Consider the following 43,249-nt stretch of genomic DNA (forward strand, 5'->3'; position numbering starts at 1 on the left):
TAAAATACAAAACGCCCGATGAAGTTCATCGAGCGTTTTAAACTGAAAAAGTGTCAACCTATTTCAGGACTAGTCACTTCTGCAAATTTTCTTCTACTTTTAGCTTATTTATTGCGCGTATTGTGAACTTTTGGGTAATTGCTGGTTGGTTTTTTTCGATGTTAGCTTTACTAGGTCTTATTGAGACTAAATGTAATGAAATAGAAGGAATATAATAATGACAATCGGTAATATGTTTAAGGTCGCGCTCATAGGTCTAGGGTTAGGGGCTGCTGTATCAGCTTATGCATTTAATCCATCATGTTCTCAGTGCAACCGTGCATGGGATACTTGTTTAAGCTCTGGCGAGAAAACACCAATGCAGTGTAGTTATGAATTTCAATCTTGTGCACAGCGCGTTCCAGGTGGCTGTAACTTCTACTAAGTTAGCTGTTATTTGATTGAGTGTTAGGGTGCCAAAATTTGATACAATAGGCACCTTATATCTGGCTCGTTTTTATCTTTTTTTATTTTGTTTTGTTCAATAACCTTATATTTTATTTATTGGTAGCTAGTATTTTCGATAATTTTATTGTTTGTTAACTTTAACTTGATTAAGGTTTAATTTACGAAAATCTAAGGTAAACTTGGCGCTATATAAACTAATGAGAAGCCATCGTGAATAAAGCTATTCCAACACAGATAACCTTTTTTGAGTTTTTAACGCCGTTAGTGGCATCAGGTAAGAAAACCATCACCATTCGCGATGAAGCGGAAAGCCACTATGTACCGGGAACTCAAGTAGAAGTTTTCACATTAGAAACCCAAGTTAAAGTCTGCGACATTGAAATTGTTAGTGTAGAGCCTATCTTATTTAGCGAGTTAAATGATTACCATGCTGAGCAAGAGTATCTTCCCCTTGAGAAACTAAAACAAATTATCCGCGAGGTCTATCCTGATACCGAGCAGCTTTATGTCATTAGTTATAAATTGGTTGATTAATGACATTTCGTTTTACTTATTACCAACCCCTATGTGGGTTCTGATGCTGGCGATGGAGGATAACGCAGCACTGATCCCCCCTAAAAGCACGAAGATTGATTGACCAGAAGTTAAGGCTAAGCCAATCACCGCCATGATGATAAGTAGTGTAAATGGTACTTTAAAATTACTCCAAGTACCGGCTGTTCCGCGGCGTTTAAGTTGATCAAATACTTTCTGAGACTCAGCATATTTGACATATATTTTAAATGTCTCATTAATAATTTTAAGATCAATGCCATTGGGTTTGAGCTCTATTAAACCTTTTTGCGCTAAGATACTAATAAGGTTTTTATTTTGAGGATTGATTTGCTCATCTCTTGCTAAGTAAAACAGAGCGAGTTTTTCATTGTCATTACAGCTTTCCCACTTGTAGCGATAGGTTGCACTGTATAGATGAAGTAAGTAGCTATAGGTATGAGCTTTTGAGTGACAATTTGACTGTGTGAAACTACCTTTAACAAAAGCATTTTGATTGGCCAATTGATCTAAATACAGTGGTATAGAGGCTAATTCGGGTAACGAAATTTGCTCTGCCTCTGCAATGCGCTTATCTAAGCCTAGATAATAGCGTTGGATCTCTTCAGAGACCATGACATTAAAATCCATTAAACATTCAGACCAAGCGAGCATGTCGCGGTGACCTAATGTTTCAAAGTTTTTGAGTTGTAATTCATCTAACCAATTTAACTTATCTAATGTGGCACTGGAGCAATGTAGAGTAACCGCAAGATTTTGTTCTTCATTGAGCTCTTTAAGTCCCTCTATGAGTTTGAGAAGCTGCGTGCGTGTGTAATCTGTTTCAAGGCAAATCTCTAGATCCCAAAGTGCCAAACAGTGTTTGGATTCGTTGTAGTGATACTTGATGCTAGGTAGCATCTCTTTATAACTGGCTTCAGAGCGATGGGAACTACTATCTTGGCTCGATACTTCTGTGTTTTCAGGCGTATGCTGATTTTTAGGCATAATATTGATTAGAGTTTTCATTATCGTTGAAGTTGGCTTTTCTAGACCAAAGCCTAAATTTCGTCCATGGCGCTTGGTCATACCTATACAGATGGTAAGTGCGGCTTGCGTTGGTGTAGTTTGCGTGCTTTGCGCTTCATTTAAGGCGAGGTCGTGGTTTACCATGCGCATCAAGGTTAAGTGTTTTCTGGTACCTGTCGAGAGCAACAATCTAGGTTTAGCCCAGCTGGTATAAATCAGCAACCATATACTGGCAAACATGATGGCGAAGCCAAGCCAAGCCAATGACGGAGCATTTACCGATGATGTGAGAGCTTTTCCCTTTCGATCTTTGATGACACTAAGTTGTTCACCAATAAATAGTTTGAAAAGTCTTAATTTTATGTAGGTGGCAAAATCTACTGTTTTTAAGTGTTCAGGATCGGACAGGTCAAACCAAGGACAAATGGTTTTTTTGTTATCCGGTATACCAGTGACGCACTTTGCTAATACTTTGGGGAAGTATTCTCGATAAAATCCTGCAATTTCATTGTGATTTTGTTGTTTGTTAGCTTGAAAGACTTTGATTTGATAGTCATTAAAAATGGACATACTACTGTTGTAGCTAGAGTAAACTAACAGTCCGCAAACGAGCAGTGTAATTAATGTTGATTGGGCGGCTTTATGATTGATAACACTCTCGATGGTAAATTCTGTGAAATGGGTTTGGCTCTTTATAAACTCTTTTCGACTATATAGTCCGATTAATAGACATAGCAATGCTGCAGTTGCCAACGTAGTCAAAGCTGATATCCAATACGCTTCTGTCATGATGAGAACGATGACTAGGATAATTGTTGGCAAATGCAAACGGTAGAAGAAAGGGTGTTTAATCCCGTTGATTATGTAGCGGTTGGCTTTTTGATTTTGTGAGCGGTTTGAAATCAAGGCGCTTAATGAGGTCAGAGAAATCACTGTTAACATTACAAGCGAAATACAAGTCAGTAGGTAAGTGAATTGATTGACCGCTAGTGATTTTAAACTACTATCAGGTAAAAATGCTGTCACTACATAAGGGCCAAACAACGCAGTGCTTTTTAAGTACTTACCAGACTCGCCATGGTAATAACCATTAAAGTTAGCTTGTTTATTATCTTTGGTTGGAATTGAGCTTGCTAACCAAGCTGCGAACTCTTTGGCTTTGTTACTGTTTAATGTAATGAGGTTTTCTTTTAAGCTACGCTGATTATCACTATGAAAGATAACCTCACCAGATTGCCTGTTAGTGACCATCAGTTTCAGCTCCGATATCCATGCGTTGGCTGTGTCGGTTTGTTTGCTATAGTCAGTAGAACCCATGGTAAATATGCTAGGTAAATAGAAATCACCTGCAACCACCTGATTGGCATATTTTGAAGGGATACTGATGGTGGTGCCTAGAGAACCATTGGCGATGTTGTAAAGCCGTTGAAGGTAAATTGGCGGCAAGGAAGCTGATTCATTAGGTATTTTCCAGCCATTGCCTCGTTGTATTTCCTTGATATAGCTTCGATGTGCAACACTTGTGCCGCTGGTTAGATTAGTCTCGTGATGATGTATACTGATGGTGGATCTTCCTTCGTCATTAGTCATAAATACGCCAACAGGAAATACCTTATTTTTGTGCGGTGCATTGCTACCATCATTCACTTTTAGATTTGCTAAATACTGCGGACTTTTAAGTGTTGAACCACTGTCGGAAGACCGATGATAACTCAGCTCACTTCCAATAAACCGCATGCTGATAGCAGAGTCCTTTTCTGTACCTTTGATATCAGCTATTACATCTTTATTCATTGCAAACGGGCACAATTGCTTCTTTTTCGGTAATTCCTTGTTAGCGCGGTCATTTTTGTCTTTGGTTGATTCTTTGTAAATTATGAAGCAATCTATCGCGCCAGAGACGGCATCATCGTATGTGTATAAATATTCTTTAGTATTGTCTTCAATTTTTAGTTGTGAAAATTGTGGATTGAGGATGTTAGAGTTTTGGAAATAATTTACGAATGATGATAAAGGGTTTGGTATTTCCCATAATTCTTCAAGAACACCTTTATGTTGTTGTAGTTTATTTTGAGCTTGTTTAATTTCATTGAGTAGTTGCTTGTTTAAGCTTGCAACTCTTTGTGATGCTAACTCAACTTGATGGGCTTTGACTCGATTTTTAAAACTCATCGATAGCGCTAATGCTAAAGTGGTAAATAACAGCCCATATAACGTGATAATAGAAAGATTTCTAGTGAATTTCGTTAAGCTTGCATGGGGCGGGTAAAACCATAATAAAGTAATCACCCAAGTACTTAAAAGAAAAAGCACACCAAAAATAAGAAAAGGCAGATTGTGGGATAAGGGGTCACGACTGGTTAATTTTTGGTGAGACAGAATTGCAACGATAAAGAAGCTGTGTTCATTTTGTAGGTTTTGCTGCTCAATGGGGTGAAAGAAAATCCGACTTTTTTGTCCTCCTAGTAAGGTGTCTGTGTAGCTAGTTTTGCTTATCTTTTTGTCACCCTCTGAGCTCGTTTTGGTATTTTTTGATAGTAGGTTGGTTATAAAAGAGCTACTTGATTGGCTAAATGATTCATTAATTAACTGTTTGAGATTATTAATGTTATGAATACTGTACTTGTTTGAGTGACCGATAATGATGCTATCTTCATTTGCCAGCAATATTTCGTCAAATCTGTTAGATAGCTTTGCTAACATTTCATTTAGGTCGATTGAAATTGTATTTGATTGACTAATAAAGCACATGTTGTTGAGCGTGCCGATTTTTATTGATATATCATCAATATTTGTTTGTAGACCACTCTGAAATTTGCAGTGTGGGTTTGATGATGACGTATTGTTATATGAGTTGTACAGTCTAGATAATGTATCGAACTCTTTAAATTTTATTAATGCCTTAATCCTTAATACTTGATGGGTCAGTGAGTCTTCTGCTTCTGATAGTTGGCGAAAATAGTCAATATTTACTTGCCTATCAATATTTTCTTTATAGTTTAGGTATATAGCGATAGATATAAAAGCTGCAAATATTAAGATTAAGTATGCAGTGAAGTTGCTTTTAGGTTTATTAGGTTTTGTCGCATCCATGGGACTATAATATGTGCTATTTTTAACCAATAAATCAGCCTAGTTATTGGGTTAAAAATAGTCAATTTATTCAGCGTAATGCAGTCTTAAGTATTAAATTTGGCCGTTGTATACCTATTATGGTTCAATTTAAAAACTCCCTCCCAGAAAGCCTAATTATGCAAATGTCGTTAGTGTCATAGCTTCGGTTTTACTACACTGAAATGTTATTTTTTATCTCTGAAATTAGTATTGCCTTTTTCATCGAGTGTGTTAACGTTGCCGGCTTTTTTGTTGTCTTTGGAGTGGGTCATGTTTGTAGGCTTTGACTATGGCAGCGCAAACTGCGCAGTTGGTACTATGGTGGATGGACAGGTTAAGCTTGCTCAGCTAACACAGACTAGCCAATATATTAGTTCCACTTTATATGCGATGGACCGAGAATTAATCTCTGAAGCAGTGTTGCATATTTTACCTAAATCCCAGCAGTCTCAATATGCCCAAATGCGTTCATCGCAGCTAGCTAGAGCACGCACTGCGAGGCGAGAATTAGATCTAGATGCTGATGAACAAGCGGTATTTGTCGGTCAGGCGGCGATTGATGCTTATATGGAGATGCCAGAAGAAGGTTTTTACGTACGATCACCTAAATCATTTTTAGGCGCTAAAGGATTAAGAGCTGAACAAGTCGCCTTATTTGAAGATATTGTCACCTTGATGATGTCGCATGTGAAGCGCACCGCCGAGGCTAATATAAACCACGCGATTACCCATGCCGTTATTGGTCGTCCAGTCAATTTTCAGGGTATTGGCGGAGAGGAGAGTAATCAGCAAGCAGAAGCCATTTTGCGTTTGGCTGCACAACGTGCCGGTTTTGCTGATGTTGCATTTCTTTATGAGCCAATTGCTGCAGGAATGGATTACGAGGCCAGTTTAAACGAAGACCGATGCGTTTTGGTGGTTGATGTGGGCGGCGGTACTACAGACTGTTCTATGGTTAACATGGGACCAAGCCATAGCCAAGCGATTGATCGCAGTGCTGATTTTCTCGCTCACACCGGTCAGCGGATTGGCGGAAACGATCTTGATATTGCGCTAGCCATGGGGGCTTTTATGCCTCATTTAGGATTACATACCCTCATGAACAATGGTTTGCCAGTGCCGAGTAAACCTTTTTGGAATGCCGTAGCTGTCAATGATATTAGTGCACAGCGAGAGTTCGCCTCATTAAGCACTAAGACCATGATCACCGACTTGATTAAAGATGCCCGGGAACCTTCGCTATTATCAAGGTTACTTAAAGTTCAGCAGGACCAATTAGGTTATCGCATTGTCCGCAGCGCTGAATCGGTCAAAATTGCACTAACCGATAATGATGCGGTCACAGTGCAACTAGATTATCTGTGCGACAATATCAAAGCGAGTGTAGATGAAGCGACGTTTATTGAAGCCATTGGCGCGCCCAGTGGTAAAATTGTTGAGTTGATGAGTCAGGCTGTTGAACAAGCTGGCCGAGCACCTGAAGTCATCTATGTGACCGGAGGTACAGCTCGCAGCCCTGCAATATATCAGGTGATTTCTGGGCTTTATCCTCAGGTACCTGTGGTCGTTGGCGATCACTTTGGTAGCGTGACAGCTGGATTAACGCGCTGGGCACAAAAGATGTTTAAATAGTTACCAAGTCACATTGAATGACTTGAATGAATTTAAGGAATTAAACATGAAATTTAAGACATTGCTTGCCCTGGTGGGAGTGGTTTTACTGGCTGGCTGTGGTGATGATGTTGGTAAAGTTAGCTTAGGCTTATTCACGACCAAAGATGTGGTGATTGACGCAAGAGACGATCCTAAAATTGCGGGTGTAACCTGTCACATCAGCCGGGTTGAGGCCAATTTAGATTTTGCTGATCCATCAGATATGAGCATATCTTGTCGGCAAACAGGGCCAATTAGTGCTGCTGATATCGCGGCCATAGACCGCAGTAAAAATGGCGAAATTGTTTTTAAAGAGTCTTTGAGTATTCTGTTTAAGTCGTTAAAAGTACGCCGCATCTATGACGCTGAAAATCAGACACTATTGTATCTTTCGTACTCCACCAAAGAAACCAATGGTAGCCATAAGCATGCCTTGTCTACTGTACCTTTGTATGGCACTCAAGCATGGGTTCAGCCAAATAAAATGACTGCAAATCCATAACAAGGATGGCCTAGGCTGTCTGTTGGATTATTTATGCTATGTTTTAAAGGTAACTTAAATAGTTACCTTTTTTATTGCCGATATAAAGGGAACGCATATGGGCATTGCAAAGTATTTAAAATTGATGGTGATTAAAGAGGCCTCTGATCTTTTTTTTAGTCCCGACTCTCCCGTGTTGATCAAAATAGAAGGTCAGTGTAGTCCGATAGAGCCAGAGTTGCTTTTGAATGCAGAGGCGGTTAAGACGCTTGCCTACTCGCTGATGAAAGATCGTCATCTAGCTCTATTTGAATCGCAGTGGGATGTTTCTATCGGGGTGACCTTAGCCGGTGTCGGTCGGTTTAGAGTGAGTATCTTTAGGCAAATGGCCGATATGGCGATGGTGATTAGGCACATAAAAAGTAGTGTACCGGCGCTTTCTTCTCTGCATTTACCCGATTGTCTTGCCGATTTAGTGATGTTGCCTCGAGGCTTGATATTAGTGGCCGGTGCTACTGGCTCTGGTAAATCGACGACCTTAGCGGCGATGATTGACCATCGAAATGCTAAACAAGCGGGCCACATTTTGACCATTGAAGATCCGATTGAATTTGTTCATAGCTATAAGCAGTCTATTGTTAATCAGCGCGAAGTTGGCGAAGATACCAAAAGCTATGCCCACGGGCTTCGAAGCGCGATGCGAGAAGCACCCGATGTGATTCTTATTGGTGAAATTCGCGATCAAGAAACCATGAAAAATGCCATCACTTACGCCGAGACCGGTCATTTGTGTTTAGCGACGATACATGCCAGCAATAGTATTGAAACCTTAGACAGAGTGATTAATTTTTTTCCTGAAACAGCCCATAAACAGTTATTAGTGGATTTATCCCATAATCTTAAAGCTGTGATATGCCAGCGTTTAATTCCAGGTGTCGATGGCAAACGTTGGCCAGCGATTGAAATACTGCGTGACACGCCTTTTATTCGTGAACTGATCCGCAGAGCAAAAATAGACGAGATCCGCGATGCACTAGAACGTAATCTCGAAAAAGAGGTTGTTACCTTTGATGAGGCGATTATGCGTTTGTATAAACAAGGCCGCATTGACAAGCATGCTGCGCTAAACTTTGGTGATTCGCGGCATAATCTAGAAGTGAAAATTCGCTTACTTGAAGGTAAAGGTATTAGTGATGATTATCAAAATATTGAGGTAGATTGATCAGGGTGGCTAATGCCACCCTGAATATAGCAGGCTATAGTACTTGGTTGAACCGCTCAAACGCCGCGTCTAGATCAGCGATAAGATCATCTGGATTTTCCAGTCCCACATGCAAACGAATCAACGGCTTACTGCTATCCCAAGTTGTCGCTGTGCGCAATTTGTCGATACCAAACACCCCTAAAATCAAGCTTTCATAGCCGCCCCATGAAAAGCCCATTTTAAAGTGCGCCATGTTCTCAACAAAAGCCGTCACCGATTTAATGTTGCCTTGCTTCAATACAAATGAGAATAAGCCGTTGGCGCCATCGAAATCACGCTTGAAAAACTCATGACCCGGGCAAGATTCAAATGCTGGGTGGCGAATATGATCCACTTCCGGCCTAGTTGCCAGCCAGTTAGCGACTTTGAGGGCATTTTGCTCATGTTGAGCCATACGAACGCCCAGCGTACGTAATCCTCGGCTAGCTAAATATACATCATCAGGCGACGTACACTGTCCCATGAGGTAACTGTTTTCTCTGAGTTGATCCCAATGTTTTTCATTGGCCGTAGCCGTGCCCATCATCACATCGCTATGACCGACGATATACTTAGTTGCGGCTTGGATGGAGATATCAACGCCCATTTCAAATGGACGACTGTTTATCGGAGATGCCCACGTATTGTCTAACATCACCGTGAGTCCGTGTTGGTGGGCCACTTCACACAGGGTAGGGACATCTTGTACTTCCATGGTGATAGAGCCGGGTGATTCCAAAAACAATACTTTAGTGTTGGGTTTTATCAAGCTACTGATGTCAGCACCAATCATAGGATCGTAATAAGTGGTTTCAATACCGAACCCAGCCAAAAGCTTATTACATAAGTCGCGAGTTGGCTCATATACACTGTCGACCATCAGCAAATGGTCGCCAGCTTTTAAAAATGATAACAGTGCTGCACTTATCGCGGCACTGCCAGACGGATAAAGGGCGGTACCAACACCTCCCTCAAGTTCAGCAATGGCTGCCTGAAATGCAAAATGCGTTGGCCCACCACGGCGGCCATAGAACATCTCGCCATTAGCGCGATTCTTGGTGGCAAAGCGCATCTCTTCAATGGTATCAAATACCATGGTTGATGCTCGAAAGACTGGAGGGTTGATGACGCCTTTGGTCCACTTTTTATCTCGGCCAACACTGACGATTGCTGTCTCTTTTTTCATGCCTGTTCCATTATTTTGCCATTCACTTCTATTTAGCCATCTTAACATCTATATGGCTAAATAGAAGTGGTGATTGTCATTAGTTGAACATTTTCGAATCAGCACAATGGATAATTAACCTGAAAACAGGGGCAATTTGATGGTCATTTGCACACCGATCACCTCGTGTTGTTTATCCAATAGGTTTTTAGCGCTAATACTGCCTTGATGAAAATCACAAATAAGCCGTGCAATGTATAACCCTAAACCTAAATGGGGTTTTTCTTGTGCTTTTTGGCTACGTACTGACACCATAGATTCAAATATCTGCTCACCCATATCGCTAGGCAGTCCGGGACCGTGATTTGATACGGTTATCTGGGCGTGTTTACCGTTACTGGTTAACTCAACAGCAATGGCATCATGCTGGGGACTAAATTCAATTGCATTGGCGATCAGTTTGTCCATTAATTGGGCGATATATTCAGGGACACCCAGCATGGGCAAATTGTTATCGGAAATGTTGAGCTCAAATTTCTGCTTAGGGTAAGTAAATTGATAACCCTGCATTACCCCGGCAATCACTTTATTTAATGCAAACTGGTCACGATCTGCATGTGTCAGGCTTTGTTCAAGCCGAGTTGCTTCGCTCATATTATTTAAAATCATATTAAGCCGACTTACTCCTTCTTGAGCTCGGTCGACATATTTTTGGCTGGTATCATCAAGTGATTGATTATTCAGGTGCTCAAGTGAGCTGCGCACCACTGCAACCGGGGTTCTGAGCTCATGGGATAACCGTGATGACATATTTTCCAAGTAGTGGGTATATTGGCCGAGCCGACTGACAATATTAGAAAAGCTTCGGGAAAGATCACCGATTTCATCGCGTACTTTTGAGGGCTCAATGGCTTTTTGAATTCGGCCTTGGCTGTCGATGGCTTGCTCTGCATCATCACGTAAGCGTCGAATACGGCTGGAGATGCTCGATGCGAAAAAGAACAGGGCCAATGTGCCCATGCTCATCACAGTGAGAATGACATTAAATAGCTTTTCCAGTGCGCGATTTCGCAGGGTTCGAATACCGTGCGTGGTTTCTTCTGCAATCACAACACCCATCACTTTATCATCAATCCAAATTGGACTGGCCGCGGCTAAAACAACCGCTTTATTGTCGGGGGTTAATCGCCATGTGGAGCCTTGTTTGCCCTGTAATGCCAGTTCGATGTGGCTGCCATTAAGCACGGTAGAGTCTTGTAAAGAATCAACAAAATCTTTAGGTGGTGTGGTAAGGATTTTGTAATAAAGTGGATGTAAGTACTGCTGTTTGAATTGATCCCACGCATTGTCTGCAGGTTGTTGCTCTGCTGCAGTTTTGGTCCAAACACTTTGGCTGGCGCGAATATCACCAGATTTGGCTAGCACGCGACCATGTTTGTCGACAACCCAGATACGCGAGCTGTTGTGGCTCATACCTTTAATGATGCTTTCAATTTCAGGTGAGGGGACAAGTACCGTGCCTAATTTATCCACATCATCGATACCGGATGTGCCGATAATCGCTTCAATGTTACGGCTGTATTTTGAATTGACATCGGCGATGGCAAAACCCAATTTGCTGCCAACCATATGTAGCGGCATTCTCAGTTCGACGTTGTAGCCTTTGTCAGTCTTTAGCCATTTACCTTGAATACGCACCTCTGGGGTAACCGGCGTGCGTTTATTGGGGTCGAGCGGTAACTCGTAAGCGCTGACCCAACCATCACTGACGGTGGAGACAATATAGCGCCGAAATTCACCATCTGGGGCCAAAGTGGCAATACTTAGGTGGTCGTTATTATCAATTTGTAAGCTGTTGCTGCCACGGTAAATGACACTGGGATCGGTGACCTCAAAAAAGGCATATAGATAACCAGAGTATTTGCCCACCATATGCTCAAAACTTAAGGTTAAGGGCTTGGCTGGATCGGCACGGTAAATCTGGTACTGCTCGCCATAATTAATGGAACGGTGCCGATAAGCATCCCAATCAGCAAGTTTTCCATCAAGTTGGATCGGACGAGCTAGCGGATAGGCATATAGATCTCGCCCAAGTTGAACTTGATTGAGAAAACTTGCTTGCTTGTCAAAGAGTTTAGGCCTTTCATGTAGCGCCGTTGCTAGTGCCTGAGTCGTGCCTTCTAAGGTTTTTTCTTGGCCATGTCTTAGGTACTTTTCCATTTCCCATACATATTGATAGCCGAGCCAGGGCAGGCACAACAAAAATAGCGATAAAATGGTGACTTTAGTGCGTAAACCTATGGGTGGATGGTACATATTAGCCTTGTGGATCCCAGCGGTATCCCATGCCATAAACCGTGTCTATACAGTCAAATTGTGGATCTTGTTGTAAAAACTTCTTGCGGATCCGTTTAACGTGCGACGTGATAGTACTATCGTCAACATAGATTTTAGCATCTTGCATCAAGGCTTGACGGCTACGCACATGACCTGGGTGCTTGGCTAAAGCATGTACCATCCAAAATTCGGTGACAGTTAACTCAATAGCTTGCTGTTTCCAATACACTTGAATGCGGTTGGCATCGATAGTTAGGTCACCGCGCTCAATTAAATTATCCTGAGAGCTGGTTTGCGCAATTAATTCACTGCGGCGAAATAATGCAGCTAAACGGGCGATAAGGTGGGGGAAACTGACATCTTTCGTCAAATAGTCATCAGCGCCTAAACGTAAACCGCAAACAGTATCAAAATCACTATCTCGAGCCGTTAAGAAAATGATAGGCAAAGTACTTGAGAGTCCTCTTAGGGCCTGACACAGTGTGAAGCCACCATCGATTTCATCTTCAAGACCAATATCTATGATCGCCAAATCCGGTAAACGAGTCGAAAATGCTTCCATAGCAGAAGGGCGGTTTGCATAGGCTTGTACTTGGTAGCCCTGTTGCTGCAACACCTCTTTATAGTTTTCACGTATAGCGGCTTCATCTTCGACGATGGCAATGCGTTTCATAAGTTGGATATCTCTATTACTGCGTTGATTGTTCGAACTATACAGTAATTTTGTGCTGTTTAAAGCTGTGAAGCCCAATTGCCATTTTGTTGCCACATTTGATCGATGCAATGCCATTTTTGCCGCTCAATGTAGCCATTTCAAACCGTTTTAATAGATCACATCAACGAACAACGACGCATTAAGTCGACACTCATTAACGGATGAAATAAAGGAATACACTATGAAGAAGCAACTTATCAGCGCATTAATCATTTCTAGCGTAACGTTTTCACAAGCAAGCTTCGCGGGTCAAGAAGAGCAAGATACCACCCGTACTCACAATGAAGAGCTTATCGGTTTAAGTTCAGGCATTGTGTTAGGAGCCGTGGTAGCAGGTCCGGTGGGTGCAATTATCGGCGCTTTTACTGGCACCATGATAGGTAAATCAGTTGGCGATGAGTCGGAGCTCAAACAAAATACCGCTCAGCTTGCTATGCAGCAGCAAGAGATTGATAACTTAGCGGCAGAAAAGCAGTTATTGGCGACAAATCAGCAGCAAACTAAACAGCAATTGTTGGCGTTACAACAGGCGCAATCAACCCGTTTAGCAGAGTTGACCTTAGGTTTAAATGTGCAATTTAAGACTGGTTCCTCGGAAATTCAACCTCATTTTCAAGCTCAGTTGGATGAAGTCGCCTATTTGCTAAATCAATCGCCAGCGCTGCGTTTAGATTTGACCGGTTATGCTGATCGCCGTGGTGACTCTACCTACAACCAAGCACTATCTGAACAGCGCGCTGCCGAAGTTAGAAGTTACCTTGTTGATCGCGGCGTAGAGGTTTCCCGATTAGACACCAGTGCTTTTGGCGCAAGTTCACCATTGAATCAAGAGCAGAGCTTTGAGAATGACTTTTTTGACCGTCGAGTAACACTGCGTCTTGTTACGGAAGAAACTGCTGTAGCAGCAACTCATTAATTGGTGTTGTGGAGCAATATGATGGACATTGCAGCGGTTTTTAAATGGAGTTGTGGTACTGGGAGGCTCCCGAAGGGGGCCTCCAAATCACCTTCAACACTGTTTGGTTCAATATTGATACTGATATGTATAGGGTTTAGTAGCAATTCAATGGCGCTAAGCGCGACGGAGCCAAATTTAGGTCAAAGTTACATTGATTATCAGCTTATCGATGAACAAGGTCAGCAGTTATCAACGCAGGCCCAACGGTTGATTAGTCAGCCAGTTAGCACCGAAGTCGATATGCAAGTGACAGGGTGGGTTAACCGCGCACGGGTTAAACAGGTTTTTGTTAACAGCAGTGAATACTGGATGAAGGGAGTGTATCGATTTCCGTTACCTCATGACGCTGCGATAGATACCCTATTAATGCGAGTGGGCGATCGCAAAATGGTAGGAGTGATTAAACCCAAAGAGCAAGCAAAAGCACTGTTCAAACAAGCGCAAAAGCAAGGTAAAACCGCGACTATCACCTTACAAGAACGGCCAAATATCTTTACCAATGGGTTTACCAACCTAGCGCCTGGGCAAAAGCTAGAGATAGAGCTGGTTTATCAGCAAAAGCTTAATCAGCATAATGGTAAGTTTGGTTTGCGTTTCCCAACAGCCATCACGCCAAGATATGCGGCTAAGGTTAGCCAAAATCCGTTACCAGATAACCAGCCAAGTCAGTTGTCCAATAACTCTGGTAGTCAGCTTGAGCAGCAAAGCGCTTTAATCGCAAACGGCAATATTCACATCAATATTTTGCTGGATGGCCTAGCGGATGTGAATAGCATCGCATCCCCTTATCATGACATCAGCATAGAGCCCGACACTAAAGGGCGGTTTGCAATATCGCTCACCGATGTTAATCAAGCGAATCGAGATTTTGCTTTGCGTTGGCAGACTGCTGACAGCATACAGCCTAGTGCGGTTGTTTATGCCCAAAGTGGTCGAACTCACAGGCCTCATTCTATTGCTGATAAGTCGATAGACGACAAACAATATGGCTTAGTGATGGTCAGTCCGGCTAAGCTTGAGCAGCAGCAACTGATCAATCGTGAATTAATTTTGGTTGTTGATACTTCAGGCTCTATGCATGGTGCTTCAATTGAGCAGGCTAAAGCCGCGTTAATTACCGCACTTGCAACCCTTAGAGCTAAAGACAGGTTTAATATTATTGCTTTTGACTCTACCACTCGAAGTTTTGCCCCCTATGCCGTCAATGTCACCGCCAAGACCTTAGGTAAAGCCCAGCAATTCATTCGGCATTTACACGCTGATGGCGGCACTGAAATGGTTCCGGCACTAAATCAAGCTTTACATATAGGTGCAGAGACGGATTCTCACTTGCTACGCCAAGTTATTTTCATCACTGACGGTGCGGTCAATAATGAACAGGCTTTGTTTAACCAAATTACCGCTCAGCTCGGTAATAGCCGACTATTTACGGTTGGTATCGGCGCTGCACCTAATGGTTATTTTATGGAAAGGGCGGCTCGCGTCGGCAGAGGCAGTTATACCTACATTGGTGATATTGGCGAAGTGGAGCAGAGCATGCGAACCCTGCTTAACCAAATTGCGATGCCGAGGCTTACAGATATCCAAGTCAGGTCTAAATCGGGTTTACCCATGGACGTGTGGCCCCAGCATCATGGCGATATCTATCAAGGGCAAAGTTTGATGTTTAGCTATCGCAAACCATTAGCTGCCGATGCCATTGTCGTGTCAGGTTTTAATGATGGCCAATATTGGCAGACCGAACTTGAACCTCAGATTGCCGATACCATGACTGGCTTAGATATTGTGTGGGCAAGAGAGAAAATAGCTGGGCTGATGCTGTCGAGAAATGCTGATAATCGTGAGCAGATAAAGCATCAAATTACTGAGTTGGCGATTAATCATCACCTAGTTAGCCGTTATACCAGCTTGATCGCCATTGACGATATTGCCAGCAGAACTCAAGGGCAAGCACTGATGCAGGGCCAAACAGCACAGAATTTGCCTCAAGGGTGGCAAGTTGGACAGCTACCGCAAACGGCGTCTTTCAGTCCTTTGGCATTGTTTTTAGGTTGTCTGTTGTTACTGCTATCAACAGCGCTGATGCTGAGCTATCGACATTTATTCAACAGGAGCTTGGGTAATGTTACCCAGGGGGCTGGAGATACTGCGGAGAAATGTTGATGAAAAAGACATCAAAACGTGGATTACCTGGCTTTATCAAGGCAACAGCAATTACATTTTTTTTAGGTGGGCTAGGGTTGTTAGTTACCGGAGGATATATGCAAGCAAAAGCACATTTTGCCCAATTTCTGATTGAAAGTGCGTGGCAAAAAACATTAGATGACAGCGAGTACCATAAACCTTGGAGTTGGGCTGATACCTATCCAGTCGCGAAATTGCACTTTGAACGCCAACAAGGAAGTGATCAGGAGTTATATGTATTAGCGGGTGCTTCTGGTCGCAACCTCGCTTTTGGCCCTGCAGCCATGTTAGTCGATAACGAAATTAATGTTTGGGGAAATACCGTGATAGCGGGTCATCGAGATAGCCACTTCTCACTGCTTAAGTACGTTAAGCCAGGTGACATAATTGCGGTAGAGAGTGCTGATGCCCAGCAAATGAAGTATAAAATTGTCACTACCGAAATTTTGCATCAGTCTCATATTCGCTTTGCTGCAAATGATGATTTAATGCTAACACTAGTGACATGCTACCCATTTGAGAGCATCAACCCAGATACTCAATATCGTTTAGTGGTTACTGCTTACCCTATGACATCAGATGGGCATTACTCGATTTCTGCCTAAGCGTTTAGCTTCATATAATAATTTGTCGGCGCGTTCAATTAATCGGATTGCGTCGTCATCTTTTTGCCACTCTGTGACCCCGAAAGAGGCAGTAATATTATCAATGCGTTGATTTTTACGCCTATCTTTTAGGGACACCTTTTCTAAAGAGCGTCGCATTGCGTCAGCTAAATGTCGTGCTTTACGTTGGTGGCTGTTAGGAACGATAATGGCAAATTCTTCTCCGCCAAATCGATAGAGTTGGCAGCCATTACGACAAGATTCAGCAAGTCGTTTGGCAACCACTTTTAATACTTGGTCGCCAAGCAAGTGGCCATAGTTGTCATTGAAACCTTTAAAGTGGTCGATATCAGCTAAAATAAGGCAACAACCTTGCCCAGATTGCTGCAAGATACCGTCAAGATCACGGTCAAATGCACGCCGATTTAACACAGAGGTCAATGCATCATGATAGACATCGTTTTCCGACTTTTTGAGTTTGTTCTTTAATGTGTCTATCTCTTGTTGAGCCTTATCTAATTGGCCTGTGAAAAACTGTGTCGACAGGCGAATATCGTCCGACTCTTTGACTAACTCTCTTACCAATCCCAACACCTTTTCTAAGCTGACACCTTCTTCTTCAATTCTATTTAAGCGATTGAAGTTCGTGTCTACTCGAGATTGAAACTTAGTCGCATCGTGGTTGGTATCTTTCAGTGATTGTGACAATTCAGTCGCCATCGCCTCAAGATTTTGCCGCATGTCGACTAAATCAATTTCAACGGGATCGCTGACATGTTCCCGATAAAGCATTTCTGCTTTGATGGGGGGACAGGTATGGTATTGCTCAACAATTTCATCTAGTTTTTCGACTAGTTGGGGGTCTTGTTCACCAACATAGGCGTACCACAAGGCATAGTTGGTGGGCGTAGTGGGTATTTGGTGTTTTAACATCAAAGGTACGGCTTTCTTTAAATTGGCCGCAGCTTGTTGCATGAGATTTTTTGACATACTTTTCCCGTCTGCCAAGGCCGCCATATAGGCCTATAAATTTATCTATTTGAAGCAATACAATTTTTGCTTTTCTGTTAAAGTTTACGAAATGGCCAGGCGTTGTCCAATCAAAACTGCGTTATCTAATAAAAAAGGCAATCACCTTAAGGAAATTGCCTTTTATCTTTGTTGTTTTTATGGTGTTTGTTGTATGGGGGACCAAGTCAACCATTGAGGGTCAACTTTCGGCGCGATATTAAAGCGTTGTTCTGCTGAAAGTTGGTTGGTGTTGCTGGTGACATTTTCAGTCGCAACACCAATACCGCCCGCTAATATAGTTTCTAAGCTGCCAGTTTCAACTTGCGCACCAGAGAAAAGACCAAAGTCCACTTTTATTCCAGAAAGATCCCAAAACTGACTGCTTTGATTGACCAAATGTGCAAAGGCTTGCTCTATATGCACTTGAAAATCGATGGCATTGCCTGCGGAGTTCAGCTGGTAACCATCGACTTTTCCGATGTGAATGCCCCGATAAATAATGGGGGTGCCAATTTTTAAGCTGCCCAGTGTCCCACGGGTTAGTGTGAAGCTGACATCACCAGGTGATAAGGGCGTTGGAGCTAGTTGAGTGCCAGTAAACTCAAACTGTTTTTGCCCATTGCCTTTGCCAGGCTGCGCTTTAACATAGGCACCAGTAATAAGAGTTTCAGGCGCTTCTATGCCGGTAATGGAGACTTTGGCTTCAGTGACTGCATAACGGGTGTCTTCTTGAGTGAACTGACTTGCATAGTCACCATATAGGTGACCAGTTGCCGTTACTGATTGCAAGTTGCTATCTAAAGTAACCTTGTCAATTTCACCAATTTGATGACCTTGATAACGTATTGCGGCTTTGGCACTAAGGTTAGTTGCCGCCGGGAAATGTAATTTAATCGCAACAGCTTGCGTGCGCGCCAACTTTTCATTTTCATAAAGGTGGTCGCTATTGGCTTGTTGGTCGTCCGCTAGCAGGCCTAAAGTGATACTGCCTTTTAGCGCCCCTTCAATTGGCGCAACTTCAATATCGACTCCGGTCAATCCAGCATTGATGCTTAAGGCACTGTTGCGCCAAAATACCGTATTGTCCTTGATTAAAGGCAAAAAGGTATTATCGATGCCAATATGTATTTTGAAGTTGTCGGTATCTTGATGCCAGTTGATTTGATTAACTTGGCCTATTTGCATTTTCTTATAATAAACCGGCGCATTGGGCGAAAGCTGTGCCGCATCGGCGCTGTTTAGCACTAAGGTATGTTGGCTTGCTCTGCTCATCGCCTCGCTTGCTTCCTCGGCAGACGCATACAGCATCGCCTGCTCACCAGAGATCATAAGTGAATTGCTTTTGCTTGGAACCAAGCTAATGGCACCATGGGTAAAAGTATCTAGATCTCGTGTCGTAACGCTCACTCCATCTAATGAAGCGTCGATGGCAAACACAGACTCAGGTAAGAAGTAACTGTTTTTCTTTAATAAACTTGCGTAGATAGCATCAATATCTATTTGATACTCGACTGCTGTAAAATCGTCACCAAAAGCAACTTGGGTGACTTTGCCTATGGGGAGCTGTTTATATCTAACTTGAGCACCCGCTTTTATGTTGGGGTTTTCGTTGGCTGTTAACGTTAATTGAATGGGATCGGCGTTGACAATTTCCGGTGCAGAATCGAGTAGGTTATAACTGTTTTTTGCTGGTCCTTGTCCAGGCATAAAATTAACGATGCTGCCAGTAATGAGTCGACTTGCGTGTTTGACGCCAGAGAAGGAAATATCTGCGCCTTCTATCCAAAACTGAGCGCTACCTGTTAATAGTTCAGCATATTGATGATCGATTTTAGCTTTAAATTTAACCCCAGAGTCATCAAGGTTAGATTGCACTACGCGGCCAATTTCAATCCCACGAAATTGAATCCGGCTGCCTTCACTTATTTGATCAGCATTTTTGGCAGTCAGGGTAAACTCTTTGCCGCCATAGGCCAGTTTCTTACTTTCATAAAGGGTGAAGTGTTGGCCTGAGGTTGCGGAATCATTAGACGTTGAGCTGAAGCTTATGCCGCCAGCTAGGATTGCAGCTAAGCTCTCTGTTTTGACGTTAATGCCATTTAATGAGGCATCAATATCGAAGCCCGACACATTCCAAAATTGAGAATCAACTTTAACCAAATCGGCATATTTTTGCTGAATATAGGCATTAAAGATAATGGTATTACTGTTTTCTAGGCGGTAGCTAATGACTTTTCCAACCGGTATTTGACGATAATAAACTTGTGAGCCGACATCTAATGAACCTAGTGTGTCACTGGAAAGCTCTATAACAAGGCCGTCGTTACCGGGCAACATGACCGGTGTTTCTCTTGCCGCTTCAAACACTGAGCGAGATTCACCGTCTCCAGGTTTGATAGCAATATAATTTCCTGAAAACAGCGCATCCAATCCTTCCACGCCTGTGATCGAGGCTTTAGGCGTTACTAGCCAAAACTGGGTATTGTCATTGAGAAAAGGCGCGGCCCGATAATCCATGAGTACATCGACATTAACCCCTTGTAGGTCATCATCAATGCTGATATCGACCACTTTACCCACTGTAAGACCCTGATAGCGAACTAGCGTTTTACCAACATCAATACCTGTTGCGCTAGGAAAATGAATCCGCACTTCAACGCCTGATTCACGGATACTTTTCACCCCAAGCCAGGCGCCAAGTATCAGTGCGATGATGGGCAATAACCAAATTGGTGAGAAGAGTTTTTTTCTAACCACTTTAGGCGTTTCAATTTGTGTCATTTTTTGATTCCAATTTATCCCATAGTAGGCGAGTGTCTAGGACTTTCGCTGCCAATTGGGTTAACAAGATAACTAAGGCAAACGCGGTAGCTGCAGGCGCGGGTTTAGCGTCTAATAACTGACCCATATTAACCAATGCCGCAGTGATAGAAATAACAAACAGGTCAAGCATTGACCAACGTCCGATCCATTCAATGATATGAAATCCCGACATCAGCTTCTTTTTAGATATCGGCAAATTAAAACTAATCGCACACAAGTAAATCGATAAACCGACAATTTTTAGCATCGGCACCAAAATACTTGCGGTGAATAAAATGATGGCAATAGGCAAAAGATCTAGCTCAACTAAATGGGTTATGCCGCTAAAAATCGTGTCCTGCCGCATGCTGCCTTGGCTGGTCATGATAGTGATCGGATAGACATTGGCAGGAATGAGCAAGATGGCTGCGGTGATCAGTAATGCCCAGCTTTTTTGTACGCTGGTGTAGTCTCTTGCTGCAATCGGCGCATTACACCGAGCGCAATATTCATCATCAATACGACATAGTTTCAAACATGTCTTACAGGGGGCAAGGCCATGATCTTTGCCCTGCAAAGGCTTTGCATGCTCAGTCATCTAACATGCTCCACATATGTTCTAGGTCGTATTCACGTTGTAGAAAAATAGTCATGACAAACAGCATAGTAAAGCAGAAGGTGCCCATTCCAAAATATAGGTCTGTGTAATCAGATAGTTGAAAAACAGACACCAGAATACTGATCATATAAATCTCAAGCATGGTCAGTTGTGAAAGTAAACTTTGCTGCCTTAATAGTTGCCTCAATATCTGCCTAAAAAACGGGTTGTGCAGCTGATATTTAACAATGAGTATTTGCGTCAAAATAGAAGCAATTAACAAACCAGGTGCGATAACGGCGGCGGTAATAACGGCAATACCCACTATCCAGTAGCCTTGGTCGGCAACGTTTATTGCCCCTTCAATAATGGTTGTGGTTCTGATGCTGCCGAGAAAATGTAGCTCTAATACTGGTAATAAATTAGCAGGAAAAAAGAAAATTAATGCGGTTAAGCACAGGGCGAGCATGCCGTTGATTGAGCAATAGGGAGTGTCATATAAAGCCGTATGGCATCGTGGGCACAATGCTCTGACTCCCGTAGGCAACGCACGTTTGCTGACGACGAGATCACATGAACGGCATAAAATAACACTTTTTTCTAAAGCACATTGCTGCATAAGGTGTGTGACTCAATACCTTTGTGATGTTTGTTCTTAAAAATGAAAATAACTGGCTGTTTATTGACCTTGACGGCACTTTTATAAACACCAAAGCGTTAATATACATATAGCTAAACCTTGCAAATAACACCGAGAATTGGCAGGTTTTTGCAAACGATAGCAATTTCAATAGTATCAGATTATTTTCAACTCTTGCATAAGAAGTTGATTCTATGACATTCTAACACTGTATATAAAAACAGTAATGAGGGTAGGCATGGCAGTTATAACTAAATTTGTCGTGGTCAGAGAAGGGGTAGAGAAGATGACTTTTACATCTAAAAAGGAGGCCGATGCATATGATAAGATGCTTGACGTGGCTGACAACCTACTGCCCTTTATCAGTGACTCCGACCTTGGGCTAGATGATGATATCAGCGAGAAGCTAAGTTTTTATCTTGCTAAAAATAAAGATCAGCTAATGGCGTTACTAAAGGGTAATCCGGTGAAAAAAGCGCCAGTAGCAAAGAAGCCGACTAAGAAGTCAGATTAATCAAATAAAATGTTAGGAAATTTGTATGAATGAGCCGTGTTACGACACCTTAGCCAAACAGGCATTAGCTTTACTGAGTGGTGAGGACAATGTTGTTGCCGCAATGGCTAACTTTTCAGCGTTAATTAATGACAATATTGACGATATTAATTGGGCTGGATTTTATGTGGTAGAAGGCGAGCAGCTAATTCTTGGTCCATTTCAAGGCAAGGTAGCTTGCAGCCGAATTCCAATGGGTAAAGGTGTATGTGGCACTGCTGCGCAAACCGACACTACTTTAAGGGTCGCAGACGTACATGAGTTTGCCGGACATATTGCATGCGACTCCGCCAGTAACTCTGAGATTGTGATACCTGTTCGCCGTGATAATCAAGTCATTGCTGTGTTAGATATCGATAGTCCTTCGTTGAACAGATTTAGTGAAACTGATCAAATTGGCTTAGAAAAGCTCATAAATTCGTTTGAAAAGGCGTTATTCGCCTAAACTACAACCAATTTTTATCAATTGAAGGTCGCAATCGTCAGTATCCTCCTTATAATAGGCTGCTGGAATGAACCCAAGTGTTACATGATATTTCTATATTAGATTCGCACTTGGTGTTTGTTATTTGTAATTGCTAAGGTATGTTGGTTGGTGCGTAAAAGATAACTGATCGAAAGTTCACTTTATCGCGTAAGCTAACAATGATGAACGACACAAGCTGCAAAACTTAAAACAGCAACTAAGTGTCCCTTTTTAACTGTGGAAGTAATGATGGAATCAACAGAAAAGTTGACCGACACCAACGCGATTCTCGCGTATTTATATGAAACATTTCCTTTGTGCTTTATCGCCGAAGGTGAAACTAAGCCGCTTAAAATTGGATTGTTTCAAGATTTGGCTGAAAGGTTAGCTGATGATTCTAAAGTCAGTAAGACTCAGTTGAGAATTGCGCTTAGACGCTATACTAGTAGTTGGCGTTATCTAAAAGGTGTTAAAGCCGGCGCTCAACGTATCGATTTAGATGGCAACCCATGTGGTGAGTTAGAGCAAGAACATATTGACCATGCTCAAGCTACATTGAAAGAGAGCCAAGACCGCGCCAAGGCTAAGCGTGCAGAGAAAGCGGCAAAGTCTGAAGGTCAAGCACCTAAAGCTGCGAAGAAGCCGGTTAAAAAGAACCCGCCAAAACGCAAGCCTGCTGCACCAAAAGCGCAAGCAAAACCAGTTAATTTAACACCAGCAGTGTTAAATGAGTTGAAACCAAATCAACGTGTGAATGTCAAATTAGGCAAAGCCCCTGTTAAAGGTGTCATCTTGGACATTAAGAAAGATGATGTTCAAGTGCAGTTAGATTCGGGATTAACCGTTAAAGTTCGGGTAGAACATATCCTATTGTAACTGCCTCATAGTCATAAAGGAGTAACTTGTTGATGCGAAAATTATCTCTGGCCGCCTCTATAGCCAGTCTTTTTGTTGGATTCTCAGCTTTGGCGATGTCGCCAACCATTCCATTCAGCGAGTTACCCTCACTGTCACAAGAGCCGCAACATAAAGTTGCTAGTAAGCGTGTTACCCGCTTGTTTACGCGTTCTCACTATCATCGTTTTGATCTTGATGATGAGTTTTCGAAACAGGTATTTGACCGTTACTTAAAACAATTAGATTTTAGACGCAACGTCCTGCTGCAATCTGATATCGATAATTTAAGTAAATATGCTACGCAGTTCGACGATATGTTGAAAAGCGGTAACTTAACGCCTGCCTATGACATGTACGAGCTGATTCAAAAACGTCGCTACGATCGTTTTGCTTTTGCGTTGAGCCAGTTAGAAAACGAAATTAAGTTCGATGTTGAAGGTGATAAGTACCAATACGACCGCAAAGATGCTGCGTGGCCAAAGGATGAAGCTGAATTAAATGAGCTTTGGCGACAACGGGTAAAATACGACGCACTTAATCTGAAACTAACCGGCAAAACTTGGGAAGAGATCGTTCCTGTTCTTGAGAAACGCTATAACAATGCGATTAAGCGTTTAAGTCAAACCAAGAGCGAAGATGTGTTCCAAAGTGTGATGAATGCATTTTCTCGTACGGTTGAGCCACACACCAGTTATTTATCTCCGCGTAATGCTGAGCGTTTCCAAATGGAAATGAACCTCAGTTTAGAGGGGATTGGGGCTGTGCTGCAGATGGATGAAGATTATACTGTTATCCGCAGTCTAGTGGCTGGCGGTCCAGCAGCTTCAAGCGAAAAGCTTTCTCCAGAAGACCGGATTGTCGGTGTTGGCCAAGATGGCGAGGATATCGTTGATGTCATTGGATGGCGATTAGATGATGTCGTTGAGCTGATTAAAGGACCTAAAGGCAGTAAAGTTATTTTACAAGTGTTGCCGAAAAAAGGCGGCTCAGCAGCTAAACCATTTGAAGTGACTATCGTTCGTGACAAGATTCGCTTGGAAGATCGTGCAGCCACATCTGAAGTCATCGAGCCAACGGAAGGGGACTTTGCCGGACGCAAAGTCGGTGTGATTGAAATCCCTGGCTTTTACATGAACCTTTCTCAAGATGTGTCAAAAGAGCTGGTTAAGTTAAAAGAAGCTAAAGTTGAAGGGATTATTATTGACCTTCGTGGTAACGGTGGTGGTGCGTTAACTGAAGCAACTTTGTTGACTGGACTGTTTATTGAGCAAGGACCCGTTGTGCAGATCCGCGATGCTAATGGCACTGTGTCACAAAATCGTGATAATGATGGCCGTACAAGTTACAGCGGTCCGTTGACTGTGATGGTTGACCGTTATAGTGCGTCCGCATCGGAGATTTTTGCGGCAGCATTGCAAGATTATGATCGTGCATTGATTGTCGGTGAATCGACTTTTGGTAAAGGTACTGTGCAGCAACATAAGAGTCTAGGCCAAATCTACGATATGTACGAAAAACCTGTTGGTCACGTTCAATACACTATTGCTAAGTTTTACCGCATTAATGGCGGTTCGACACAACTAAAAGGTGTCACACCAGATATCGCTTTCCCAAGTGCACTTGAACCTGGGGAGTATGGTGAAGCTGAGGAAGAGAACGCATTACCTTGGGATAAAGTGCCGGTTGCTAAGTACGGTACACTCGGGGATATCGATCCCGCGCTGATTGCCAAGTTAGATGGTAAGCATCAAAAACGCATTAAAGACGATGTTGAATTTGGTTATATCTATCAAGATATTGCAGAATTTAAGAAACATCACAATGAAACCACCGTATCTTTGGTTGAGAGTGAGCGTATTGCTGAACGTGAATCTGCTGATAAGAAACAATTAGACAGATTTAACGAACGCCGTATTGCCGATGGTTTAGAGGTGGTGAAAACCTTAGATGACATTGAAGATGATGTCGAAACCCCAGATGCGTTTTTAGACGAGAGCGTCAATATCACCTTAGATATGGTGGATGCGGGCAGACTCGCAAAAACTCAATCAGAATAGATTAAACAACGAGCTTTAAATATAAAAACGCGCATTGAGCGCGTTTTTTTATAGAACAAAATCAAAAGTGTATATAAGGGAAGAACATGTCTCAAATGCAAGCTAAACACCTTAAAGATTATCAAGCACCTCGATATACAATTAGTCATATAGATTTAGATTTTAATTTAAATGGTGCCGAGACCTTGGTACGTGCTGTTAGCCAAGTGCAGCGTGTCGATGATTCAGCCCGTGAGCTATTGCTTGATGGCGATAATATGATTATTGAATCATTGCTCATTGATGGCCAACAAAGCGCTTATCAATTAATAGATGGTCAATTACGAATTGAGGTTGATAAACCCGCATTTATTTTAGAGATTGTCACTTCGCTTGATCCAGAGAGTAACTCAGCACTTGAAGGCTTGTATATGTCTGACGGTTCATATTGCACCCAATGTGAAGCAGAAGGGTTTAGGCGCATTACCTATTTCTTAGACCGTCCTGATGTACTTGCAACTTATAATGTGCGTATTGAAGCGGATAAGGCAGCATTTCCCTATCTATTGAGTAACGGCAATCGTGTTGGCGCTGGCGAACTTGATAATGGCCGTCACTTTGTTAGCTGGCAAGACCCATTTCCCAAACCAGCTTACTTGTTCGCTTTAGTCGCAGGTAACTTTGATCTATTGGAAGATAAATTTGTCACTCAAAGTGGCCGCGAAGTGCTACTGCAAGTGTTTGTTGATATTGGCAACCTACATAAAGCAAAACATGCCATGGTGTCGCTGCAAAAGGCGATGAAGTGGGATGAAGAGCGGTTTAATCTTGAATATGACCTTGATATCTACATGATCGTCGCGGTCGATTTTTTCAATATGGGCGCGATGGAAAATAAAGGCTTAAATGTCTTTAATACCAAATATGTATTGGCCGATACAGCCTCGGCTACAGACGAAGATTATCACGGCATTGAATCAGTCGTAGGTCATGAGTATTTCCATAACTGGACTGGTAATCGAGTGACTTGTCGTGATTGGTTCCAACTTAGCTTAAAAGAGGGGCTAACTGTATTTAGGGATCAAGAGTTTAGCTCTGATTTAGGCTCTCGTGCTGTTAACCGTATTCAAGCGATTAAAGTGATCAAAAACCAGCAGTTTGCTGAAGACTCAGGTCCAATGTCTCACCCCATTAGACCTGAATCTGTCATCGAAATGAATAATTTCTATACTGTGACGGTTTACAATAAAGGTGCAGAAGTGATTCGCATGATGCACACCTTGCTTGGTGAGCAGGCTTTCCAAGCCGGTATGGCATTGTATTTCGAACGACACGACGGTCAGGCTGTAACATGTGATGATTTTGTCGCCGCCATGGAGGACGCATCTGGAGTCGATTTGACGCAGTTTAGGTTATGGTATAGCCAAGCAGGCACGCCCGTTGTTGAGGTTAATGAGTCATATGATGCTAAAAGCAAGACTTATCAACTTAATGTATCGCAGCATACCCCCTCAAAAGAGAACGAAGCGGTTAAATTACCCGTACACATTCCGTTTGATATTGAACTCATTGCAAAAGACGGCAGCAGTGTGGTCAACAAAGTCATTGATTTGGTTGAGTCTGAGCAGACGTTAACGTTTGAAGGCATTGACCAACAGGTAGTGCCATCGTTACTGCAAAACTTCTCTGCACCTGTGAAACTCAAATTTGATTACAGCAACGAGCAGTTAATTCATCTAATACGCTTTGCAAGCAGCGAAGTGGCTAGATGGGAAGCATCGGTTGCACTATTTAGTGAAGCGGTTTGGCAAAACGTTGCTGCACTGGCCTCGCAGCAAAGCATGACACTGGCGACTGAAGTCAGTGATGCGTTTAAAGGTTTACTGTTAGACCCTAAATTAGATCGAGCGCTGCTGGCTGAAATATTTGCTTTGCCAAACCCGGCGACGCTGATTGAGCAAGTAAGCCAAGTTGACTTAACTCACTTGCAAAAAGCGCGCAATTTCGTCATTGAAGAGATAGCGACAGCCTGTGAGGACGAACTAGCAGCTGTGTACCGTGATTTGCTATCACAACAGGATGCGGCGTCACGCGCATTGAAAAATGCCTGTTTGGCACTATTGCAAAAAGTGTCTGATGAATATCAAAGTTATGCAGTGAGTCAATATGATAACGCCGATAACATGACCGATAGCCTTGGCGCACTTCAAGCGTTAAATGGAGAAGATTCTCCCGAGCGTGCTCGTTTGTTGGCAGACTTTTATACTAAGTGGCAAGATACGCCATTAGTAATGGATAAGTGGTTAATATTGCAAGCAACTTGCCCAGCTGTTGGCCAAGTAGAAGCGATTAAAAAGTTGACTAATGATCCTGCGTTTAGTTATTCAAACCCCAATCGTGTTAGGTCATTAATTGGCGCATTTGCAGCGGCTAATACCTTTGAGTTTCATGCAGAAGATGGCAGTGGCTATCAATTCCTGCTCTCTGCACTGGAGAAATTGAACACTTTAAATCCGCAAGTCGCAGCAAGGATCATTACTCCGTTAATTCAATTTAAGAAGTATGATTTATCTCGTCAGCAAAAGATGCGTGCAACTTTGCAAGCTCTGTTAGATTTAGATAATTTGTCGAAAGATTTGTTTGAAAAGGTGTCTAAGGCTTTAGCATAATAAGGGCAGTTAAGAGGCGCATAACGCGCCTCTTTTTGACTTAATACCAATCGGCATAAGAAAGTGATCTACTTAGAGCTTATTTTGGCAAGCTAGTTCGAGACGAATAACTTAAGTAATAATGGTTTTATTGTGAAGTTATTCAACGAAGAAGTTGGCCGCCAAAAAAGGTCCCAGAGCGATCACATCTTTATGCTGATTGGTATAACATATTGACAATAAAACCTACCGTTTTCCTGCTAGGTAGTTTCAAGGTTTTAATGGTTAGACATGGAATTTAATTTTAGCGTAAGCATCAGCTATAAAGATTTTTTACAATACTATCAAGGGTATGTTGATAAGATAGAGGTAAGGGATCATCACAGTGGCAAAACCTTATGGATCCACGCTCGTTATTTCAGAAAATTTCTCACCGTCAACGGACTTCAAGGTCAATTTAAATTAATTCTTAACAAACAGGGAGAATTTGAGTCACTGACCAAACAATAAATTAGAGTATATACTTCAAACGAGTGATTATATTTTTGAACTCTTGTTCAATATCCCAAATCCAGCTAAGTCTTTGTTTTATATTGGTCTATATCTTTACAATCCGCTTGCCTCTCATTGTGTTTCGCCAAATTTAAATCACTTGTTTTAATTATTGTTCTAATTTCACCCTAAGTAACCAATTTTTTGAGTAATTTTTCTATTTTTTCGTCTTGCTCCAACGATGTAAATGCTGTAACAATGGTGTTATCTGAACGCTAACAAGTTGTTGGTTGTCATTCCTATAATAAGAATCCAGCAGGTTACGGAGAATAGCAATAATGAAAAACGTGAAAACCGGCTTTAACAAGTCGACACTTGCTTTGGGGATCGTTGCAGCGTTAAGCATGGGAAGTGCTACTACCGCTCAAGCCGTCTCCTTTAATTGGGGAGAAGTAGAGGGGACATTTGACTCAACTTTCAGTGCTGGTGCAAGCTGGCGTGTTGAAGAGCGAAACTGGAACGATCACATCGGTAAAGTGAATCACCCACGTTTTGACTGGTCAAACTATTCTGCTTTTAACAATACTAAATACACTTCTAGTGAAATTTGGGCACAGCCTGGTTCATACTCCAGTAATGGTGATTTGAGTAACCTGCTGTATTCTCAAGGTGATGTAACCTCAATGGTATTTAAAGGGTTACACGAACTTTCTCTTCGTTATAAGAATTTTGGTTTATTCGCTCGTGGCATGTATTTCTACGATCAAAAAGCCAACGACGGTGATTATGGCTTTAGCGACCCAATCACCGGCAGAGAATATGATCCCTGTGCTGATGACCAAGCATCCAAAGTGCAATGTAAAGATATTCGTTTATTAGATGCGTTTGTATACGCGGACTTCGATTTCAATGATGGTGCCAACCCTCTAACCATTCGTGTGGGTAACCAGGTTGTTTCTTGGGGTGAAAGTACCTTAATTGCCCACGGTATCGGCGTGATCAACCCCGTTGATTTGAACATTCTTAATGCCCCAGGTGCTGAATTAAAAGAAGCCTTCAGACCACAAGGTATGGTATGGGCATCGTTCGGTATTACTGACTCGTTATCGGTAGAAGGTTTTTATCAGTATGATTGGGAGCCAGTTTGGGTGCCGACGCCAGGGTCATATTTCTCTACTAATGATTTTGCCGGTTACGGTGGTTACTATCAAAATGCACAGCTAGGCTTTAATGCTAATCCAGATATTAACCTCGATTTCCTACAAGCTGAATATAACACCTTGGCTGCCATGATAGCTTCTGGTAATTATGATGCTGCAACGCTAGGTAACTTAGCGCTAGCTTATCCAACTAAAGTCACACTAGTGGATGATCAAAAAAGTGCCAGTGATTCGGGCCAGTATGGTATCAAGCTTGGTTATTACGCGCCGCAGTTAGGTGAGACTGAGTTCGGCTTATACTACATGAACTATCACAGTCGCCGCCCGCTCATCAGCGGTACAACGGCGAATTTCACGCAAGAAGCAATTGGTGCTGATATTGCAACCCTTGCGGGTATTGCTGCAAGTGGTGGCTCAGTCACGCGTGAAGATATGTTAGGTCTTGAGACGTTCTCTAAAGCACAAATTGAGTACCCAGAAGATATCAAACTTTACGGCTTTAGCTTTAACACCTTAGTTGGTGATACGTCAGTTGCCGGTGAAATTGCCCACCGTCAAGATGAACCGCTACAGATTGATGACGTAGAGTTATTGTTTGCTGCAATGCCTCAGCAGCTAGCAAATGCAGGTCTTCGTCCTGATTTAGATGGTATTTCTCAATACACTAGTTATGTGAGTGATGTGGGACCGGGTGAAAGAGCACAAGGCTATATTTTACGTGATACCACCCAAGCTCAAATGACCTTTACTCACTTGTTTGGTCCAGTATTAGGTACCAGCAACCTAACCATGCTTGCTGAAGTTGGTGGGGTGTGGATCCATGATATGCCTGGCTTTGATGAGTTACGTTTAAATGGTCCAGGGACTGCGCGTTCTGGTGGTAACCCAGATATGCCAGGTATTATTGAAGCCCTGCATAATGGCCCTGAAACTAACCCATTCCCAACAGATTTTGCTTGGGGGTACCGTTTAGTTGCTAAAGCTGATTACAACAACTTGTTTGCCGGCGTAAACATGTCTCCCCGTGTGATTTTCTCACACGATGTTGATGGTATTACACCTGATCCAATGTTCTTGTTTACAGAAGGTAAGAAAGCGGTCTCTGTAGGTGTTAACTTCGATTATCGTAGCCGTTGGGGCGCAGATATTTCGTATAACTCGTTCTTTGGTGGCGTAGGTACAACCAATCAGATGTCTGATCGTGACTATGTATCTTTCAACATCAAGTATTCAATTTAATCACAAGGACAATAATAATGAACAAACTTGCGATATTGTCGGCAGCTGTGGCGGTAGCGTTATGTGCACCAGCGAGCTATGCAAAAGTATCAGAAGCAGACGCGGCTAAACTAGGTACTGAGTTAACGCCTCTAGGTGGCGATAAAGCAGCCAATGCAGATGGCAGTATTCCTGCTTGGGACGGCGGTATAACGTCAGCGCCAGCAGGATATGAAAAGGGCATGCATCACCCTGATCCTTTTGCCGGCGATAAAATTGAGTTCACTATCACTAACGCCAATAAAGATCAGTATAAAGACCATTTAACAGATGGTCAGCGTAAGTTATTTGAACTTTACCCTGACACCTTCAAGATGAATGTTTATCAAACTCGCCGTACCGCTTCTGTACCTGAATTTGTTTATGAAGCGACCAAAGCTAACGCTACTCGAGCAGAGTTAGTAGCAGATGGTAACGGTGTTTCTGGCGCATCTATTGGTGTACCTTTCCCCATTCCGCAAAATGGTTTGGAAGCGATTTGGAACCATGTGTTACGTTTTCGTGGTGTTGACATTAAAACAGCACGTAGCCAAGCAGCGCCAACAGCAAGCGGTAGTTATACCTTAGTTGAAACTGCTGAAGAGATCCGTTTCGAGTACTCTCGTCCTGAAATCACGCTAGATAAGCTTAATTCAACTAATACCTTGTTCTACTTCAAGCAGGTTGTGACTCAACCAGCACGATTAGCTGGTACTGCGTTATTAGTTAAAGAAACGATGGATCAAGAGGCGTTACCACGCCAAGCTTGGACCTATAACACTGGACAGCGTCGCGTACGCAAAGCACCTAACGTTGCTTTTGATACACCAGGTACAGTGTCTGATGGCTTACGTACAACCGATGATTTCGATATGTTTAACGGATCACCTGTGCGTTATAACTGGGAGTTGTTAGGTAAGAAAGAAATTTATATTCCTTACAATGATTATAAATTACATTCAGACAGCTTGAAGTATGACCAAATTATTAAAGCGGGTCATATTAATCCAGAGTATGTTCGCTGGGAAAAACACCGTGTATGGGTAGTTAAAGCGCAGCTTAAAGAGGGTATGCGTCATATCTATAAAACACGTACTTTCTATATCGATGAGGATTCTTGGCAGGTTTCATTAGCGGATATGTACGATAACCGTGATGAGCTATACCGCGTCGCTGTTGCTCACGCTATTAACTATTACGAAGTGCCAACCCATTGGAGTACGCTTGAAGTATTCCACGATTTACAGTCACGTCGCTATATTGCAATGGGCTTAGATAACGAAGGTCGTATGTATGACTTCGATGCTAAGTTGAGTGAAGCAAACTTCACTCCAGCTGCACTAAGGCGTGCAGGTATTCGTTAATCGGCAATAGAATAGGGGCGCTTAGCGCCCCTCATTTATCTAAGGAAGTTTGTATGTTGTTTAGCATGCTTCGGTTTGTGTTAGTCAGTTTCGTTTCCCTTTCTTTTTGTTTAAATGTATTGGCGCAGTCACCTAGTGACACAGAGTTACAACCCTTAGCTGACAAATCGCTTGTGTTGGATATTGCCACGTTTAGCGATACCTCTGTGGCTGTCGGCGATAGAGGCCACTTATTTACATTTAATGGTCAATGGCAACAAGTACCATCGCCAACGAAAGCATTATTAACCAAGGTATTTCTCGCTAGTGCTGAGAAAGGTTGGGCCGTTGGGCACGACGCCACCATACTCCATACCCAAGACGGCGGTCAGTCTTGGCAAGTACAAATGAGCTCACCTGAAATTGAAAAGCCGTTAATGGACGTGCTTATGTTTGATGATACTTCAGGCATTGCTGTTGGTGCTTATGGTCTTTTTTATCGCACTCAGGATGGCGGTAAGACTTGGCAAGATGAGTACCATCAAGAACTCTTATTTGAAGAGGATATTGCGTATTTAGAAGAGCTTAAAGCTGAGGACGAAGCTCTTTATTTAAGCGAACGCAGTACGTTGCTGCCACATTTTAATCGTGTAGTTAGATTAAACAGTGGTGCGTTGTTGATGGTTGGTGAGCTGGGTTTGGTGGCCACATCAGACGATCTTGGTTACACCTGGCAAAAACAAGATTTTGTTTACGAAGGCTCTTTATTTAATAGTGTTGTGACAGAAACTGGTGTTTACGTGATGGGCCTTAGGGGACACCTGTTTTACTCAAATACTGGTACTGGCAATTGGCAGGAGATCCCACTGCCAACCAAAGCCACAATTAATGGCGGCATAGTTTTAAATGAAACCACGGTACGTTTAGTCGGTAATGCAGGCATCATTTTAGATGTTAAACAGACTGGCGAAGCTGATTTGATCGCCCAAAGGCAAGGAGAAAACCTTGTTAGTATTATGACTGATCCACAAGGACAATTATGGATTGGTGGAACCAAAGGGTTCGTTAAATTAGAACAAGAATAATAGGGCCTTAAGATGTTAGATAGAATTGTAAATGGATTAGAGTCGTTTCTTTTTAGGCAAAGGCTAGTTGTCATTTTCTCCTTCTTGTTAGTGACGGTCTTTTTAGCGTTGCAAGCGAGCAATCTAAAAATGGATGCAGCGTTTGTTAAGAATATCCCGCTTAATCATGACTACATGAAAACCTACCTGACGCATCAAAAGCAGTTTGGTGGCGCAAATAGCATTATGGTCGCGGTAGAAGATACCAGCGGCGATATTTTTAATGCGAACTTCTTTGATTCTTTGAAAAAAGTACATGATCAACTGTTTTTCATCCCAGGGGTGGATAGGGCACAAGTCAAGTCATTGTATTCGCCATCGACGCGATTCACTGAAGTGGTAGAAGATGGTTTTGCCGGTGGCCCGGTAATACCAGCCGACTTTTCAACCACGCAAGCTGGTCTAGCTGTGGTAAGAGGTAATATCGAAAAAGCGGGTATTGTGGGACGTTTGATAGCCGAAGACTATTCAGCGGCAATGGTTAGCGCGCAATTGATGGACTTCGACCCACAAACCGGTGAGCCCTTAGATACCCTCGCTTTTGCCGCGCAGCTCGAAGAGCAACTACGTGGTGAGTATGAAAACGACCAGATAAAAATTCATATTATTGGCTTTGCTAAAATGGCTGGAGATGTCGCAGAAGGCGCTAAAGGGGTGGTGCTGTTTTTCCTCATCGCAATTTTGGTGACAGCGGTGATGGTTTATCTGTTTTCCAAATCGGTATTGCTGACGCTATTACCGCTTGCTTGTAGCTTAGTGGCGGTGATTTGGCAGTTAGGCCTGCTGACAGTCGTCGGCTTTGGTCTAGATCCAATGTCGATTCTAATACCGTTTTTAGTCTTTGCTATTGGTGTTAGTCACAGTGTGCAAATGATTAATGCGGTGAGAAGACGGGTTGGTGAAGGCGAAACCACTAAAGCCGCAGCAGCGTCATCTTTTAGAAGTTTGTTAGTGCCAGGTGGTATTGCGCTATTGTCTGACACGGTCGGCTTCATGACGCTGCTGGCCATTGATATCGGTATCATTCGAGAACTGGCGATTTCAGCCTCTCTCGGTGTTGCTGTAATTATTCTTACCAATTTGGTATTGCTGCCGCTGCTGATTTCATATTGCAAGCTATCACCGAGTGTCAAAGCGGTGAAAAAAGCGAGCGATAATGATATTTGGCGTAAGCTCTCATGCTTTGCGACACCTAAGTATGCCGCGATTGTATTGAGTGTCACCGCCGTGTTGTACGGGGTGGGTTTGTATGAAGCCGATAAAATGAAAATTGGTGATCTTCAAGGTGGCGCGCCTGCACTGCATTTCGATTCTCGCTATAACCAAGATACCTTTTTTATTACTGACCATTTCTCTATCACTACCGACGTGATGACAGTGATTGTGGAAGCCACGCCTGAAGCGTGTACCTATCATGATCAACTGATGCAAATTGATGAGTTTGAATGGCTTGTGGGCAATACCCCTGGCGTTGAGTCTACCGCCAGTTTAGCTTCAGTGGCAAAACGGGTAAATGCCGGTTTCAATGAAGGTAACCCTAAATGGCAGGTGCTGCCGCGTACAACAGCAAGTTTGGTGCAAGCGGTGGGGCGAATTCCGACAACATCGGGCTTATTAAATAGTGACTGTTCGGTGATGCCTGTGTACCTGTTCTTGCAAGATCACAAGGCCGAAACCATTGAGTTGGTGGTAGATAAAGTTAAAAGCCTTGCAGCCACCATGAATAACGAGCAGCTTACTTTCCGCTTAGCATCAGGTCCAGTTGGGGTGATGGCTGCTACCAATGAAGCGGTCGCTGCAGCGCAGTTACCTATGATGCTTTATGTATACGGCGCGGTATTTGTGCTTTGTTTATTGAGCTTCCGCTCTTTGCGGGCAACCATTGCGGTTATTATTCCACTTTATGTGGTGTCGACATTAGCACAGGCATTGATGACTCAGTTAGATATCGGGCTGGCAGTAAGTACTTTGCCGGTTATCGCACTAGGGGTTGGTATTGGTGTTGATTATGGTATCTATATTCTGTCCACGATGGCGGTCAAGTTACGGGACGGTGTGCCAGTACAAGATGCTTACTATCAAGCATTGGTTGAACGCGGCAGTGCGGTTATTTTCACTGGGCTAACGTTGGCCATCGGTGTGAGCACTTGGTTCTTCTCGGCACTAAAATTCCAAATGGATATGGGAATTTTGCTGACATTCATGTTTTTAGTGAATATGCTCGGGGCAATAATTATTTTGCCAGCGATAGCCGCTGTATTTTGGCGAAAACCCCGCAGTTAGTTAATAAAAGGAGAGCTCAGCTCTCCTTTTTTTTGCATAGTTAAGCTCATTCGTCGATTGTTTTTGCATCTATCGCAGCAAAATATTGCTGTAACTGGTTTTTATGAGGATCTACCACTAAAATAATTCTCGAAATATGGCAAATTTAGTAATAAACTTCGCGCTATGACTTAGGTCACAATTTTCTGGCCTGTCATATGCTCAAGCATCCATATAACTAGAATACGCTGCCATAGACCCTTAAGGAAACAGCAACATGGCCTTGAAAGATGCAATGCCTTCAGTACTACTCGAGAATGTAGTCAACCTAATTCACTCTAAAGTTCCCAATACACAAGCAAAACAAGTAGAACAGTTCGCCACCTGTTTATATGCACATATGTCAAAAGATGATTTATATGCACGTAATGACAGTGATTTATATGGCGCTGTTTTGAGCCTTTGGAATGCAACGAATAAAACGGCGAAAGGTAGTAGTCATATTCGTGTTTTCAATCCATCACAATCTAAGCATGGTTGGAAGTCATCGCATTCTATTATTGAGGTTGTACAACCTGATATGCCCTTTTTAGTCGACTCTGTTGGCATGGCGTTAAATCGCATGGGTATTACAGCGCATATGATGTTGCACACACCTATGGCCATTACCCGTGCCAAAGGCACGATTTCCAGTGTTGCCTACAACGATGACACTGGCAAAGCAGAAAAAGTGGCCGTGTTCTTGATTGAAATCGACCGACTAAGCAGTAATGATGATATTAAGGCGCTAGAAAAAGAGCTAGCCTCTGTGCTTGGTGACGTTGAAGCATCGGTTAATGACTGGCAAAAAATGTCAGACAAGTTAGGTGAAACTGTCACTGGATTGGCCAAGCGTCCTTATCCTGGTGAAAAGCAAGAGCTAGAAGAAGCGGTTAATTTCTTAAGTTATTTGAACAATCATCACTTTACTTTGCTAGGCTACCGTCGTTATGACCTAAACAAGGTAGAGGGTGATTTAGAGCTTGTCCCAGATTTATCAACCGGCTTAGGGTTAATGAACATCCCTGGTAAAGCAAAGCCTGCCTCTTTGATGTTATCAAGTCTTTCTGAAAGTGCTCGTAAAGATGCGCTAGATAACAGTTTACTGGTTTTGACCAAAAGCAGTGAAAAGAGCCGTGTTCACCGCCCAGCTTATGTAGATTACATCGGCGTTAAACGTTTTGATAAGAAAGGAAATGTTATCGGCGAAGATCGCTTTTTAGGTCTGTATGCTTCTAACTTGTATAACCGTAGCCCGCGTGAAATTCCGCTATTAGCTGAAAAGGTGCAGCGAGTGCTAGACCGTTCAGGTTTAACGCCACGTTCTCACGATTACAAAGCGTTAATGCACATTCTAGAAACACTGCCTCGTGATGAACTGATCCAAGCCAATGTTGAAGAACTTGCAGCAGTCGCTCATGGCGTCCTAGAGATGCAAGATCGTGACAAGCTGAAGTTGTTTGTTCGTAAAGACGATTTCGGTCGTTTCTTATCGTGTTTAGTTTATGTCTCTAAAGATAGATATAACACCAAGTTACGTGAAGACACGCAGCGTATTTTAGCTCAGCACTTTAATAGCGATGCAGAAGTTGAGTTTACTACCTACTTCTCTGAGTCGACGTTAGCGCGTACTCATTACATTGTAAAAGTTGATAATAACAATATGGATGTCGATGTGGCTGCAATTGAAAATAACCTGACAGAGGCGGCTAAGTCTTGGGAAGACAAGCTCAATAATGCGCTTACGACAGCCCAAGGTGAAGAATCCGGCAACAGTTTAGTTAAACGCTACATTAAAGCGTTCCCACGAAGCTATAAAGAAGATGTTCTGCCAAGTTCAGCGGTTGTTGACGTTCAGCAACTTGAAGCCCTAGATGACTCACATAAACTTGGCATGTTGTTTTATCAGCCACAAGAAACTGCGCTTAACGACAACAAAGTTCGCTTAAAGCTATTCCACAAAGATGAGCCAATTCATCTATCTGATGTGTTGCCGATGTTGGAAAACTTTGGCCTGCGTGTGATTAATGAGCGTCCATATGAAGTCAAAACCGACGACGGTTCAACGTTTTGGATTCTAGACTTCTTAATGACAGTGCAGGGCGGAGCGACCGAGAACCTTGCTGACAGCCAAGATAGATTCCAAACCGCGTTAGCAGAAGTTTGGAACAAGAAGCTAGAAGATGACGGGTTTAACCGCTTGGTATTAGCAACCGGACTAACAGGTCGCGAAGTTTCGATTTTACGTGCCTATGCTAAGTATATGCGTCAAATCGACGCAACCTTTAGCCAAGCATATATTGAGGAAACGTTCAGCCGATACCCACAAATTGCTGACTTGTTGGTTAAGATGTTCATCCGCAAGTTCAATCCTAAGCTTAAAACTCGTACCTTAAGTAAATTTGTTGAACAAATTGATTTACGCTTAGATGATGTATCAAGCCTCGATGATGACCGTATCATTCGTCGTTATTTGGATTTGATTAATGCCACATTAAGAACCAACTTCTATCAAATTAATGAGCAAGGTTCAGAGAAGGCTTATATCTCGTTTAAGTTCTCTCCGGATGATATTCCTGAGATGCCAAAACCGTTGCCAAAATTTGAAATCTTCGTTTACTCTCCTCGCGTAGAAGGTGTTCATCTTCGTGGTGGTAAAGTTGCTCGTGGTGGTTTACGTTGGTCTGACAGACGTGAGGATTTCCGTACCGAGGTCCTTGGTCTAGTTAAAGCGCAGCAGGTAAAAAATACGGTTATTGTTCCTGTAGGCGCGAAAGGTGGTTTTGTTTGTAAACAACTGCCTGTAGACGGTGGACGTGAAGCTTTCTTCACTGAAGGTCAAGAGTGTTACCGCCTGTTCATCCGTGGTCTATTAGATATTTCTGACAATATTATCGACGGTGAAGTCGTTCCACCTGCTAATGTGGTTAGACATGATGAGGATGACCCCTATCTCGTAGTTGCGGCCGATAAAGGCACTGCAACATTCTCAGATATCGCTAATGAAATTTCTGAGGAATATAACTTCTGGCTTGGCGATGCATTTGCGTCAGGTGGCAGTAATGGTTATGACCATAAGAAAATGGGCATTACCGCACGTGGTGCCTGGGAGTCGGTTAAACGTCACTTCCGTGAAATCGGTATTGATTGTCAAACGACAGATTTTACCTGTTTAGCTGTCGGTGATATGGCCGGTGATGTATTCGGAAACGGTATGTTGCTGTCTGAGCATACTCGCCTTGTCACAGCATTTAACCACTTACATATTTTTATCGATCCAAACCCCGATGCAGCATCGAGCTACAAAGAACGTGCAAGATTGTTTGAATTGCCGCGTTCTAGCTGGGAAGACTATGACAAGTCTTTGATTTCTAAAGGTGGCGGTATCTTCTCTCGTTCGGCTAAATCCATTAGCCTAACGCCAGAGATGAAGAAAATGCTCGATACCAAGAAAGCGACAATGACACCTAATGAGCTACTTAAAGAGTTACTCAAAATGAAGGTGGATTTGATTTGGAATGGCGGTATCGGTACTTATGTCAAAGCGACCTCTGAAACCCATGCCGAAGTTGGTGATCGTGCTAATGATGCATTACGGGTCAATGGTAACGAAGTTCAAGCACGAATTATCGGTGAAGGCGGTAACCTAGGTTGTACTCAGCTAGGCCGTATTGAATACACCGCTAATGGCGGACGCATGAACACTGACTTTGTTGATAATGTTGGTGGTGTTGACTGCTCAGATAACGAAGTAAATATCAAGATTCTACTTAATGCCTTGGTTGCTGATGGCGAGTTGACCATGAAGCAGCGCAATCGCTTGTTACTTGATATGACAGAAGAAGTTAGCCGAATCGTACTTCAAGATTGTAAAGATCAAACCCGGACGATTTCGGTCACCCAAGTACGCGGCGCTGAGCAGCTGAAAGAGCAAATTCGCTTTATTCATTACCTTGAAAAAGAAGATAAGCTCGATAGAGCACTTGAGTTCTTACCAACAGAAGATGAGCTAGCTGAGCGTTTAGCAAATGGTAAAGCGTTGACTCGTCCAGAGCTATCGGTGCTGGTCGCCTATGCGAAAATGGTGCTTAAAGAGCAATTATTGACCCCAGAAATTACTGAAGATACTTTCTTGAGTCAGCTGCTTATTGCCTACTTCCCGCAGCAATTGAAAGACCAATACAGTGATCGCATGGCTGCGCACCCATTGCGTGCTGAGATTATTGCTACTTCGTTAGCTAACGAACTAGTCAATGATATGGGATTGAATTTTGTACAACGTATGCAAGATGAGACAGGTGCCTCAGTTGCCGAAGCGGCAATCTGTTACACTATGGCTCGTGAAGTGTTTGGTTTAGCTGACTTAACCAAATCTATCACTGCATTGAATGGTATTGTGCCAGCAGTTGTACAAGGCGAGATGCTGCATCAACTACGTCGCAATATGCGTAGAGCGTGTCGTTGGTTCCTACGCCATCGTAATCGTAACCACAGCATTGAACAGACAGTCGCAATGTACAGCCCTGTATTTGAAGAGTTACGTGCGAACGTACACCAATACATGGTTGCTGATGAAGTGGGTGATATCCAAGCAGAAATTATCGCGCTAGCTAAAGAAGGCGTGACAGAAAGTGTTGCTACTGATGTCGTTAATATGAGCACGCTATTCTCAGCATTGGATATTTGCCAAATCTCTCAGCTTGAAAACAAACCAGTTGCGCTGGTCGCTGAGACTTACTTTAAACTTGGTGCTCGTGTTGAATTGCATTGGTTCCTTGACCAGATTAGTGCGCAACCTGTTGCAAATCACTGGCAGGCACTTGCAAGAGCCGCGTTTAGAGAAGAGTTAGACTGGCAGCAGCGTGCATTAAGTTCGGTTGTATTGCGAACTTGTACAGACAGCTGCGATGCAGAAACCATCATTGAGCAATGGATCGACTCCAACCAGGGCTTGTTGGAGAGATGGTTCCATATGCTTGCAGACTTCAAAACCTCGCAAAGTCATGAATTTGCGAAGTTCTCTGTCGCACTGCGAGAGCTTAATTTACTAATCCTTCATTGCGAAGGCCAAAAGTAAATTTTTAATAATAACTATTAGCCCTGGCATTAGCCGGGGCTTTTTTCGGTCTAGGAGAACGCATGTTTTACAAAATCGCGCAGAAGGTGATGTTTCAGATGGATCCTGAAAAAGCGCATAACCTCGCTATTCACAGTCTAAAATCAACTGCTCATTCGCCATTAAATTGCTTTTATGGCCAAAAATTCGATGCAGCTCCCGTTGAATTTATGGGGTTAACTTTCCCAAATCCAGTTGGTTTAGCTGCGGGAATGGACAAAGACGGTGAGTGTATTGATGCGTTTCATGCAATGGGATTTGGTCATATTGAGGTTGGTACGGTAACACCACGTCCACAACCTGGTAATGACCAGCCGCGTCTATTTCGTATTAAACCGGCTAAAGCGATTATTAATCGCATGGGCTTTAATAATAAGGGTGTAGATGCCTTAGTTGAAAACCTTAAAGCGGCTAAGTCAGGTGCGATGGTGGGCGTCAATATTGGTAAAAACAAAGATACACCAGTAGAGCAGGGAAAAGATGATTACCTCATCTGTATGGAGAAGGTTTATCAATATGCAGCCTATATCGCGGTAAATATCTCTTCGCCGAATACACCAGGCTTACGTACTTTGCAGTATGGTGAGTTGCTTGATGATCTTCTTGGATCGCTAAAACAAAAGCAAAAAGATCTTGCTGAACGTCACGGTAAGTATGTACCGATCGCATTGAAAATTGCCCCGGATTTAAGTCAAGACGAGGTGCAATCGATTGCAGATTCGTTAATCCGCAACGAATTCGATGGTGCTATCGCGACCAACACAACACTCACCCGAGATGGTGTGAGCGGTTTAATGAATTCAAACGAGGCCGGCGGTTTAAGTGGTAAGCCTTTGAATTCATTATCAACAAAAGTCATTAAACAGTTGTCAGATGCCTTAGGCGGTAAGTTACCTATCATCGGTGTTGGTGGCATCAATAGTGCTGAAGATGCGCTAGATAAACTCGATGCTGGTGCAACGATGGTACAAATATACTCAGGCTTTATCTATCAAGGCCCACAATTGATTAAAGAGATTGTGGATGCGTATAGAGTACGCTGATCTTTAGATCCTATTTTGATCTAAAAATCTGATCGCGCGATCGCAAAACGATCGCGTGTTTTTGTCTTAAGGTATTGTTATTTCAGTTATAATTTATAAAATTTTTTTGATATTGGGTAATTAATCATCTATTATCGAGGGGTATTTAGTTAATAGGTAAGCGTTATGTTATTAATGCCAAAAAGGGATTGGCAATGGAGATATAACGATACGTATGGAGTGTTAAGCGTTTCGTTAGGCTCAGAAATGGAGTTTTTGACTCCATACAAACATAAAGCTCTCATTCCGGATGCCAAGTCCGATTTGGAGTTCAGTGTTGAGCATGCCAAGTTCTATATCGAATTCATTGAAAAGCTAGTTAAAATTACCTCTTTATCTGACGCGGCAAGGGTGCAGTTGGCGTTGAATGCAACGGCAGCCCATTTTTTGATGAAGCCACAAATGCCAAAGTCATGGTTTTTTGATGTCAGTAGCATGTGTGTTTATAGCGAGTTAGCAAAAGTCTTCCAACTGCGCTGCCAAGGGGTTGATGCGCAGGTGATGGTGGTCGAGTCAAATATTCAATCATCGTTAGTGATGTTATTAGTGCCTGAGTTATCACTCAATGGGTCAAAATCTTTGTATCAATTTGAGTGTATTAAAGTGATGAATGATAGGTTGCATCCGCCGAAAGTGAAACGACAAATAGCGGCGGCCTAATTACTCGGTACCCAACGCTAATATTGAAACTAAATACACCAAACTAAAGCTGTCCAATCGGGCGGCTTTTTTATTGGCGGTTATTATACCAATCGGCATAAAGATGTGATCGATCAGCGAGAGTTTAGTGCTTTTGAGACATGGTCATTGAATGCTCCTCGGTAACTGCTCCTGCGTTGCTCTACCTCCTATATCCCTATAGTCGTGCATTAATGACATTCACCACACCCATGTGGTTTGCAACGAATGAAGGGCATAGTTACTCACGTTTACACAGTATCAGAAGCGCTAACACTCGCCCTTTGGGCGCTTTTTTGGCTGCCTATTTCTTCGTTGAATAACTTCCCAATAGAACCACTATTATTTAAGTTATTCATCTCGAACTAGTTTGCCAAAAATAGCTCTGAGTAGATCACTTTCTTATGCCGATTGGTATTAATTAAGGTTGTGCAAGAATAAAGCGTTTTCGCCTTGATGTTGTACTAAACAGTGTGAGAATTACTAAAGAGGAAATCTACTAGCTGAAATTGGTTGCGGGAGCCGGATTTGAACCGACGACCTTCGGGTTATGAGCCCGACGAGCTACCAAACTGCTCCATCC

Annotated in this window: 29 protein-coding genes; 21 read left to right on the forward strand and 8 right to left on the reverse strand. The window is 42.7% G+C overall.

The annotated features are described in order from the left end of the window. The first annotated feature begins 217 nt into the window (after nt 1-217). Together ACHUFW_RS20740 and yqfB are read left to right on the forward strand one after the other, a co-directional pair. On the forward strand, nt 218-424 hold the full coding sequence (locus ACHUFW_RS20740) for a hypothetical protein (protein ID WP_394205794.1): 207 nt from the start codon (nt 218-220) through the stop codon (nt 422-424). A gap of 233 nt (nt 425-657) precedes the next feature. Then, entirely contained in the window at nt 658-981 is a 324-nt protein-coding gene (yqfB, locus tag ACHUFW_RS20745; protein WP_394205795.1) for a N(4)-acetylcytidine aminohydrolase, read from the forward strand. Nucleotides 982-993: 12 nt separating this feature from the next. On the opposite strand, the gene ACHUFW_RS20750 is transcribed toward yqfB, so the two are convergent. Further along, nucleotides 994-5,100: a hypothetical protein gene (locus ACHUFW_RS20750; RefSeq protein ID WP_394205796.1), complete on the reverse strand. Its 4,107-nt coding sequence runs from the start codon at nt 5,098-5,100 to the stop codon at nt 994-996. A 291-nt stretch (nt 5,101-5,391) separates the two neighbouring features. On the opposite strand from ACHUFW_RS20750, the gene yegD reads away from it, so the two are divergent. The 3 genes from yegD (at nt 5,392) to ACHUFW_RS20765 (ending at nt 8,477) form a co-directional block, all read left to right on the forward strand. Continuing rightward, nucleotides 5,392-6,753: a molecular chaperone gene (gene yegD, locus ACHUFW_RS20755; protein WP_394205797.1), complete on the forward strand. Its 1,362-nt coding sequence runs from the start codon at nt 5,392-5,394 to the stop codon at nt 6,751-6,753. A 46-nt stretch (nt 6,754-6,799) separates the two neighbouring features. Then, nucleotides 6,800-7,276 (forward strand): CreA family protein, encoded by a 477-nt coding sequence (locus tag ACHUFW_RS20760; protein WP_394205798.1) that lies wholly within the window; start codon nt 6,800-6,802, stop codon nt 7,274-7,276. Nucleotides 7,277-7,373: 97 nt separating this feature from the next. Continuing rightward, nucleotides 7,374-8,477 carry a PilT/PilU family type 4a pilus ATPase gene (locus tag ACHUFW_RS20765; protein ID WP_394205799.1) on the forward strand — a complete coding sequence of 368 codons (1,104 nt, stop codon included), beginning with the start codon at nt 7,374-7,376 and terminating at the stop codon, nt 8,475-8,477. A 34-nt stretch (nt 8,478-8,511) separates the two neighbouring features. Here ACHUFW_RS20765 and ACHUFW_RS20770 read toward each other — a convergent pair whose 3' ends face one another. The 3 genes from ACHUFW_RS20770 to pdsR all read right to left on the reverse strand — a co-directional run bounded on the left by ACHUFW_RS20770 (nt 8,512) and on the right by pdsR (nt 12,673). Then, nucleotides 8,512-9,684, reverse strand: a complete 1,173-nt coding sequence (locus tag ACHUFW_RS20770) for a cystathionine beta-lyase (protein WP_394205800.1) — start codon at nt 9,682-9,684, stop codon at nt 8,512-8,514. Between the two features lie 114 nt (nt 9,685-9,798). After that, nucleotides 9,799-11,979 (reverse strand): proteobacterial dedicated sortase system histidine kinase, encoded by a 2,181-nt coding sequence (gene pdsS / locus ACHUFW_RS20775; RefSeq protein ID WP_394205821.1) that lies wholly within the window; start codon nt 11,977-11,979, stop codon nt 9,799-9,801. A gap of 1 nt (nt 11,980) precedes the next feature. Next, complete coding sequence (gene pdsR / locus ACHUFW_RS20780) at nt 11,981-12,673, reverse strand: proteobacterial dedicated sortase system response regulator (protein ID WP_394205801.1); 693 nt, start codon at nt 12,671-12,673, stop codon at nt 11,981-11,983. A gap of 223 nt (nt 12,674-12,896) precedes the next feature. On the opposite strand from pdsR, the gene pdsO reads away from it, so the two are divergent. From pdsO to ACHUFW_RS20795, 3 genes are all read left to right on the forward strand, one after another. Next, entirely contained in the window at nt 12,897-13,631 is a 735-nt protein-coding gene (gene pdsO, locus ACHUFW_RS20785) for a sortase-associated OmpA-like protein PdsO (RefSeq protein WP_394205802.1), read from the forward strand. Nucleotides 13,632-13,781: 150 nt separating this feature from the next. Then, a complete protein-coding gene (locus ACHUFW_RS20790) occupies nt 13,782-15,836 on the forward strand; it encodes a marine proteobacterial sortase target protein (protein ID WP_394205803.1) in 2,055 nt (684 codons plus the stop codon). After that, nucleotides 15,836-16,462, forward strand: coding sequence for a class GN sortase (locus tag ACHUFW_RS20795; protein WP_394205804.1), 627 nt, complete (start codon nt 15,836-15,838; stop codon nt 16,460-16,462). The genes ACHUFW_RS20790 and ACHUFW_RS20795 overlap by 1 nt, the downstream gene beginning before the upstream one ends. On the opposite strand, the gene ACHUFW_RS20800 is transcribed toward ACHUFW_RS20795, so the two are convergent. The 4 genes from ACHUFW_RS20800 to ACHUFW_RS20815 form a co-directional block, all read right to left on the reverse strand. Then, a complete protein-coding gene (locus tag ACHUFW_RS20800; protein WP_394205805.1) occupies nt 16,433-17,452 on the reverse strand; it encodes a GGDEF domain-containing protein in 1,020 nt (339 codons plus the stop codon). The genes ACHUFW_RS20795 and ACHUFW_RS20800 overlap by 30 nt on opposite strands. A gap of 177 nt (nt 17,453-17,629) precedes the next feature. Beyond that, entirely contained in the window at nt 17,630-20,254 is a 2,625-nt protein-coding gene (locus tag ACHUFW_RS20805; RefSeq protein WP_394205806.1) for an MlaD family protein, read from the reverse strand. Then, complete coding sequence (locus ACHUFW_RS20810) at nt 20,241-20,873, reverse strand: paraquat-inducible protein A (protein ID WP_394205807.1); 633 nt, start codon at nt 20,871-20,873, stop codon at nt 20,241-20,243. Before ACHUFW_RS20810 ends, ACHUFW_RS20805 begins: the two co-directional genes overlap by 14 nt. Then, nucleotides 20,866-21,492 carry a paraquat-inducible protein A gene (locus tag ACHUFW_RS20815; protein WP_394205808.1) on the reverse strand — a complete coding sequence of 209 codons (627 nt, stop codon included), beginning with the start codon at nt 21,490-21,492 and terminating at the stop codon, nt 20,866-20,868. The genes ACHUFW_RS20810 and ACHUFW_RS20815 overlap by 8 nt, the downstream gene beginning before the upstream one ends. A gap of 259 nt (nt 21,493-21,751) precedes the next feature. Between ACHUFW_RS20815 and ACHUFW_RS20820 the strand changes: the two genes are divergently transcribed. The 13 genes from ACHUFW_RS20820 (at nt 21,752) to ACHUFW_RS20880 (ending at nt 42,648) form a co-directional block, all read left to right on the forward strand. Further along, nucleotides 21,752-22,027 (forward strand): YebG family protein, encoded by a 276-nt coding sequence (locus ACHUFW_RS20820; protein WP_394205809.1) that lies wholly within the window; start codon nt 21,752-21,754, stop codon nt 22,025-22,027. 25 nt (nt 22,028-22,052) lie between these two features. Next, nucleotides 22,053-22,511, forward strand: a complete 459-nt coding sequence (locus ACHUFW_RS20825) for a GAF domain-containing protein (protein WP_394205810.1) — start codon at nt 22,053-22,055, stop codon at nt 22,509-22,511. 270 nt (nt 22,512-22,781) lie between these two features. After that, complete coding sequence (gene proQ, locus ACHUFW_RS20830) at nt 22,782-23,408, forward strand: RNA chaperone ProQ (RefSeq protein ID WP_394205822.1); 627 nt, start codon at nt 22,782-22,784, stop codon at nt 23,406-23,408. A gap of 32 nt (nt 23,409-23,440) precedes the next feature. Next, nucleotides 23,441-25,486: a carboxy terminal-processing peptidase gene (gene prc, locus ACHUFW_RS20835; RefSeq protein WP_394205811.1), complete on the forward strand. Its 2,046-nt coding sequence runs from the start codon at nt 23,441-23,443 to the stop codon at nt 25,484-25,486. Nucleotides 25,487-25,572: 86 nt separating this feature from the next. Further along, nucleotides 25,573-28,134, forward strand: a complete 2,562-nt coding sequence (gene pepN, locus ACHUFW_RS20840) for an aminopeptidase N (protein WP_394205812.1) — start codon at nt 25,573-25,575, stop codon at nt 28,132-28,134. Between the two features lie 270 nt (nt 28,135-28,404). Beyond that, nucleotides 28,405-28,623 carry a DUF2835 family protein gene (locus tag ACHUFW_RS20845; protein ID WP_394205813.1) on the forward strand — a complete coding sequence of 73 codons (219 nt, stop codon included), beginning with the start codon at nt 28,405-28,407 and terminating at the stop codon, nt 28,621-28,623. A 320-nt stretch (nt 28,624-28,943) separates the two neighbouring features. Then, nucleotides 28,944-31,004: a DUF1302 domain-containing protein gene (locus tag ACHUFW_RS20850; protein ID WP_394205814.1), complete on the forward strand. Its 2,061-nt coding sequence runs from the start codon at nt 28,944-28,946 to the stop codon at nt 31,002-31,004. Nucleotides 31,005-31,021: 17 nt separating this feature from the next. Next, complete coding sequence (locus ACHUFW_RS20855) at nt 31,022-32,386, forward strand: DUF1329 domain-containing protein (RefSeq protein ID WP_394205815.1); 1,365 nt, start codon at nt 31,022-31,024, stop codon at nt 32,384-32,386. Nucleotides 32,387-32,439: 53 nt separating this feature from the next. Further along, nucleotides 32,440-33,450, forward strand: coding sequence for a WD40/YVTN/BNR-like repeat-containing protein (locus ACHUFW_RS20860; protein ID WP_394205816.1), 1,011 nt, complete (start codon nt 32,440-32,442; stop codon nt 33,448-33,450). 12 nt (nt 33,451-33,462) lie between these two features. Beyond that, on the forward strand, nt 33,463-35,772 hold the full coding sequence (locus ACHUFW_RS20865) for an efflux RND transporter permease subunit (protein ID WP_394205817.1): 2,310 nt from the start codon (nt 33,463-33,465) through the stop codon (nt 35,770-35,772). 256 nt (nt 35,773-36,028) lie between these two features. After that, the gene (locus tag ACHUFW_RS20870; protein WP_394205818.1) at nt 36,029-40,867 is read left to right on the forward strand and encodes an NAD-glutamate dehydrogenase; all 4,839 of its coding nucleotides are present in this window, start codon (nt 36,029-36,031) and stop codon (nt 40,865-40,867) included. A 62-nt stretch (nt 40,868-40,929) separates the two neighbouring features. After that, complete coding sequence (pyrD, locus tag ACHUFW_RS20875) at nt 40,930-41,949, forward strand: quinone-dependent dihydroorotate dehydrogenase (RefSeq protein ID WP_394205819.1); 1,020 nt, start codon at nt 40,930-40,932, stop codon at nt 41,947-41,949. 165 nt (nt 41,950-42,114) lie between these two features. After that, the gene (locus ACHUFW_RS20880) at nt 42,115-42,648 is read left to right on the forward strand and encodes a cell division protein ZapC (protein WP_394205820.1); all 534 of its coding nucleotides are present in this window, start codon (nt 42,115-42,117) and stop codon (nt 42,646-42,648) included. Nucleotides 42,649-43,249 lie beyond the last annotated feature (601 nt).

The organism is Shewanella waksmanii (assembly GCF_043643685.1).
In the GTDB taxonomy this organism is placed as follows: Bacteria; Pseudomonadota; Gammaproteobacteria; order Enterobacterales; family Shewanellaceae; genus Shewanella; species Shewanella waksmanii_A.

What these genes read in the sequence shown, in the direction of transcription:
- yegD (WP_394205797.1), top strand. Translation starts at nt 5,392, where the DNA reads ATGTTTGTAGGCTTTGACTATGGCAGCGCAAACTGCGCAGTTGGTACT.
- ACHUFW_RS20860 (WP_394205816.1), top strand. Translation starts at nt 32,440, where the DNA reads ATGTTGTTTAGCATGCTTCGGTTTGTGTTAGTCAGTTTCGTTTCCCTT.
- ACHUFW_RS20740 (WP_394205794.1), top strand. Translation starts at nt 218, where the DNA reads ATGACAATCGGTAATATGTTTAAGGTCGCGCTCATAGGTCTAGGGTTA.
- ACHUFW_RS20815 (WP_394205808.1), bottom strand. Translation starts at nt 21,492, where the DNA reads ATGCAGCAATGTGCTTTAGAAAAAAGTGTTATTTTATGCCGTTCATGT.
- ACHUFW_RS20865 (WP_394205817.1), top strand. Translation starts at nt 33,463, where the DNA reads ATGTTAGATAGAATTGTAAATGGATTAGAGTCGTTTCTTTTTAGGCAA.
- ACHUFW_RS20825 (WP_394205810.1), top strand. Translation starts at nt 22,053, where the DNA reads ATGAATGAGCCGTGTTACGACACCTTAGCCAAACAGGCATTAGCTTTA.
- prc (WP_394205811.1), top strand. Translation starts at nt 23,441, where the DNA reads ATGCGAAAATTATCTCTGGCCGCCTCTATAGCCAGTCTTTTTGTTGGA.
- ACHUFW_RS20880 (WP_394205820.1), top strand. Translation starts at nt 42,115, where the DNA reads ATGTTATTAATGCCAAAAAGGGATTGGCAATGGAGATATAACGATACG.
- proQ (WP_394205822.1), top strand. Translation starts at nt 22,782, where the DNA reads ATGGAATCAACAGAAAAGTTGACCGACACCAACGCGATTCTCGCGTAT.
- ACHUFW_RS20870 (WP_394205818.1), top strand. Translation starts at nt 36,029, where the DNA reads ATGGCCTTGAAAGATGCAATGCCTTCAGTACTACTCGAGAATGTAGTC.
- pepN (WP_394205812.1), top strand. Translation starts at nt 25,573, where the DNA reads ATGTCTCAAATGCAAGCTAAACACCTTAAAGATTATCAAGCACCTCGA.
- pdsR (WP_394205801.1), bottom strand. Translation starts at nt 12,673, where the DNA reads ATGAAACGCATTGCCATCGTCGAAGATGAAGCCGCTATACGTGAAAAC.
- ACHUFW_RS20855 (WP_394205815.1), top strand. Translation starts at nt 31,022, where the DNA reads ATGAACAAACTTGCGATATTGTCGGCAGCTGTGGCGGTAGCGTTATGT.
- ACHUFW_RS20800 (WP_394205805.1), bottom strand. Translation starts at nt 17,452, where the DNA reads ATGTCAAAAAATCTCATGCAACAAGCTGCGGCCAATTTAAAGAAAGCC.
- ACHUFW_RS20790 (WP_394205803.1), top strand. Translation starts at nt 13,782, where the DNA reads ATGGCGCTAAGCGCGACGGAGCCAAATTTAGGTCAAAGTTACATTGAT.
- ACHUFW_RS20770 (WP_394205800.1), bottom strand. Translation starts at nt 9,684, where the DNA reads ATGAAAAAAGAGACAGCAATCGTCAGTGTTGGCCGAGATAAAAAGTGG.
- ACHUFW_RS20750 (WP_394205796.1), bottom strand. Translation starts at nt 5,100, where the DNA reads ATGGATGCGACAAAACCTAATAAACCTAAAAGCAACTTCACTGCATAC.
- ACHUFW_RS20805 (WP_394205806.1), bottom strand. Translation starts at nt 20,254, where the DNA reads ATGACACAAATTGAAACGCCTAAAGTGGTTAGAAAAAAACTCTTCTCA.
- ACHUFW_RS20795 (WP_394205804.1), top strand. Translation starts at nt 15,836, where the DNA reads ATGAAAAAGACATCAAAACGTGGATTACCTGGCTTTATCAAGGCAACA.
- pdsS (WP_394205821.1), bottom strand. Translation starts at nt 11,979, where the DNA reads ATGTACCATCCACCCATAGGTTTACGCACTAAAGTCACCATTTTATCG.
- pdsO (WP_394205802.1), top strand. Translation starts at nt 12,897, where the DNA reads ATGAAGAAGCAACTTATCAGCGCATTAATCATTTCTAGCGTAACGTTT.
- ACHUFW_RS20765 (WP_394205799.1), top strand. Translation starts at nt 7,374, where the DNA reads ATGGGCATTGCAAAGTATTTAAAATTGATGGTGATTAAAGAGGCCTCT.
- ACHUFW_RS20760 (WP_394205798.1), top strand. Translation starts at nt 6,800, where the DNA reads ATGAAATTTAAGACATTGCTTGCCCTGGTGGGAGTGGTTTTACTGGCT.
- pyrD (WP_394205819.1), top strand. Translation starts at nt 40,930, where the DNA reads ATGTTTTACAAAATCGCGCAGAAGGTGATGTTTCAGATGGATCCTGAA.
- ACHUFW_RS20850 (WP_394205814.1), top strand. Translation starts at nt 28,944, where the DNA reads ATGAAAAACGTGAAAACCGGCTTTAACAAGTCGACACTTGCTTTGGGG.
- ACHUFW_RS20845 (WP_394205813.1), top strand. Translation starts at nt 28,405, where the DNA reads ATGGAATTTAATTTTAGCGTAAGCATCAGCTATAAAGATTTTTTACAA.
- ACHUFW_RS20820 (WP_394205809.1), top strand. Translation starts at nt 21,752, where the DNA reads ATGGCAGTTATAACTAAATTTGTCGTGGTCAGAGAAGGGGTAGAGAAG.
- ACHUFW_RS20810 (WP_394205807.1), bottom strand. Translation starts at nt 20,873, where the DNA reads ATGACTGAGCATGCAAAGCCTTTGCAGGGCAAAGATCATGGCCTTGCC.